We start from the raw sequence: 57,671 nt of genomic DNA on the forward strand, positions 1-57,671 counted from the left end.
ACCAACGTGACCGTAGATAAATTAATGACGGTTAAAACCCTCCAAGCAAATGAGTATTCCCATTTAAAACACCAGTGGGAGGGATTGGGCGAAGGGCAACGTAACCAGTTGAGAAAGTATGAAACTCTTACTTATTTTAATGTTTTAAATTGTGAGGGTTTATACCGAAGGGTATTAGAGTTCGATAAATTTTCAACGGGAAGATTTAAGCTAAATAATATTTATTTATGTAGAACAAATAAACCAGAGAAAAAACTAACGGCGTTGCAACGCATTAAACAAAAAGTATTCCGAAAAATATTGGATATATTAAAAATAGATATACATACATTTTCAGGACAATATTTCATATCTGAAATATTAGAGCTAGAAAATTTTATAGCACACGGCACTATAGAATTAGATAATTCTATTATCGACATTCAAAGTATCAATAAATCAATATTTGAATTTAAGAGTGTAGCCTATGAAAATAAAGGATCTTTAGTCAGTGATATACTTAAAAATAATTTTGGGCTAGAACAAATTTCTAGCAGGCCCAGAATTCAAGGTAAAAGAGTGAAGAGATATGAAATATGTCCATTAAGTATTAAAAATATTGAAGAGTTATACCTACTTGTATATAGATAAAGGTAAGACTTTAGAAACTATATTTGCGATAGCAAATTGGAATATTTATCTGACTTAGAGATGAACGATCGTTAGGAGTTTGTGGGGTGTTATTGTATGCCCCAAAACTTTACGATAATTTAAGGTCAACAGTCGATTGCAAAGGCTACTAAGGCCTTTAATCAAGAATTTATTTTAGCAGTTAGCTATCAAAGGAATTGTAAAATGAAAAAACTAATTATTATCTTTCTCGCATTAATTGCTACTCCTTACGGTCATGCCGGCACGTTGAATTGGTATCGTGTAAATTGTATTGAAGATTCAAGTAAAGTGGGTATTTGTAATGCCGTTGTCAGCTCCACTATTTCTGGAATTATTTCTGGTTATGCTGTCGCTGATAAAAAACCATTTTTTTGTGAGAATAGGTACTTTGCATCAGAGTATCTTCATACCGCGAATAGATTCAAACCTTACGCAAAAAGTTTAACTGAAAATACTTATACAATTAAGCAGCAAAAAAGCATTCTTTTATCTGATTTTATAGTTGAGTATCTGAAATCTGATCTGCCATTGGAGGAATGCTCAGATAAATAAGCATTAAAATAAAGTCATTTTTATATGTTCTTATATTAAGATAACGTTTCTTAAGTGACAAAAGTTATTGATTCTGTTAGTTTTTAAAGCTTATTGTTCTTTAAAGTGTGTAATGTTTCGATTTTATTAAAGCAGTTCAGGGAAAGCCTAGTTATGGTTAAAAAAATAAAGAAAAAGGGAAGATATTTAGATTCTAACCCATCAATAACTTTCAAAAATTGGTTAATTAAAAAAGGTACTTTATCAACTGAGGAGCTAATTGGGTTAATCAACGAAATAAGGTGTACATCTAGGAATTTAATCGTAGCAAATTATATTGTTATGGAACTTTTTCAAGTTCCAATATTTAAATCTGCTTTTGATAACTTATTAAAGAATCGTGATTTTGAAGTTGATTTATTTAATTTAAATACACTGATTGAAAGTTCGATAGATGATAGCCTTCATTTTGTTTCTACTTTAATTACCCACTATTCTAAAGAGTGCAGTTTTTTTGTACAAGAGAGAAAGGTTTTAGAGAAGGCTCTTTTAGACGAAAACTATAACGTTGTAGAGTGTCAACTTGATAAAATCATTGAAAACTGTGGTCAGAGTATTTGGACAGTTTCCACTTATTTTTCTAGTTTGTTTTTTCAACAGAAAGATAAAGAGCTTTTAGATTTTCGTAATTCATTGCCCGAAGAGTTATCTAGAAAGTCATCCGGTACAATCATATATGAATTTTTAAAAAGCAGAAGTACTGCTACACATGAATCATATATTCAATCATTGGGGAGGCAACTAGAAGATCTTCGTGTACATGGATATGAAAATTTAGAAGATTATTTCAGGTTTATTTCAAATTTTAACCCTACCGATTCTTATGCTGATTTAAGAGTAATAATATCAAATTGCTCAGTTAAAAGAATCCCAGACCTTTATACGTACTTTATTAGAATTTTTAGATATTGTCTTGTTCATGGGATTGAACTTGAAAAAACTTTCAAAATGATAAGTGAAGTCCAAGATCAAATTAATGATGATGAGTTGACACTATTACTTAATAAATACCAGTCATCTTACGATGGAAATATTGGCCAAGAAAAGCATTTAAAAGAGATTTCAAATCAATACATAAGCGGTGATTTAGTAAGGGTTATAAAGAGTTGTGATACGTTATTTAAAGAACATCCCAATCTTTCTTTCCTTTATGAAATTGTGTCGAAATCGATCACTAGTAATGATGATTTACAAAGTTACCCGCCGATGGTAAAAAAGATAATTACTAGGTTTTATCAGTTAAATAATAAAAACGATATAGACACTTCTTTAAAAGAACTTAAATTAATTTTTTTAAATTTAAAACAGTTCGATTGGGCTTACCATATCAGAGCACAATTTGAAAAGTATGCATTTAAAAGTAGAGAAAGCATATCTACCTGTTATAGTTTTGCAGATTCAACTCAGGTTAGGATTTCCCCATTTGACCTTAAATTTTTCAGTTCAATTAAATCAAAGACCGTAAGAGAAATATTGTGCAGCTATTGGAAGGGAAATATATTTATTCAAGAGTTTTTAGGTTCATCTACCCAAGATACAATAGATTTTTCAAATAACATCCCTAGTTGGAGAAGCATCAAAGGAAAGGCTGAGTTTTTATTTCTTTCAGGTGAATATAATGAATCTCTGGCGCTTTTTAATAAATTAAAACATATCAGTGAACCTCAATTATGCCAGCAAGAAATCAGAGCAAGAGTTGTAGATTGTTATTATAAAAATGAAGACTATAAGCATGCTATAAAAGAAATGTCTATTAGCTTATTACACGGCATTGAGCCAGCACTTTTACCTCTAAAAACAATCTCTAAATATATCATTTCCCATATCAAAAGAAATAACGATATTGAGTTATTAGAGGCTTGTGCAATTTCGTTACATTATTTCAATTTAAAATATCCGACTACTAATGTTACACAAGAAATTTCTAATATCGTTGAGAATTTACTTTTTGAAATTGGAATTAAAAATCATTCAGAACTAAATCCTTTGAGTTGGCCTTTGTCTCATTTTTTATTATCTAAGGTAATGACTGTAGATGTAATGGATGGGTTAATCACTTTTTTTCATAGCGATGCAGATATATATAAAACGAGGCTTGATATTTGTTCTACATACATTAAAGAAAACCCTAAACATGACTTCATAAAAGACATAAGTTTTATAACAAATGAATACAACTCTGTTTTTAACAGGCTGATTTTATTTATATGCAGTTCTGATATTAACGAAGGCCGCATAAAAATTGAAAAAGAAGCTCTGAAGGTCTTACTTATTGAAGAGTACGCTGAAGGTTTGGAACAGCTTGATAGAAATGTTGCTATAGAAGATGTCAAATTTGTAGAAATAAAAAATAAGGATAAGTTTGACGTTACAGTTACAGGGTCAGATACAGTAAATACTTTAGCGGAATTATTACTTAGTATTTATCGAGAATATACGGTTAATAAATTACACGGTCTTGATAACTGTCTTAATCTTAGATTCAGGCATGGCGAAGTTAAGAATCATCTATGGTCCCCCCTTAGAAAACAAGGGCTTGCTGGGCGAAAGGCAGCAAATAATAAATTTAGTGTAGATGAGGTATTTGAAGACTATAGATTATTTAATGAGGAATCGTTGAGTCACGCTAAAACTTCTCTTTCAAATTTTTTAGTCGAGATCGAGAAAGATATTTATTCGTTCAGAGGGAAGTGTAATGCTGATTCTGTTGACTTAGTTGGTGAGGATGAAAGGTTTTTCCAGTATATATTGGCACCTCAAAATATTATTGACTTTGTAGAGCTATTTTCTGTTGGAAAAAGTTTTGAGTCATTAGTGGACAACGTATTTGTATGGTTAGACGATCAAACTGAATCAATTTTAACAGAATTAAGAACCGTCGCTTTAAACGAGCTGAAAGAAAAAATGCTCTTAAAATTTGATAAGTTATTAACTGAAGTTGAATTTGCTCCTTTAGCTTTTAAGCAAAAAGTGAGTTTAGCTAGGAGTGAAATAGCTGAAAGGGTAGACGATATGTCAGCATGGTTTGAGTGGGCTGAAGAGCCATCTAGTCCTTTTAACTTTGGTGCCGTGTATGAAAAATCTTCTGAGCTAGTGGAGTCACTATACCCATCAATTAGAATAAACAAAGTATTTAAAGATGATACACATATTTTAATAAAACCTGCTAATTTCACAACATTGGTAACGGTATTATCTTTAGCAATTGAAAACTCAACTCGGCACTGTGGTTTGAGTATTGAACTTGATCTTTTCGTAAGTATAAACAAAAGTGGCTCTAGTTATACTTTAGAAGTCAGGAATTCGATAAGTAAAGAAGTTTTCAAAACTTTATCAAGCAGAATAGACGTGATGAATGATGAGTTAAGCTCTAATAATTCAGATAAGGCATCGAAAGACACTGGAAGCGGTCTTTTCAAAATTAAAAGTTTATTAGCAAACAGAGTCAAGGTGAAAGCTAATATTTCAGTGGCGCTTAAGCAAGATGAATATAAGTTAATTATTCAAATAATAGATGGTGAAGGGTTACTTTATGAAAATTCTGATAGCTGATGATTCTGTTCAAAAAGTAGAGGATGTAAAAAATTTTTTACTTGGAGACTTCGGACTTTCTGAAATAGATATTTCTGTTACGACATCATTCAAAGACACAATAAGAGAAATCACTAGAACCGATTATGACTTAGTAATTTTAGATATGTCTATGCCTTCAAGCTCAGGCTCACTTAGCCGTACCAGTAGAGCATTAGCTGGAAAAGATGTATTAGCAACAGTTTCATATCGTCAATTAAAGACTGTAAAATTTATTTTGTTTTCTCAATTTAGTGAGTTCGGACGACATGATGATGTGATTTCACTAAGTGAAATTTATGATTCTTTGTCAGAAGAGTACTCAGAGTATTTAATCGACTTCATAAAATATAATGGCTCTTCTGATTTATGGAAAGTCAAACTAGAATCTATCATAAGATCTTTTAAAAATGATTAATATATTAGTAGTAGAAGATAACAAAGATAAACGTGAACACATTAATAGTGTGATTACATCAACGGGGTTAGATAAATCCAACATTATTAATTCAAAAAATGTGATGGAAGCAATTCAAGAACTCAAATCTAAACAGTTTGAAATTATGGTTCTCGATTTAAAGCTTCCCATTAGGGGGAAAATCCCTAAAGATAATGCTGGATTAACCATTTTAGAACAAATTCAGAGTGGACAAATTCCATCTCCTAAAAGCGTCATAGGCCTAACTAGCTTTTCAGATCTTAAAAATAACTCAGAAAAACAATTTATAGCGTCTGATATAAGTTTATATGATATTTCTAAGTCAGATGATTGGATTGAAGCTCTTAAGGGTAAAATAGCTTTTCAAAAAGGAGCTAATGCTAATCAGAAGGTCAATAGTAAGAAAAAGGTAATAGTTACGGTCCATGGGATTAATACCGCTGGGAGGTGGCAAAATTCTTTAGAGAAAGCATTAGGCTCTAATAATAATTTTGTATTTAAACCATACAAGTATATTCACAAAGCTCCTTTCAAAATTCTTATACCCATATGGCGAAAAAGAGTATTATCTGCCTTTGAAAGAGATTTAAAGCAGTTAGTATCAGAGCATCCTGAGGGGGAGTTTTATTTTTTTGCTCATAGTTTTGGGTCATATATCTTAGCAAACGCACTAAAAAAAATGTCATTTTTAAATGCGCCTAATATCAGACTTGTAACCTTAGCAGGTACAGTTTTGAAAAGAAACTTTAACTGGGCTGAAATTAAAAAAGAACTATCAGTTGATAATATTGTAAATGACTGTGGTGTAAATGATGGAGCATTACCATTCGCTTATCTCTTTGCTCCGGGTCTTGGAATGGCCGGTAGAACAGGCTTTTATGGGTTCAAAGAAGGAGTTGTACTCAATAGATATTATGATGGTGGACATTCATTCTTCGAAGAGTCAGAAATTTTTTATAGAGAGTATTGGTTGCCCCTCGTAACTGAAGATAAAATCAAAACCACAGGTCATTCTGATGTTGAGCCAAACGAATTGTTAGAAATTATATTCGATTCAGCTAAGTGGATACTTTATGGACTTGTTTTGCTTTTAGTATTTTATTCTTTCTTTTCAATAGGAACTGACTTAGTAAATAACTAAAATTTGTATGCTGAAAAGAACTCTAAAGCTGAGGGTTATGGACTAATCAGACCCTCGAATACTCATAATTAGGTATATTTATCATTCTTGTGTTTACAGATTATTTAATTTTAGTTACTGTTAGCTGATATATGATAGGCACACTGTTGTGGTGCAATTAAAAAGTTAACCCCGAGAATACTAAAGAGATAACTGATTTTATTACTTAATTATCAATTAGTTAATTTTTTCTGTTGGAGTGTTGAATATTTTTAGAGGGTTCGAATCCCTCTCTCTCCACCATTATTCTATATTAGGACGCTTTTAGCGTCCTTTTTTGTGCCTGTAATAACACTAAACGTGTTGACGTTTGTTTTTACGTTGGTGCTTTAATGTATACATTCGTTGGTCGGCTAAGGTTAAGCAGGCTTTGTAGTCATTACATTCCTCACTACTTGCTATGCCATAGCTCAGGCCTGATAGGGGCCAGTTTTTCTGTACTTGTTGATGAATATAATTTAACGATTCGTTGATGCTCAGGGTGAGTTGGCCGAGCTGTTGTGCTGATTTAACGTTACACACACAAATAAACTCATCACCGCCAGTTCTGCATACCTCACCTTTATCGGCTAACGCGCTTTTAATTAACCGTGTAACTTCAATGAGTAGTTTGTCACCGTGAGCATGACCTAGGTGATCGTTAACGCTTTTAATATTGTCGCAATCTATAAACACTATGAGGTAAAAATTATCTAAGTTATCGAGCACTTGTTGTAATTGCAGCCGGTTTCCTACTTTGGTGAGTGGATCTATGCGTGATAACTCTAGCGCTTTTATATAATTGTTTTGCTTTATTTTTAGCCATTCAGATAAAGAAAGCAAAATACAGATACAATCAATGGCCAGAGCAATAAGCACCCATAATTCAGGTGAACTTATTTCTATTAAATTTAGGTGCGATAAAATAAAAATAACCAAGGATAAGCTATAAACAAGGTTGCCAGTTAAAAAGTATTTCGCTCTAAAGTCCTTCATCCCCAGCATTGTAAAGCCAAGCTTTAAGCTTAAATACACCCAAATTGCAGCGAGGAAGTGAGCTAAATAGAACACCCAATGAAAGGATAAAAATAGGTTTAAAAAACCACAGGCAAGTGCCGTTATGGAAAAGTACTTTAAAAATCGGCTAATACCAGAACGGGTATGTTGGTCAAAGTTAAATAAGTAATAGGCAAATGAGCTGGCAGAGGCAATAGCAAAGGCAAAAATATACATGCCAAAGTAATGGGTGTTAATCGCATGGTAATTAAAAAGTAGCGCAGCTATCCCCGCTGCGAATGCCCAACCAATGCCATGTAACCCTATGTAACCTGCACAAAATAATGCCACGCGATGTCGTGTTTTAAAAAACATGATCAAGGCCATGCAAGCCAAGGTCAGCATTATCGTTATAGACACTAAGCTTAATGAATTGATATAAAACTGAAGTTTAACAAACCTAGATTGAGGAATAACGTTAATGCTGACAGGTTTGGCAAAGTGCTTAGCATTAACATAAAGCCATAAAACACCGTGTGAATTAGCTTCTAGTTGTAATTCAAAAGCTCGGCTGTGCATTACAATGGCTGATGGGATGGCACTATCTTGTGAAAAGTCAGCGACTTTTCTGATCCCACTAGCATCTTGATAAAAAGCAACGCCACTATCTAAGTAATTAACTTGGGGTATTATATACCAGCGTCCAGCGCTCGTTGTGGTTAAACTAATTTTTGCTATTGCACTGCCATTCGCACTGTACAGCGAAGTGATGGGAGTATTAACATTGTCATAGGCATTAACGAGTTGCTCACCTTGGGTTGGTTTAGCTAAATCTACTTGATGCCAAATAGCTGATTTTAATTGTAAGCTGTCATTTTCGTTTAGTGTTACAGCAGATGCACTAAAACCAATGGTTTGTAGTAGCAAACAACATATTAAATTGAAAGTGTACCGCATGTAATACCTAAGTTAGTGATCCTTAAAAATTATACTGCATTTTTAGCAGAATAATTATCGTTATGACTGTTTCAGCGTATTTTTACTTAAAATGTGGCTGTTAACTTTATATCGCTCCAAGAAGATAAATAAGTGAGTGGCAAATTATTACGCTACAGTACGTTGTTATCGACGCACGTCTTTTGGTGCGCCACCTTTTGGCCAGTCATCCGCTTTATTGGCAAAAATAGGGCGTTCTAAATGTGAAAAATAATAAGCAATATCAACAGCTTGTTGCTCGGTTAACATGCCTTCTTGGCCCAATGGCATATTTCCTTTAATAAATGCCGCTGCGGTGTAAGTGCGTGCCATACCCGCACCATCATTAAACGACTGACTGCCGGCAATGGCTGGGAACATGTAAGTATTATTAGGATAAAAGCCTTGACCGTCTAGTTGGTGACAACTTGTACAGTGCTGAATGTAAAGAGTTTTTCCGTTATCGGCGTTTGGTATTAGCTCTTTATTAATAGTGACAAAACCTGTGTTGTCTTGCAGATCGTCTTTGGTTTTTATATTTTGTGATAAAAAGTTCATGTAGCTGACAATAGCCCGCATATGCACTGAATTAGTAGGCAGTGGCTGGCCGTTCATGGAACGTTGAAAACAGCCATTAATTCTGTCTTCAATGGTGTTTATTTTTGCATTACGTGAACGATACTTTGGATATACCACATTCATGCCCACATAAGGCGCGGCTTTGGCTACACGCCCTTCATTAAGATGGCAAGTGCTACAATTGAGCTTATTATTTACGTTATTGGGAAGTTGTTTATAGGTATCAATAATTAATAAGCGCCCATAACGAATTAAATCCGACTCAGGGCTGGCATCGAGCTCATTAATAGCGGGCGTTACTAGAGTGTTAGGATGGTTTGCTGATAAGTTTATAATTGTGGGCGCATTACTTAACGCTTTTTGCACGAGTGATTGTGTTTGCGCTTCTTGTGAGCATACGGGCAAAGTAAATAACGTCGCGAATACAACACTAAAATGAACTTTAAACATAATTAAAACCTAAATAAAAAAGAGTATTTAAACGACAGTGCTCATTATTGCTGCAATGTGGCTAAGTGTTTTTAATACCGCTGAATTGGTAAGATGAATCAGTAAACCGTGACCCGCTATCATAAAAATATAGTTAATGATTACTTAAAGGGTTAATAATTTAGTTAGTTTAATTATTGAACAGCAGTGCTTAGGTGGAGGTGTCATTAGTTTGTGATTAATTTATATAAGTTTGGTATGCATAGCCAAATGATTATGAACCATAACGCTATGCAAAGTGAGGTGTTTTTTGACTATTTTATTTACAGTTATAATCCATAATTTTGTGTGATAAAGCGCTAAGTATGTCCACTACTTTAAAACTTGCTTGCTCCATAAGAGATACTTTTTCTACAGCAGTATTGATATCGCCTAATTGGAATGCTTCTAAAGCAGCAAAGCCATTCTTATGGACATCTTCATGTGGTTGCTCTAATGCTTTAAAGTCGTTAATGCTTGAATATTTTAATGCACCTTCACCTTGGTAATACCATTTACCTAAACGACACATGGTATGATCAGAAAAGTCTTCTGCAGTCTTATTTGATTGGCCTAAAATGACTTTATAAATATCGTATTTCCATACAATGTGATCCATTTTTACTGTTTGAATAAATGCATCGGCACTTGAATTAACAATAACGCTATACATATTTTGTGATAGTTCAACCACCTTTTTAGCGGTAGCATCAATTTCTGATGAGCTATTTGCAATGCCATCACTTTCTTCGCTAACGTTAGTAATGTTAGTTACAACGCTTTGCATTTGCTCATTGACCTTAGCTATTAAATTAGAGATCTCGTTAGATGCATCAGAAGAGCGCTGAGCGAGCGTTCTTACTTCATCTGCCACAACAGCAAAGCCTCGTCCTTGCTCTCCGGCTCTAGCGGCCTCGATGGCCGCATTAAGTGCAAGTAAATTTGTTTGATCAGAAATCCCTTTAATTATGTTTACAAAATCATTAATTCCGATTGTTACTGACTGCAATTCTTTAACGGATTTAGTGGCTGATTTTGTATCTCTTGAGATATTATGTGTTGACGATGAAGTCGTTGCTAACATATCTAAAATTGTATCAAGTAATTCTTGGGATGACTTAAATGACGTAATATCATTAATTAGTTTATGTGAAGTTGAGGCTAAGCTTTCTCTGATGTCACTAATTAAATCAGATGACTGTAATGATAATGTGTTTAATTCACGCTGTTTTACAAAGGCTGTATCATTTGCTATTTCATTGTCGTTTTGTTGTGATTGCTCGCTGTTTGCTGCTAACAATTGCGCTTCAAGCTTTTCATTGGTTTTTTTTAATTGAATTAACTCGTTATTTAACTCATTAATTTTGTTTTTATATTTTGAATTGAACAGCATGTAGACCCCAATTTAAACACAGAAAATAAACGTATATTTTTTATTAAATTTACCTGAACATTGATTACTTTATTCGATTTTTTACAGGGGTGGAATTGACGTCCACCCAGGTCGATTTTTATAAAAGTAAGTTACAACACTATAATAGATGCTTTATAACCTTTTGGTAAATAAACTTTTCTTTTAATGCTTATAATAAGCTTGTTTAAGGTGAACACTGCTTTAGAAGTTAGTACTTCCTAATTGATTTACTCAACTGGGCTTGAAACTCATCAGGGAATAAAATTGTGCCGTCGTCTTCTTCGGTAGGGAACACGGCCACCAGTAAGTCGTCTTCTTCAAGGCCAGGTGTCCAGCGGCTAAACCAATCGTTTGTTGGAATTGCTTTAGGTGTACAGCCTTGCCATTCGCCGGTTGCCCAGGCTTGTGCGAACTCTCGTGTTGGCCATACCGGCACGCAATCGTCGTCCTCGTTAGTGAGCATTACGCAGCCGTCGTCATCGTTTAAAATCCACACTTGCTTAAATTGCTGCACGGTTTCGTACATGTATGCGAGTCGTTTTTTTGCGCCAAGGCCTAAAATTACGTCGTCTTGCTTTGATAAATTATCGGTGGTCATTTTTGGCTCTCTCTCACTGTGGAGTATACAAAGAGCAGCGAGCTGCTGCGCTTTAAAATTTAGTTTAGCTGATGGCTGCTAGTAGCTCATTGGCTAGTTGGTTTAGTGCGTCGGGGTCTTGGTTTGTTAATGCGTAGGTGCGTAATCCATATATACCCATAACACAAAATCGTGCCAGCTCTATGGCACTTCGGCCATTGGTAATTTCTTTATTATCAATTGCTTTTTGTAACTGCTGCGCAAAAGCGTGCTCATATGCAGTTAAATTAGTACGCAATACGTGGCAAATTTGTGGATCGTTACCCTCTACCTCGCTAATGCTTTTTGTGAGCAGGCACACTTTGGTTGCTTCACCGTCGACGCATTCTTGCACAATGATATTAAGGTATTGTTTCAGCGTATCTAAAATACAACTGCTGTGCTCAAAAAGAGCAGTAAATTGAGTATTACGATCGGTTTGGTATTGCTCCGTAGCGGCTAAAAAAATGCCTTTTTTACTTCCAAATGCCGCGTATAACGAGCCTGGATGTAAATGGGTTGCTTGAGTCAGTTTTTGCATACTGGTTTTTGCATAGCCATGAAGCATAAACATCGCCATTGCTTGGCGCAGTACAAACTCTGTATCAAATTCTGCAGTTCTCATAATGACTCTTCTCGTTGGCAGAGTAGGTAAAGCGAACTTTCAGCAATAATCCTACTTTAAGCAGCGTTTAGGTAAAGCAGTTTACGCAATCTTGAACAAAGTTTCAAAATTATACTTGAATCTTCATTCAAGTGACCTTATCTTGAATGTACATTCAATAAAGGATAAACATTATGTCGACAGACTTACTTTCACCTTTTAAATTAAATAACAGCATTGAACTGCAAAACCGCGTACTAATGGCACCACTAACTCGTTGTATGGCAGATGACAATTTAGTGCCTACACAAGCTATGGTTGATTACTACGCTCGCCGTGCTGATGTAGGATTAATTATTAGTGAAGCAATTATTATTCGTGCCGATGCACAAGGTTACCCAAATACACCGGGTATCTTCACTAATGAACAAGTTCAAGGTTGGAAAAAAGTCACTGACGCCGTGCATGCCAATGGCGGTAAAATGTTCGCGCAATTATGGCATGTTGGCCGTGTTGCTCACCCTCACTTTTTTGGTGGTGATGTTCTGGCGCCATCGGCGATAGGGGTTGAAGGTTCAGTACCGCGTATGCGTGAGCTAACTTATATTACGCCAAAAGCTGCCACTAAAGATGATATTAAAGGCTTAGTGGCTGACTACGCTAAAGCGGCAGAAAACGCGATGGAAGCAGGTTTTGACGGCGTGGAAATTCATGGTGCTAATGGTTATTTAATTGACCAATTTTTACATTATGCGGCAAATGAACGTGATGACGAGTACGGGCAAACACCAGAAAATATGTCTCGTTTTGCACTGGAAGTAACCGATGCCATTATTGATGTTGTAGGCAATGAGCGTACCGCTATGCGTTTAACACCAGGTGCCTACTTTAATATGAGCGAAGATAACCGTGATAAAGCAGTATTTGACTACTTATTACCAGAGCTTGAAAACCGCAAACTAGCCTATTTACACGGCGGTATTTTTGACGACAGCATGCGTTTTGATTCACTAGAAGGTAAATCAACCTCTGAATTTTTACGAGCTGGTTATGCAAGTACCTTAGTGGGTGTAGGTAGTTATAGTTTTGAAACTGCCAAACAAGCGATCAACGATAATAAATTTGATTTAATTGCCATTGGTCGCCCACTTATTGCTAACCCAGATTACATTAGCAAAATTAAAAATGGTGAAGAAGTGACACCTTATAGTGATGAGATGCTTGCTGAGTTAGTTTAAGTTTTAAAGAGTTCTCACTAATAAGCCCACAAATGTGGGCTTATTACTTAAAAGCGGATTTATGAATCTATCTTTTTAGATAATTCTGCAAGCTCTTGAATTTTAGTAACCGTTTCTTTTATGTAGCCGTTTATTTCTTCAGAAGATGCCTTTGAATTGCCTGCAAGAGTTCTTACCTCGTCAGCAACAACGGCAAAACCGCGTCCCATTTCACCTGCTCTTGCGGCTTCAATAGCAGCATTGAGTGCAAGTAAATTTGTTTGCTCTGATATTCCATTAATTGTTTCTACTATTTTGCTGATGGTTTGGCTTATATCTAATAATTCTTTCATTGATATTTGAGTTTGATTAACTGCTTTTTTTCTTTCCGTTATGTTTAAACCTATAAACATATAACTAGTGGTTTGACCATTAACATCACGAAGAGCACATATTCTCGCATCAAAGGCACTGTATTGATTATTTTTTTCAAGTTCAAAAGTTTTTGAGATATGTTTGTTTTTGTCTAAAAATGCTCTTTCTTCAACGCTGAGATCAGAAATCAGATTTTTAGCAAACTCTTCTACAGAAAAATTGGGTTTTAATGCCGTTTTTAGTAATTCGTTACAATCAAGTACTTCACCATGAAGAGACACTTGCAACATAGCTATAGACTCGCCGATAGTTTCTAGTTTGTTTGTGAAATCAAGCGCCATTTGCTTTACTTCAGATATATCAGCTTGAATTGCAATGTAATTTTCTAATTTCCCTTCTCTTATTACTGGGTTGATAGATAGCGAGGTCCAGTAAGCACTCCCCGATTTTTTATAGTTTAATATTTCTCCATAAAAAGGAGTTCGATTTTTAAGATGTGTGCGTATCGTTTCTATCATGTTTTTGTCAGAATCTTTGCCTTGTAAAAAACTGCCTGGTTTCTTACCTTTTACTTCACTTAAAGCGTATCCTGTTAAACGTTCAAATCCATTGTTTACATATTGAATATAGCCGTTAGGATCGGTGATTATTACCGCGTTGTCTGTTTCGTTTGCAACAAGTGACAACATCCGTTGTTCTTCTCTAGTTATTACCTCTTGCGTTACATCTTTGATAAAAGCTGTGTAAATAACGCGATTAGCTAATTTAATTTTCGATAGCGATAATCGCCCCCACACGGTTGTTCCATCTTTGCGTTCAATTTCAACTTCTCTACTGGTACCAACTATTTTATCGACACCTGTGTCTCGGTTTGCATTTACAAGCTCATCATGGTTATGTTGTATTGCATGGGGTACTAGCATTTTTACATTGTTTCCCATTACTTCTTGTTTACTGTAACCCCACAGTGTTTCTGCGGCTTTGTTATACAAAGTGATACAATTATTTTCATCAATACATACAACTGCATCAAGGGCTTGCTCTAACGATTGCTCATTGATTTCTTTTGCTTCACGCTCTGCTGATATATCTCTTATAAAAGCGGTGTAATGTTTGTTGTTATTTACTTTCACCTGAGAAAGCGCTAATTCGACCCAAATGCGACTTCCCGATTTAGTTTGTAACTCAACTTCTCGGTAGCTGCCAACAATTTTGTCTTGCCCGGTTTCTCTATGATGATTTACATAGTCGTCGTGGTTTGTTTTATGTTCGTCAGGGACTAGTTTTCGTATGTTGTGACCGAGTACTTCATCTTCTGTGTAGCCCCATAATTTTTGCGCGGCTTTGTTATAAAAGACAATATTGTTTTTTTCATCTATGGAAACAATTGCCGTAATAGACTGTTTTAATGCTTGCTCAGCGCTATTAGCGAAAAAATTAAACATAGTGCAGCTACCTGTAATTAAAGCGTTAATAAAAAGATAGCCCAGAAAAAGCTGATTGCAAAATTGGTTTTTAACTTTGTATAAAACCGTGTTTTTGGGCTAAAAGTTATCACTTTATGGGCTCTTAACTCTTTATATCTAAGTTAAATAAGATTTTGATCAATTGCAGTTAGAAAGAGTGAGAAAATTTTATGACTTTAGAGAGTCCCTTGGCTTTTGGGTGCTGTTTTAGTCTGATTGCTCTTAATTACGGTGTGCTTGATTTGATTACTTTACGTCATAATTAACTCATATTTGTTTAACCTGTTTGTCAATAAAATTGCCCCTCGTTGTCATACTTAAAAAATAGACTGTGCCCGCTTTCATAATTACCTTTTTATAATTAGAATCAAATGGGACAACAATGTACGCTTTAAAAAATAAATCGATTTTGAGCATGGCTGTGGCCATGGCGGTATCAACTTCAGCTTATGCTAACGATAACGTGATAGAAGAAGTAACTGTTACTGCAAAACCAACCAGTTATGCAAACAACGTTATTGAACCTGCGATGCTAGAACAACAAAGCTCGGTATCGAGTGTGTTATCGGTAATTGATAACTTGCCAGGGATTAGCATAAACGAAGGCGACGCATTTGGCGGCGATGATTGGTCAACAACCATTACCATGCGTGGTTTTAGTATTGACTCTAACCAACAGCAATTAGGTATGACGATAGACGGCATTCCTAATGGTGGCTCTAATTATGGTGGCGGGGCTAAAGCGAATCGTTATCTCGATAGCGAAAACTTGGTGACAGTGGAAGTTGGCCAAGGTACCTCAGATATTAAATCTGCCTCATTAGAGGCATTAGGCGGTACTTTTAATTTTGTAAGTAAAGCACCGAGTTTAGATAAAAACACCACCTTTGCTTATACCTCAGGCAGTCACGATGCTTCGCGTTATTATGTTAAGCACGAAACTGGCACCATTTTCGATAATACCCAAGCGTACGTGAGTTACTCACAAACCGATACCAGCCGCTGGATTGGCTCAGGCAGCAATGGCGGAAAAGATAACCAACACGCTGAGGCGAAATTTGTTACCACTCTTGATAATTTAACTATTACAGGGCGTTTATCGTACGACGATGTAAGCGAGACCAACTACAATAGCGTGAGCCTAGAGCAATTTGAACAAACCCCTAATTGGGATCAGCTAACATGGAACTGGACAGGCGTTCCGCACTTTGACCAAATGTTTGCAGAAGGTTGGGGCACCCTGCGTGAAAATACTCTAGGCTATTTAAAACTTGAATACGCGATTTCTCCAACATCATTATTAACCGTTAGCCCGTATTATCATAAAAATTCTGGTCGTGGCGATTGGATCCCACCTTATTTAACGTCCCCTGTAGATGAAAATGGCAACCCAACCACCGAGGGGGGCACAAACGCGGGCTCTTATGGCTTTACAGATAGCAACGGTAATCCACTTGCGCCGAACGCAGGTTGTACCGCAAGTTTAAACTGGCCGTGGGAGTCGGGCCCTGAGCTTAATCCTGCGTGTTACGACGCTGATGCAACGCCTGTTATGTCTTATCGTCATACTCATTACAATAAAGATCGTTTAGGGGTAACTGCTAATTATCAAGCAAGCTTTGGCATGCACGATATAGAAGCGGGTTTTTGGTATGAGCAAAGCGACCGTGATGAGTCGCGTGATTGGCATAAAGTAATCGATGCCCGTATTTATCATCATTTTGATAACACCCCATACTGGACGCAATACAAAAACACCTTTGAGACTGATACGCTTAAATGGTACGCACAAGACTCAATGACAGTAGGTGACCTTACCTTAAACCTAGGGGTAAAAAAATACTTAGTGGATATAGAAAAGTATGACCACTATAAAAACGCCACAACAGCTAAAGTAAACAGTGATTCAGACCTTTTATTTAGTGGCGGTATTTTGTATCAGCTAAATAGTAATACTGAGTTATTTAGCAGCTATAGCGAAAACTTTGCCGCCATTAAAGATGGTGTGCTTGAACGCGATAGCTCTGACTTATCAGCTATTAAGCCAGAAACCGCTGAAAATATTGACCTGGGTGTACGCTATCAAAATAATGCACTTAAACTAACGGCAACGGCCTATTCAATTGAGTTTGATAACCGCATCACCTTTATAGCGCCAGGCAGCGACACCGGCGGTATAGACTACACCATAGGCACTAACGGCTCGTACCTCAATGTGGGCGGTATTGAATCCAAAGGTCTAGAGCTGTCAGCTAGTTATATGCTTAATAATGAGTGGAATGTATATAGCTCATACACCAATAATAGCTCTGAATACAAAGGCGATGCGCCAGGCTTTGAAGCAGGAGGCAAAGTAACTGACTCAGTGGATGATTTATTTGTGCTATCAACCGATTACTACAGTGGCGATTTCCGCTTTGGTTTATCGGCTAAATACACCGGTGAGCGTGGCGATGTAGATAGCTACACCGTGCTTGATTTAAACGCAGGTTATGCAGCCGAAGTTAACGCAGGCCCGTTTAAAGCCGTTGATATTGCCTTTGTGGTTTATAACATTACCAATAAAAGTTATTTGGCAGGTGGTACGGGCAATGGGAGTACTTACTTTATAGGCTCGCCACGCACAGCAGCGGTTACATTAACGGCTACTTTTTAAACCTAAAGTAATCTTATATAAGCCCATCATCGATGGGCTTTTTACTATATAAAGTTGATGAGAACACCATGAAAAGCATGATAACAATTATCGGATTAAGTTTAATTTTATTGTTTAATAATGCGGCATTGGCTGCTCAACAAAATGTAGTGTTAGTCACCCTTGACGGCGTGCGCTGGCAGGAAGTATTTAATGGTGCCGATAAAAACCTGCTCAATAATAAAGAATTTGTTAAGCAACCAGCACAGTTAAGCAATGAATTTTGGGATGAAAGGGTGCAACAGCGCCAGCAATTATTAATGCCGTTTTTAACACAAACGATTGCCACTCAAGGCGTCATTATGGGCGACAGAGCAAACGGCTCAGCGATGTCAGTGAGTAATCCATGGTATTTTTCATACCCTGGTTATAACGAAATTCTTACCGGCGAAGTGGATGAAAACATTAACAGTAACGATAAAGTCTTTAATCCAAATAAAACCATTTTAGAGCGATTAGATGCGCAGCCTGAATTTAAAAACAGCACGGCTTTATTTGGTAGCTGGGATGTGTTTCCTTACATTGTAAATACTAAGCGTAGTCATGTGTATGTAAATGCAGGATTTATGCCTATTGCCGATGATTTATTTGCCGATGCGCCCCTGTTAAACGCATTACAAACAGAAATCCCCAGCCCATGGCACAATGTGCGGTTTGATAGTTTTACCTATCGATTTGCTAAAGCCTATATGCTGGCTAAAAAGCCAAGATTATTGGTGATTAGCTTAGGAGAAACTGACGACTTTGCTCACGATGGCCATTACGATGCTTACTTAAAGTCGGCCAAACAAAGCGATGCATTTTTAAAAGATTTATGGCAAACCATTCAAAGCACAGCAGGTTATAAAAATAATACTACGTTAATTGTTACTACCGATCACGGCCGTGGCAGCTACGCAAACGATTGGCAACATCACAGCTCTAAACGGGCATTAGCAAAGTCGGAGCAGGGTAAAAAGGCATTTCCTGAGGGAATTATTGGCTCAGAGCATATTTGGCTTGCTGCCATTGGCCCTACAATTAAAGGTAATGGCTTAATAAAAACCGATAATGAGCTTAAACAAGCGCAAATTGCCGCCACCGTTTTAAAAGCACTTGGACAAAACCCAAACACGATTAACCCTAATATGGCACCGGCTATTAACGAGATTTTAAAATGAAACAGTTACTAAAAACTTTTAATCATTCAGCGCTGTTACTTGCTTTTGTTATTAGTGGTGGCGCAATGGCTACGCCGTCTAAAATATTGTTTGGCTCGTGTGGGCATCAAGATAAAGACATCCCCATCTTTAATGCGATTAACAAAGAGCAGGGTGATTTATTTATATTTTTAGGCGATAACATTTATGGCGATACTAACGACATGGCCGTGCTTAAAAATAAATACCAACGATTGGGGGCAAAGCCTGGCTTTAAAACCTTAAAATCAAATACACCATTAATAGCCATGTGGGACGATCACGACTATGGTCAAAACGATGCGGGTAAAGAGTACCCGCATAAAGAAGCATCACGGCAAATTATGCTCGATTTTTGGGATGAACCGGCAAACTCAGCGCGCCGTACTCGTGCTGATGGTATTTATACCTCGTACATGTATGGCAAAGGCGAGCAAACCGTGCAGGTGATCATGCCTGACTTACGTTTTAATCGCGATAAGCTTAATTCAGTGAGCGAACTTGAGTATTACACCAAGCGTAAAGCAAATAACCAAGGACCGTACAGTCCAACCGAAGTAAAAGGCGCGTCTATGCTTGGAGAGGCGCAGTGGCAATGGCTTGAAGCCGAACTTAAAAAGCCAGCAGCGATTAAACTAATTGCATCAAGCTTGCAGTTACTGCCTGATTTTACTGGCTGGGAATCGTGGGCAAATTTTCCAGAGGATAGAAACCGTTTATTTGCGTTAATTAAAAAACACCAAATAAATGGCGTGGTGATCATCAGCGGCGATACCCATTGGGGGGAAATTTCAAGGTATCAACACAATCTTGATTACCCACTCATTGAAATGACCAGCTCAGGCCTGACAGAAAAGTGGAAAGACGTTAGCCCCAATAAACATCGTGTCGGTGATTACACGCACAATGTTAACTATGGCGATTTAACCATTGATTGGCAGCAAGCAGATCCAGGCTTGTCACTTAAGCTCAAAGGCATTGATGGTAACGTAATAATGCAAAGTGATTTTAGCTTATCTAGCATAAGCCCATACCAATAAAGGGGTTGTTATAAAAACGCACAGTGACTAAAGTGAGTCCTGTGCGTTTAAAAAATCAGCTAGCTACTGGCTAACATGCTGATTTATTAACGCCAATGTCCCCTTAGCGCTACCGCTTAAATTGAAAATATCTTACACTGGCTTTATCTCAAGTAAGGCTGGTATCGTATGCTCAATATTATTCAATCAAACCGAATGGAAGCCCTGCAAGCGCAGTTTCATCAGCTATTAAAAGTAAACCCATTGCAAAGCCCATTTGATAAAGAAGTGGTGTTAGTGCAATCGCCGGGTATGTCGCAGTGGCTAAAAATTGGTTTAAGTGAAAATTTAGGCGTGGCTGCGCAGGTAGACTTTCCGCTGCCGTCGAGCTTTATTTGGCAGTTGTACCAGCAACTATTGCCAAACGTGCCTAAAGAGTCGGCGTTTAATAAACCGAACCTTGCTTGGAAACTGTTTGCAATTTTACCTACTTGTATTGACGAGCCACTGTATTTACCCTTAAAAACCTATTTAGAGGGGGATATTGACGGCCAAAAAACCTTTGCCCTATGTGAAAAAATAGCCGATGTGTACGACCAATATTTAATGTATCGCCCCCATTGGATAGCCACTTGGGATAGCGGTGTTGATACGCTTGACGATGTAGATATCAGCATTGCTCCTTGGCAACCCGATTTGTGGCGCCGCCTTGTCAAATTAAGTAAAACACTTGGGCAAAGCCAATTTCACCGCGCCAACATGCAAGGACAATTACTCAGCGCCCTTGAGAGTATGGATAGCAGCTTATTGCCAAAGCGTATTAGCCTATTTGGTATATCTGCGATTGCCAGCTCACAGCTTGACGTGTTTGAAGCCTTGAGTAAAAAAACTGAGGTGTTTTTATTCTTTTTTAACCCCAGCGAGCATTATTGGGGCGATATAATCGATGAAAAAACAGCGGCTAAAATAAACGCTAAATACGCCAAAATGCCGCTGGTGGAAGCGCAGCAAAAAAAGCAAACGAATCCTGATGAAGAATACTATTTTATTGGTAATCCGTTGTTGTCGTCGTGGGGTAAACTCGGCCGCGATTATTTTGAGCAACTGGTGCAGCTTGATGCCCGTTGGATTGATGGTTTTATTGATGCGTTTGACGATACCTTACTTGGGCAAGTGCAAAGCGAAATATACCAACTTGCCTTTAAAGGTGAATCGCTTACCGATAACAAAGAATGGTTTATAAACGATGAGGGTAAACTGCCCATAAGTGCAAACGATACCAGCATTACGTTAAGTGACTGCCACACACCATTAAGGGAAGTCGAGCGCCTGCACGACTACTTACTCAATTTGTTTAATCAAAACCCAACGCTTACCCCCAAAGACATCATCGTCATGATGCCTGATGTAGGTACTTATAGCCCTTACATTGAGGCCGTTTTTGGTGGTGCGCAGGGCAGCCGATTTATACCATACGCCCTTGCCGATTTAGCCATAGAGCAAGAAAAACCAGTACTGAGCTCGTTTGCCAGTTTAGCTAATTTACCGTTTTCGCGCTTTGGCGTGTCGGATATTCTTGATTTATTACAGGTTACGCAAATTGCCGAAAAATTTGGCCTAGAAGCCCATGAATACGAGCAAATACATTATTGGCTTGAGCGAGTAGGGGTAAAGTGGGGCATAAACGCTGAGCATAAACAAAGCTTTGATTTACCCGCCATTGATTTAAATACCTGGCAACATGGCTTGAACCGTTTATTACTGGGGATTGCCATGCGCGACGAACAGTGCCCATTTAATGGTATTTACAGCGCCGATGAAGTAGAAGGTATGGCGCTTGATACTCTCAATAAGCTGGTGCATTTTATTGATGTGCTTCAAGACTTTAAAGCGAAACTCACCCCTGATGATACGCTTTCTAATAAAGCCCATATATTAAGTGAGCTACTCAATGCTGTGTATGAGAGCGAAAGCGATGATAGCTGGGATTTATTAGTGCTGCAAAAGGTGCTCGAAGATATTGCGAAGCACCACGACAACGGCGACTACAGTAAAGCCGTTTCGCAGCGCATAGTGAGCTATCTAATCAAGCAAGGTATACAAGAAAAAGGTGTAGGTCAGCGCTTTTTAGTAGGACAAGTGAACTTTTGTACGTTAATGCCAATGCGCGCCGTGCCGTTTAAGGTGGTGTGTATGCTAGGCTTGAACGATGCCGATTACCCACGTACCGTGCAGCCTATCGGTTTTGACTTAGTACCTTATTCTAAAAAGCAAAAAGGTGACCGTTCACGTAAACTCGATGACCGTTACCTCTTTTTAGAAGCGCTCTTAAGTGCTCGAGATAATTTATATATGAGCTACATTGGCCGCTCGTGTTTTGACAACCAGCCGCGCATGCCATCAACTCTAGTAAGTGAGCTTTTAGAATACATTGGACGCAGTTTTAAACTTAGCGAACCCAGTGATAAACCCTTGCCTGAATGCCTTATTACGCAGCAGCATTTGCAGCCTTTTAATAGCCTGTATTACTCAGCTCCTAGCGATGAACAGGCGGGAGTAAATAATCACAGCTATAACCCAATTTGGCTGCCTAGCGAGGCTATTGAGCCAAAAGCAATCACTGCGCTTGATGTAACACCCCCTGAGCTACTTGATCTTGATGTGTTTATTCGTAGTGTATGCCATGCCCAAGAGAGCTTTTATCAACAAAGTTTAGGGTTACGCTTGCCGCAATTTAACGATATAGCGAAAGACGAAGAACCGTTTAGCCTAGATGCGCTGCGCCGTTATTTTTACCTTGACGAAATACTTGAAGCAAACATTAACAATACGCCGCTCAGTACCGAGCAAATACTGCAGCGCGGTGAGTTGCCCCAAGCCAATGTTGGCAGCTTAATTTATGAGGGTATGCAGCACCGAGTTGATGCGCTTGCAGGGCAAGTAAAAGAGCAAATAAAAGCCGGTAAAAGCGAACCGATAGAAGTGTTACTTGCGCTTGAAAATACCACCATTGAAGGCTGGCTTAACCATGTGTATATGCAAAAACAAGTGTTTTACCGCAGTGCCAGTATTAAAGCCAAAGATTTAATAAAAGGCTTTCTTTATCACCTGGCAGCTCAAAGCATGGAACAAGAGGTTGAAACCTTATTACTGGGTTTAGATAAACAAATTAGCTTTGCCCCTATGAGTAAAGCCAATGCCGACTTGCTGCTTGCAGATTGGTTTGAACTATACAAAGCATTGCGAAACGCGCCGGTGGCGTTTTTTCCGGTGAGTGGTTACGAATATGTGAAAAGCGGTGGCGATATGGCAAAAGCTAACAGTAAATTTAGCCCACAGTATATTGGCCGAGGTGAAGGGGAAAACCCTTATATTCGTCTCACGGTGCAATCGCTCAATGATTGCCAAGAGGAGTTTATACAATGGAGCGAAAAATTATTTGTCCCGTTATTTGAGCACGCCAAGGAGAGTGACTATGCAAGCGCTTAACCCACTCACTATGCCATTATCAGGGCAAAGCTTAATTGAAGCCAGTGCAGGCACAGGTAAAACCTACACGATCACGGGTTTGTATTTACGTTATTTATTGGGCATGCAAATACCCGGTGAGCTGAGTACGCCTTTGAGCGTTGAGCAAATCTTGGTGGTAACCTTTACCGATGCCGCTACCCAAGAAATTAAAGACCGTGTTCGTAGCCGTATTATTGCCGCGCGTGATGCTTTATTGGGGCAAGTGCCCAATGATGAACTCATTGAAGGTGTGATAGCGGGCGTTGATGATAAACATCGTGCGTTTGACTTACTCGATGCAGCAGCTAAATCAATGGATGAGGCGGCTATTTTTACCATTCATGGTTTTTGTCAGCGGATGCTAAAACAACATGCGTTTGAGTCGGGGGTCGCGTTTAACTTAGAGTTTATTTTAGATGAGCGCGAGATACTGCTTGAGACCATAAAAGATTTTTGGCGCGCGTTTGTCTACCCGCTTAATAAGCAAAAAACAAATGCGATTTTAGAGGTGTTTGCCGCACCTGAATCATTATTTAGCCAAGTAAGCAGTATTTTAAATAAAGCCAACGCCGAAATAACACCGCAAGTAAATTTAGAGGATGTGTGGCAAGCCCGAGATGAATACTTGGAGCTTGTACCCGCCTTTAAAAAAGCGTGCCTAGAGCAAGAATTTATTGGCGCTGTGAAAGCATCCGATTTAAGCGGCTCAAAAACACCGGCACGAAAAGGCAGCTTAGCGGCGCTTGAAGCGTTTTGTTTAGGCAATGATGACTTTTTTGAATTTGGTACTAACAAATATTCGTTTGAGGTTTGGAGCAGCGAGAATTTAAGTAATACCGCTAATTATAAAAAAAATGGCACATTACTGACTCATCCACTTATTAGCCAATTCGATACCTTAGCTGCACTTAACAATACCATTAAACAAGGGCTAAAAATTGCGATAGTGCAATATGCGGCAAGTTGGGTAAAAGCGGCCATAGTTAAGCGCAAACAAGAGCAAAGCGTGATCACCCCTGATGACCTACTCACTAATTTACATACGGCTCTTAATAGTGAGCAAGGTGACGTATTGTCGCAAAAAATTGCGCAGTTATTTCCGGTGGCAATGATTGATGAGTTTCAAGACACCGACCCTATTCAGTACGGTATTTTTAGTAAAATTTATGCTCAAAGCAATACCACTTTAGCCATGATAGGCGATCCCAAACAAGCTATTTATGGCTTTAGGGGCGCAGATATATTTACCTACATTGGTGCCAAAGAGGCCGTAGAGCAGTCGCAACAATTTACCCTAGGCACTAATTTTCGCTCCAGCAGCGATATCGTCAACAGCGTAAATAGCTTGTTTAGTAAATACGATAACAGCTTTATTTATAACGATGCCATTCCCTTTAATAAAGTGAAAGCCAAGGGTAAAAAAGCCAAAGATACATTTTTAATTGATGGCAAACCGGCCACCGCCTTTGAATTTAATGTGTTTGTGGATGAAGCTGGCGATGAAAAAGGCAAACCGACCAGTAAAGGCTTAGGGCAAGCTCATTTAGCCACCCATTTTGCTAATAAAATTGTTACGTTACTCGAGCAAGCAAACCAAGGAATAGCTTGTATTGGCAGTAAGCCGGTAAGCGCTGCTGATATTTGTATTTTGGTGCGCGATCGCGTTGAAGCGCAAATAATGAAGCAGGCCTTGAGCAAAGCCAATATTGCCAGCGTGTATTTGTCTCGTGATAGTGTATTTAGCCAAGAGCTAAGTCACCATTTACTCAACTTTTTAACCGCATTGCACGGCCAGTACGACGAGTCGCTACTACGAGGTGTACTCGCAGGGCCATTATTCTGTTTAAGTTATAACGATATTTTTGCTTTGGCCGATGATGAAAATGCATGGCAAGAACACTTAAACTTTTTTGCTCAACTTAGCCATATTTGGCACAAGCAAGGGGCTATGGCCATGCTTGAACGCTTACTGAGTCATAATCAACTCAGTGCCAAATGGCAAGGCTTGGGCTATAACGTAGAACGTTGGCTTACCGACTTTAGACACCTTGGTGAAATACTGCAGCAAAAACAAATAGAGCTTGAAGGGACACTTCGTTTGTTGCGTTGGTTTGCGCAAAAGGTGAGCCAACAAGATGGCGAAACTGTGCAAGTACGTTTAGAGAGCGACGCAAATTTGGTTAAAATTGTCACTATGCATGCCTCAAAGGGGCTTGAATATCCATTGGTATTTATGCCCTTTGCTAGTGGCTATCGTGAAACTAAAGACGCGCTTTATCACCATAACGGCAAGTTAATTTTTGATTTAAGTAAAGACGAAGACGCCTTGCAACAAGCAGAGCAAGAGCGCCTAGCCGAAGATTTACGCCTATTGTATGTCGCATTGACCCGTGCAGTGCATTTTTGTGCCTTGGGTGTATATAACATCGGGCAAGGGCAAAGTAGCCGCTTAGCGATTCAAAGTAGTGCGCTTGGGCATGTGTTGTTCTCAGGGTTAGCGTTAACCAGCAGCCAAACATGGCGCACTCATTTAAGTGAGTTTTGTGATGCCAATGATTCGATGGAATATCTGCAAATTACCTCGGGTGAATTACTCGAGCAGGGCATACTTCGCTTTAATAATGAACACGTTGAAAAGCAGGCGCTGAGTATTAATACTGTAACCACGCAGATTGAACGCGATTGGCGGGCAACCAGTTTTAGTGCCTTGAGCTTTAAAAAGCATACTGACCAACTGGCACCTGGGCGCAGCGATGAAGATCATCAAAGAGATGAGTTTGCGGTGCAACAAGATGAACTTCTCTCACCGTATAGTTTTCCAAAAGGTGCAAAACCAGGAAGTTGCTTACACGAAATATTCGAGCAACTTGATTTTACCAGCCCGCTTGTTCACCCCTCAAATCCAGAGCAAAACTTATCGGCAGTAATTAAACGTGCCTTTGAAAAATACCATATTGATGAGCAATGGCAGCAAATTACCGAGCAATGGATACTCGATGCGCTTAATTGCCCGTTAAATAGTGAAAATAATTTAAGCTTGAGTCAATTATCACCGAGTGATTGTCTTGTTGAAATGGAGTTTAACTTACCGCTTGCTAGCCTAAGTGCGCCTAAACTCAACGAAATGCTGATTAAACACTTTGATTTTAGCCAAAGCAAACTTGAATTTGCCCATGTAAAAGGCTTACTAAAAGGCTTTATAGATTTAATTTTTTGTTACCAAGGCAAGTATTATATTTTAGATTATAAATCGAATTATTTGGGCAGTACCCTTGCAGATTATGAGCCAGAGCAGCTTGAGCAAGCCATGACCAGCCACCAATATCATTTACAGTATTTAATTTATACCGTAGCGCTGCATCGATTACTTAAACAACGTATTCCTGACTATGCCATAGAGACGCATTTAGGCGGCGTGTATTATACCTTTTTACGCGGTATGCCAGCGGGTGAAGGGGTGTACTTTAAACAGTTAAGTACAGAGCAAGTTATTATTTTAGATGGTTTGTTTAGCCAAGGAGCGATGCTATGAGTGATTTAAACCAACAACCCGGTTTGTTTGATGACTTTGACGACGCGCCTGTTGATGAGTCGTCGTTACTCAATGAACAACTAGCGGACTCTGTAACTCAAACACCTAAAGTTGTGCCGCTGCTTAGCTATTTAACTGAGCAGCACCGCGTACGTGTTGTGGATGTAAAGCTGGCTGAATTACTCAGTGGTAACAATACTGAACATGATTATGACGAATTATTTTATATTATTTTAATGCTGTGTTTATCACAGCAAAGCCAGCATAGTTGTTTAACTCTAACAGAAATTGATTGGGCTAATCCGTTTAATTTACGCCAAAGCGACTTTACTAAATTAGAAGGCACCGTACCTGACACTCTCACCCCATTTAGTGACGATTTTACGACTGAGGCAGCAATAAGTTACTTACACGCGCATCACAGTGTGGGGGATCACAAGCCGCTGCAATTGTTTAATCAGCGGTTGTATTTTTCGCGTTTAGCAGGGTATGAGCAAACTTTAGCGCAGCGATTACTGGCAATGAGTGAGCGACAACTCAATATTGATGATGAAGTCCTTACTGAGTTATTAACACGCTACTTTCCTGATAATCCAACGCTTGATATTGATTGGCAAAAGGTCGCTTGTGCCATTGCTGCAACAAAGGGCTTTAGTGTGATCACCGGTGGCCCCGGAACCGGTAAAACTACCACGGTGACAAAGCTGTTAGCCATTTTACAGTCGTTATATCAGGCTGCACCATTGAGCATAAAATTAGTAGCACCCACAGGTAAAGCAGCGGCGCGATTAACAGAGTCAATTTTAGGAGCTAAAAATAAGCTCACAGAAATACCGGCTGATATTAATGCGTTGATCCCGCAAAGTGCGCAAACCATTCATCGTTTGTTGGGAGTTAAGCCATTTACTAATAAATTCAGGCACGATAAAAGCAATCCGTTGCATGTTGATGTATTGATTATTGATGAGGCCAGTATGGTCGATTTATCGCTCATGGCTAAATTAATTGAGGCCTTGCCAGCGCATGCCCGATTGATTTTACTCGGCGATAAAGACCAACTCGCCTCGGTTGATACCGGCAGTGTAATGAGTGATTTATGCCAAGGTTTAGTGCTTGGGCAAACACCGCAATATTCAAAAGCACGCTGTGAGCAATTAAATAAGGTGTGTTTTAATGGCGCAGCTAAACTTGGCGCGCAAACTCAGAGTGAGTTTAAACTGGCTGATTGCATTGCCTTTTTACAACATAGTTATCGCTTTGATGCCCAAAGTGGCATAGGCCAATTGGCTTTGGCTGTTAATACCAATGATCGGGGTATTTTAAATTATGTTGAACAACACAGTACGCAAGGGCATTTTAGCGATGTTATTTTAGACTACGATTTTGTCTCTACACCGATTGAAAAGCTTATAAACAGCGCGGCAAGTCACTACGGTGATTATTTAACACTGATTGCCCAAGGAGCTAGTGTTGCCAAAGTGCATGAGGCTTTTGCCCGCTATCAATTACTTGCCGCGGTGCGTGAAGGCGATTACGGCGTTAATAGTTTAAATCAACGTATTGAGCGTGTATTGCAACAGCAAGGGTTAATTAGCGTTAACCCTAATCAGCGGCATTACACGGGTATGCCTATTATGATTAGCCAAAACGATTATCAACTTAAACTTTTTAACGGCGATATAGGTATTTTAATGCCTGATGACAGTGGCCAACTCAAAGCACTGTTTATTGATGAGCAGGGTAATGAACGTGCATTTTCACCTGCACGACTCCCAGCGCACGATAAAGTGTATGTTATGACCATTCATAAATCGCAAGGCTCAGAGTTTAGTTACACTGCTATGGTATTGCCACCACTTAAACAAGCGAGCGTCGGTATTAACCGGCAATTAGTGTATACCGGTATTACCCGTGCAAAGCAGACCTTTGAGCTGGTAGCAGATAAAAAAGTGCTGCAACTGGCGATGGGTAAAAGTGTGTCACGGGCATCAGGACTCTATGAGCGATTAGTGTAACGCAATGCTTATACTAATCGTTTATTTTTGGTGTTCTTTTTCTAAATAGATTGGGCTGCCAGCCAAAATGGAGCGCGCCCAATCTTAAAAAAACACTGACCAACAGCGAACCAAGAATGCACCATAAATAAGGGGCTTCTAATAAAAATAGCGCGGCATAGGTCAAGCCTCCTGCAAAACAGGCGGTGGAGTAGAGCTCTTCTCGCATCACCAACGGCACTTCTCGACAGATCACGTCGCGTATTAAGCCACCAAATATCCCCGTAGTCATGCCCATTGTAAGTGCAACCATCATGGTGGTGCCTTCAATTAATGCTTTTTCGATACCGACCACATTAAAGATAGCCATACCAATTGCATCAACCAACAACATGTAATAGTTAGACACATCGGGTAAGTGGCGAATAAACATAACAGTGACAAAAATAGCGCCATAGGTGACATATAAAAAATCGGGGTTGGCTATCCAAAAAACGGGTTGGTTAAGAAGTATGTCTCTGAGCGTGCCACCGCCAAGCGCAGTGACTGAGCCAACAACCACCACTCCAAATCCGCCAATATCTTTATCATGGCCTAATAACGCACCTGAAATTGCAAAAAAAGCCACACCAATTAGGCTTAAAAAATTAAAATATTCTGCTGTCATTAAGGTGTCCTTACCTGATTGAGAATTTATATAATTAAAGGTAAGCGAAAGGGGATTTATATTAGCTGAATAACACTCTCTAATAAAACAAGCACAAGGTTATTACCCCTGTGCTTGTTACGTTGAGTTGTTATTGTAAGTAGTCAACAACCAGTTGAGATAATGACTCTACGCCGAGTTGTAAGGCGCTTTCGTCAACATAAAACTGAGGTGAATGATTACTTGCTGCCGTTTTAGCGTTTTGATCTTTTGGAGTGACGCCTAAAAAGTAAAACAGCCCAGGGGTTTCAAGCGCATAGTAACTAAAGTCTTCTGCGCCGGTAATTAAATCGGTGGTAATAATATTGTCAGCACCAGCAATACGGGCAAGCGTTGGGGTCATTTTTTGGGTGAGTGCTACATTGTTTACTGTGACAGGGTAGCCGTGATCTATATGCACATCGGCTTTAGCACCAGCGGATTCGGCAACCAGCTCAGCGGTTTTAGCTAAACGTTTTTTAATATCGGCGCGCATAGTTTGATCAAAGGTTCTAATGGTACCAATCAGCTCTACATTATCAGGGATTATATTTGAGCGTATGCCGCCATTAATTGCGCCAAACGAAATGACTGAAGGTGCTTTAGTTACATCAACTTGGCGAGAGGCGATTGTTTGAGTTGCCATAATAATTTGTGATGAAGCAACAATTGGGTCTACGCCATTCCATGGACGTGAACCATGTGTTTGACGCCCCGTTACGTTAATTGTGAAAGAATCTTCACTGGCCATTAGTGGCCCTTCACGAAAGCCAATTTGCCCTGTATTGAGTGAGCTGGTGACATGTAAACCAAACACGGCCTCAGGCTTTTGCTTAAATAAGCCTTCTTTTAACATCAGCTCAGCGCCACCTTCTTCGCCCTCGGGGGCACCTTCTTCAGCCGGTTGAAATACAAACAGTACTTCGCCCGCTAACTGATCTTTTATTTTTACCAGTGACTCTGCCACGGCCATTAAAATAGCAACATGAGTGTCGTGCCCGCAGGCATGCATAACGCCTACTTCATTGCCACGATAGGTTGATGTTTGTTTAGAGGCAAAGGGTAAATCAACTTGTTCGGTAACCGGTAAAGCATCCATATCAGCACGCAATGCGATTAAAGGGCCTTTTTTACCGCCGCTTAATTTTGCCACAACACCGGTATGAGCAACACCGGTTTGTACTTCAAGACCCAGTGATTTCAAATGTTCAGTAATGTACTTGGCGGTTTCAAATTCGCGATTACTCAGTTCTGGATATTGATGTAAGTGACGACGCCATTTAATGACCTTTTCACTCACACTTTGTGTTGCTTGTTCAAGTTGGGTGTTAACACTCGCGGCAAAACTAGGCGCGGAAATGGCGGTTAATAAAAAGCCACCACACATTATTTTTTTTATCATTATGATTCCTTGGTTGTTCGTATGTAACTAACTTACGCTATTACGCTGATAAAAAGTAGTGCCATGCGATAGTTAATAAAAAAGTTCATGGTGTTTTCAATGGCGGCTTATAAAACTTATAAACTGTTCCAAATAGCACAATAGTTTAGCGCTTTTGTCGTATTTTAACGCAGATATTTAGCCTTAACAGTGAAAATGATAACAAAATGTTGCATTTTTTAACTTTGTTCCCAATACTGGTCAATGCGTTGCTTTTACCATGCACCGACAACAGCGTGTAACAAGCTAAGCATAATAAAAATATTGAATCAGTTAAGGATTAATATGAACAACACACACATATTTAAACGCGTCTCTTTATTTGCAGCAGCATTAAGCCTGCTGATGAGTTTTTCTGCGCTCAGTAAAGAGTATAAGGTAATTTTAATTCATGGTTTGCAGGTATCACAACTTACCAATAGAGCAGCCAGTGATGTGGTAAACAATGGACAAAGCTATTGGCAGTCTTATTGGGTGAACCGCGCAGATGAGCGCATCGATTGGCCTGCATATGAACGAATAGAAGGAAAAATCACCACCGATTGGGTATGGCCTAAACTACAGCAAATTTCTCGCTCAAATCTATGCGAGCCAGGCTGTGTATTTGTGACTCATTCAACCGGTGACTTAGTTGCCCGATATATTATAGATAACCAAGAAAACTGGCTTGAAAATGCCGGATTACAGCCGCTTAATATTATTGCCACCTTTGATTTAGCGGGTGCTGGTGGCGGCAGTGAATTGGCCGACTTAGCGGTGAGTACATTAACAGGCGCATCGTGGAATTTTGCTGTAGATGCCGCGCTAACGTGGTGGTTAGGCAGTGAAGTTAATGAGGCGGTAGGCGTATTGCACGATTTAAAAGTAAATAATGCACGCAGAATTGCGCCATTACCTGATGCACGCACACCTCGTTTACGTTTTGTAGCCGATGGTAATGCTTACTTAGGTTTAACGGCTGGATTTTTACGCGGTAATGACGACTCGGTAGTGGCTACTCACTCATCATGTGGTGCAAGCTCTGTAAACTCATTTGGTAGCTGTAGCACCAATATTGACACTAATGGGCGTTTAAAATCGCAAGGTGATGCTGTTAATAGTTTTATGCCATATCATTATCCATTAATGATGACTAACAGTTATAGTCATAACGAGATTCAACAAGCGCAGCGCCAAGGAAATGTAACGATTGCGATGAATAACATTACGGTAGCTGGCGACACGCTAGGGTTTGAAACCGTAGATGAAACCACAGGTAGTTGGTTTTGGAAGAAACAATATCGTTATGTAAAAGACTCAGATAATTTGAGTGCATCGGCACTTATATATAATGTGATCCCGTGATATAAGCATACTTAAAACATCGTGTAGTATACGTACTACACGTTTTATATAGGATAACTAACCGATGAAAAAGTCCTACGTGATTGGCTTTGCTATCAGCTTGGGCCTAATTATGTGGTTTTTAATTGATGAGGGTCATGCAAGTTACCCCCTAAAACAAGCCCCTCTTAATGATAAAAAGCCGATATCGACACCTCCTGCTCAGCAGCGCACGCTAAGCCAACCTGTGACAAAGGTAACAACAAAAACCAGCTCAGTAACTCAGTCAGCATTTGATGAAGACTTAGCCAAAGCCGCCTCTGTGGTTGCTGATCAGTATCAGAAAAGTTTGGCGTTTCCGCCTTATTCACAACCATTAACGGTATATGATGAGGACAGACTTAAGCCAAATCAGTTCTTTCCTGTTAGCAGCCCAGTGGGTGAGCAAGGAGGGGAGTTAACAGTGAGCTTGTCTCAATATCGGTATGTGTATCCACAAGCTATAGAGCTAACCGTAAGCGCCCCAAATTTAGGTAAGGCGGTAGTGACACTCAGTAATACAGACACCAAAAAGTCGCTAAAAACGCAAAGCGGTGTGGCTCGTCAAAATGAGCTGGCAATGATATTTAAAGGTGAAGAAGACTATCCACGTAATTTACAATTATTAGTTGAAGCAGATATCGCGGGTAAAATAGTTCCTGTGGTGGCACAAATACACTATATGCCGCCTAGTGCAACGCTAACTAGCTTTGATAACGCGTATCCACGTAATGATAATATGATAGTGCCTGCTAATTTAACAGTTATAAAAAGTGGCTTATACCGTTTAAGAGCTAACTTATACAGTGGCACCTCGCCATTGGCACATTTAGTTGCTAAAGCACGTTTAAATGAGGGCAGTCAGCAAATTGACTTTAAAGCGCATTGGTCTGTTTTGCCCAAGCAAACGAATGACTTACGGTTGAGGGACTTTGTTATTGAACGTATGTCGCCAAGCCCAGGTGAGCTTAACAGTTTTGGTGAAAGTGAAATTAGCGAGTTTACTATTGAAGATTTTGCTTACGACAGCTTACAGCAGTTGCCTTATCAGGCAAACAAACAAGAAGTGCAGAGTTTAGAGTTTTTACAAGGATTAGCTGCTGGTCAGTAGCAGCATAGAACAAAGTGAAGGGTTTGCATTACTGCAAACCCTTAAAAATTAGCTTAAATTAATGGTAACCACGTCGGCTTGGTTTGTTTCATCTTGTTCATTATTAACTGGCGCTTTTGGAATATCTGGTTTATCGAGCGCGATATCGCCCCCATCAATAACGTCACCCGTTTGCAAGTTGGTAAAATCAAATAATTGATTATCAGCTAAGTGTGAAGGCACAACGTTTTGCATGGCGGTGAAAATACTCTCTATACGGCCCGGGTGCTCTTTATTCCATTGCTCCAGCATATTTTTAGTGTGTTTACGCTGTAAGTTTTCTTGTGAGCCACATAAATTACACGGAATAATAGGGTAGCCTTGGCTGAACGCATATTTGCTTATATCGGCTTCTTTACAATATGCCAGTGGGCGAATAACCATATGCTCACCGTTATCGCTCATTAGTTTAGCCGGCATACTTTTTAGTTTTCCGCCATAAAACATATTTAAAAACAAGGTTTCTATCATATCATCGCGGTGATGACCCAGTGCAATTTTAGTCGCACCTAACTCTTTAGCCGTGCGATATAAAATACCACGGCGCAAGCGAGAGCAAAGCGAGCAGGTTGTTTTACCCTCAGGAATAATATCAGTAACAATACTGTAGGTATCTTCTTCTACAATTTTGTATTCAATATTTAAATTATCAAGATACTCAGGAAGCACATGCTCAGGAAAACCAGGTTGTTTTTGGTCGAGATTTACTGCAAATAAATCAAACTTGATAGGTGCAACACGTTGTAAATGTTGCAACATGTCGAGCATAGTGTAACTGTCTTTGCCACCCGATAAGCACACCATAATACGGTCACCTTCTTCAATCATGTTAAAGTCCATGACAGCTTGACCTGTGAGGCGGCGTAAACGCTTTTGAAGCTTATTTAAGTTGTATTGAGCTTTGGCTTGAGCAGAATGAGACACTACGCCCCCTTGTAAATAGTACGGCAAAATTAATTGCTAAAAATAAAGGGGCGTATTATATGCCATATGTAATATGGGAGCTACTGCAAACGCTAACTTTCTGCAAGCGGGCTTACGTACCCATCAGGTTTAAGTGCAAGTACATCACAATCAAGGCTGTCAATAACATGTTCAGCAGTGTTGCCTACTAAGGCAGCGCTTAAGCCAGTCCGTCCGACCGTGCCAATAACCACTAATTCGCTGTTTAAGCGTTTTGCAACATCCGGTATCACATCTTCTGGCAATCCCTCTTCAATAAAGCATTGATCAGAGGTTAGTTTAAACTCATTAGCGAGTTCATTGGTTGATTCAATATGATGTTTTTTAACTGATTCGTTATATAACCCTGGGTTAAACTCAGGGATCTCTATTGCTATATTAACCGGTGTAGCAGGGTATGCATTGACTAAGTTAAGTTTAGCATTAGCCAGTTCACTTAAAAATTGTGCATCTTTAATTATGCGTTTATTCAGTGACAGGTGCTGATCATTTTCACTGACTGCATTAACAGCCGCTAAAATATTCCCATGTGCTGGCCACGCCATATCTTTTACAAATAATACAGGGGTTGGGCATTTTCTGACTAAGTGCCAGTCTGTTGGCGTGAAAATAACTGCTTTAAGCGCACCATGCTGATGAGTACCTTTGATCACTAGGTCATATTTATCATTAATAACGGTATTAATAATGGCTTCGTAAGGGCGGTTATGCCAAATGACTTGGGTATTAATATTAATGTTTTGATAAGGAGAGACAAGATCTTTTAACCATAATTCGCGATCTTTTAACACCGCTTTACGCATTGCTTCACGTTCATCACCAGAGAGCATAGTAGTCATTTCGTAAGAGAAATCGTACACCGTCATAAAGGCGGTAATGCTAGCCCCTGATTTTTTGGCTAAATCTATTGAACGCGCGAGGGCATTTTGATCGTCTTTAGTTGGGTCAATAACCGCGATAATACGTTTAATCGTTTCCATTGTGCTACTCCATTCACTTAACAGTTATACCTTGAGTGTAACGCAAATACACAACAGTTAAAGGGGTAGCACTAATATTCTTGTTCTATATCAAGAAATAAAGTTTCTCTAATTTTAAAACTCTTTATCTTGGATAAAAGCATGTACGGCTTTATAAAAATTTAATTATTCTCAGGTTTTATTAAAGTGTTGTCTTCTACAGTGAATCCACTCGTTTTTTTCACAAAGCCCACTTCAGGTAGTAAGTTATAAACATTATCTTTAATGGTAGAAAACAGATAACTCTTTCCACCTCTACTGAATAAGTTAATAAGATACCAATATTTCTTTTCAGGATAAACAGTCATATCAACGTCAATAAAGTGATTGTTATTGATATAAATGCCTCTTACGTATTTGTCATCTATTAGCTCGCCGGTTACATCTGACTGTATTCTAATGCCTCCCTTAGAACGTAAAACTGTGTTGTGAGTAAAATAAATACTTCCCCAATTAAAAGGCTCGGTCACACTTTTTGGTTTGTTAGGGTAAGCATTGAGGATAAACTTATCACTGTCTATGAAGGTATTAGCAATAATTTTTACGTTAGAGTAATAAGTAATTTCTATAGCGGTGCCTTTGGTGTTTTTGAAAGTGTTATATCTTACTAGAGCCTTTGATACAGGTTTAACCGTGGCAAATTTCAATGATCCCTTCAATCCCTCAAAAATATTATCTTCAACTGTAATATCATGCGTACCTCCATAGTTATTATTCCACGGGTGAGTAGTTGTTACTTGTGTGACATTTTCAAAGTAATTATTACGAATATCAATTCTGAAAGAATTGATATTCGTATCATGGGATGATAAGTGTGAAGATGTTGCTCTTATAGCCGCATCGCCAAAATCAAAAAATTGATTATATTTAATTGAAATATCTTCGGAGCCGGCAAAAAGGATACCTTGCTCACCCCAAACATAATTAATTTTGTCTGTGGTTAACCCTCTAAAAATAAAACCATTAATTTCTATGAAGCGTGAATTATAAAAGGATAAAATATACTCTCCTTCAAATTGGTCACACTTTTTTAGTATAACGCCAGTATTAGCTGTAATAACAATATTGTTAAGATTTCTAACAATAATAGCTGAGCAGATGTCATAAACTCCTGGCTTGTCTATTTTAAGCTCAGAATTTTCTGCAGTGTTTAAAATCAAGTCTTTTAGTGCTTCTGAGTCATCAATGCCGTCATCGGGGATCATTGAGCTCGATGCTTGGCTACTAAATAAAATACTTAAAGAAAGAGCGATAAATAGAAATAAAGATTTAGGCATAAGATTGTCCTTCTATGTAAGAGTTTAATAGGACGTAGTTGCTTTTATATTAAAAAATGAGCCAGACAATTCATTCATCGACTCTTAAAAGTGAATGGTTAATACCTCTACTCAAAGTGTTAGTAGAGATAGAGCATAATTGCAATAATTACGCTCCAATTCAGGGTAGGATTAATTTTAAAATGAGAAATGATTATTAACGAGGCTTAACAATCGCAGCAGTTTTGGCTAAAGCGTCATTATCTAAAATAGTAATAAATTTACCTTCTACTTTAATTAAGTCGGCTTTTTGAAAACGGCTTAATAAACGGCTGATAGTTTCTACTGTTAAACCTAAGTAGTTACCAATTTCGCCGCGGGTCATGGTAAATCTAAATTCTTTACGTGAAAAACCACGCTCACCAAAACGCTCTGATAAGTTATAAATAAAGCTAGCAAGACGTTCTTCTGCTGATTTTTTATTCAGTAATAACAGCATTTCCTGATCGTAGGTTATTTCACTGCTCATTAAACGCATTATTTGTTGGCGCAATTTAGGCAGTTTACCGGCTAGTTCGTCAAGAGTTTCAAAGGGAATTTCACATACCATTGAGGTTTCTAGTGCTTGAGAAAAACTTTGATGTTGCATTTTATTGATGGCGTCAAAGCCAACAAGGTCACCCGCTAAATGAAAGCCTGTAATTTGCTCATCGCCTTGCTCTGACAAGGTATACGATTTAAACGACCCCGAACGAACTGCATAAATTGCATTTAAAGGTGCGCCCGATTCAAATAAGTAGTCACCCTTGTGTAATGGTTTTTTTCGCTCAATGATCTCATCAAGTTTATCCATTTCTTGGCCATTTAAAGAAAATGGTAAACATAACTGGCTAATACTGCAGTTATTACAGCTAATGGCACAATTACCTTTAGCACGACTTTGAGAAAAATCCATAAGTTCAATCCGTTAAATTTCTATGCACAACATTTACCAATGTTAATGCACTAGCTTGTCTGTTGCAATGATCAGAAGGTAGATACCATACCAAATGATAACACTGCCTAATATTATTCGCGTCCAAGGGTGATTAAAAAGCGTATTGAGCTTTTGTGCAGCCACACCTAAGGTGATCATGGCAGGGAACGTCCCTAGGGCAAATGCCAGCATAACCAGAGCACCATTTATGGCAGTGCCACTGGTCATCGCCCATGTGAGCGCAGAATATACTAAGCCGCACGGTAACCAGCCCCATAGTGCGCCATAACCAAGCGCTTTTAATGGGGAATCAATGGGCATTAAATATTTATTAAGTTTAATTAAGTGCTGCCAAATGAGGGTTTTGCCAAGTTTTTCGAGCCATTGTAATGTCGCGGCTAAGCGCATGATATAAACGCCGACCAGTAACATAAACACGCCCGCTAAAAATGATAAAAACAGCGCAAAGGCCGAGTTTTGTGTGGCAAATTGACTACTAATACCGGCGACTAGGGCACCAGCCAGCATATAACTTAGCGCTCTGCCGATATTATAGGCTAGAGAATATAACCAAGTTTGGCGCTTGTTACTGGCTAACTGTAATGAGCTGGCAATGCCGCCGCACATAGCAATGCAATGGCCACTGCCAATCAACCCCATTAAAAAAGCACTAACAAAAATCGGGTCAATCATTACTTTTATTATGTTGCTCTTTATCGTCTTCAAACAAAATACTGTGGCCTTGCTTGTTTAAATCAGAGAATTGCTCGCCTTTTACTGCCCAAAAAAACACGCCAATGGCAATTAGTACAAACAAGATAGCGATAGGAACTAAAATATAAATTATGCTCATAACTTTAATAGCCTTAGTGAATTACATATCACAATAATAGAGCTGGCAGACATACCAATTACCGCCATCCAAGGCGCAACTAAACCCATAGCAGCAAGCGGTAATATAGAGCCATTATATAATAAAGAAAGCGCTAGGTTTTGCTTAATTATACGCCGTGTTTGCTTAGCAATCGTCAACAAATGATCAATAGAGGCTAAATCACTGTTAAGCAGCACAACATCGGCACTGTTTTTAGAGATATCAGCTCCTGTTTCCATGGCGATTGATAAGTGGGCGCTGGCAAAGACTGGGCTGTCGTTTACGCCATCGCCAACCATAGCAACAACTTCACCTTGAGTTGACCAATGATCAACGGCGTCTTGTTTATCTTTTGGACTACAACTGGCTTGTACTGAATCAAGCTTTAATTTTTTTGCCACCTTGGCACCGGCATCTGAGGCGTCACCTGTTAGCATATGACAACTTAGATTGGCAGCCTTTAACGAGTTAATGAGTTTATCGGCATCTGTTTTTACTTTATCAACAAAGTAAAAGCGTGCAACGGGTTGCTTGTTTATGTAAAGGGTAGCTTGCGCATTGGTTTTTTTGGTATCAAACCAGGCACTTTTACCAATGGCGTAGTGCGTGTTTTCGTATTTAGCGCTGATCCCAACCCCTGGATGGAGCTGTACATCGTCAAATTTACGCTGACCTTTAAACTCTTTAAAGGCACTAGCAATAGGGTGCTCAGAATAGCTCTCAAGCTGTGCTGCAATATCAAGAATTTGCTCTTTGCTGTAGTTATCATCAAGTATGTCAACAACATCGAGGCTAAATTTACCTTGCGTAAGCGTACCGGTTTTATCAAAAGCAACTAAAGTAAGCTTTGAGAGTGTTTCGAGCACATGTGCTTGCTTAATTAATATTCCTTTACGAGTTAAGGTAGCCACAGCACACGTTAACGCGGTTGGAATAGCTAAACTCAATGCGCACGGGCAAGTGGCCACTAACACCGATATAGTGATCCAAAAAGCGACATCAGGGTCAATTTGATACCAGCCAATGGCGGTTAGAGAGGCAAATACCAGTAATACGGCAACAAACCACTGCGCGACTTTGTCGGTAATTTCTACTAACCGTGGGCGTTTTGTTAGGGCATTATGTTGCAGGCGAATAATTTGATTAAGCAGGGTATTTTGGCCCAGCTTATTGATTTTTATTTCAATAATACCATCATGATTAACCGTGCCCGCATACACGTTATGATCAATATACTTTCGTACTGGCTGATGTTCACCAGTCATCATAGACTCATCAACACTGGTGCTACCTTTGACTAAGATGCCATCGGCAGGGATAGTTTCGCCTGCTTTTATTAAAACGATATCGTTAAGCTTGAGCTTTTTAGCGGCAATTATGTGCTCTTTGCCGTTTTCATCGAGTGTACGGGCTGTCAGTGGCAGTAGCTTTTGTAAGTTGGCTGTAAATTCACTGGCCTTTAAGCGCGCTCTAAATTCTAAGTATTTACCTAATAAGAGTAAAAAGGTAAACATACAAATAGATTCAAAGTAAACTTCACCGACTTCCATTACCGTGGCGTAACAGCTTGCACCATAGGCACCAAAAATCGCCAATGATACCGGTAAATCCATATTCAGTTGTTTTGCTTTTAAGCCGTTAATTGCATTACTTAAAAAGGGCAGGGCGCTGTACAAAATAACGGGCGTTGCAAGGATCAAGCTGATCCATCTAAAGTACTGTTCAAAGTTGCTGTCCATCCCAGAGAACATGCCAAAGTACATAGCAAAGGCAAACATCATCACTTGCATGGTCATTAAGCCTGCCACGCCGAGGCGGCGAATATAGGCTTTAGCTGTTTGTTGTTTTTGCTGGGCTTCTACATCTGATTGGAATGGATAGGCTTTGTAACCTATTTCAGCCAGTGAGGTGATTAGCTCACTTAAAGGGGATGCGCTTTTATCCCATTGGATCATAGCGCGATTAGTTGAGGTGTTTACATCAACGCGCTTTACCGATTTAAGGTTAAGTAATTGCTTTTCAATAAGCCAGGCACAGGCGGCGCAGGTAATGCCCTCAACACTGAGAAGCACCTCAGAGTTGTCGTTATGCGTACTGATAAACTCATCTTGAATATCTTCATTGTCATAGCTTTTAATAAAAGCGAGTTGTTCAGGGACGAGTTGCTCTACTTTACCGGCACTAACAGTGCGATATTTGTAGTAGTCGGTCATCCCTTGGTCAATGATATTTTGTGCAACAGCTTGGCAGCCAATGCAACACATTGGCTCAGCGGTATTGTCTATAACAACATGTGCGCTAAATCCAGCAGGCACACTTTCAAGACAATGAAAGCAATTTTTAGACATACTAAATACTACTTATAGTTAGGAGTCACTAAAACGGTGGCGGTGGTTGGTAAACTAACGTTTTCTTTCATTTTCCAACTATTATCAACGGGTTCAATAAACACCGAATATGCGCCTGGTGTATAGCTTTCTAATAATGCAGTGAACTCTTGATTAGCATTTGGGGTGAGGGTGGCCTCAAAATCGTGCGCTTTTATAGTACGGTGAAAAAACGACAATCTTAATGCGTGTATATTACTGGTATCGCCTTTGGTAAATTTAAAGCTTACACGCTCATCTGATACATTTAGGTCGCCATGTAAATACAGCGCTTTTGCTTTATCAAACTTAACGAGTTCTAAGTTGATTGCTTTGCCTTTTTTATAGTAATCATCTACAACCATATCTGGGCCGTTACCAATGGCTGTAATAAATAAACTAATGCAGCCAATAATTGCAGCTAAAGGAAAGAAGATTAAAAACCAAGGCCAAAAATTTTTATACCACGGAGTCGGTTGCATAGTCGCTCTAAAATTAATTGATGTGCGGCTATATTATAATAAATAGAATGAAAAGACTAAAAAAAAGCCTCCGAGTGGAGGCTTTTTTGATCTGAATTAATCTACTGAAATAAAAAGATTAAAACTGAAACGTTTTGTTAACTTTATCGTTATTTATCTTGCGATAAGCTGTAAACGTAAGCAGTTAAAAGGTGAATTTTATCTTCGCCTAAAATCTCTTTCCATGCAGGCATTACACCAGCACGGCCATGGTTAAGTGTTTCTTCAACAGCGCGTTGAGAGCCACCGTATAACCAAATGTTATCAGTTAAGTTTGGTGCACCAAACGGTAGGTTATGGGCAACTGAACCTTTACCATCTGGACCATGACACGCAGCACACATAGCAAATTTTGCTTTACCTGCATCGGCATCTTTTTGGTTAACAGTACGACCAGATAGGCTAAGTACGTAAGCCGTCATTTCTTTCACGCCTTGCTCACCTAATGCATCACCCCAAGGTGGCATTGCTGCAACACGACCTAAAAGTAATGTTTCTCTGATCTTGTCAGGAGAACCACCGTACAACCAATCGTTGTCAGTAAGGTTAGGGAAGCCAGTACCACCACGAGCATCAGAGCCATGACATTGTGCACAGTTTTGTGAGAACAAACGTTGACCAATTTCAACTGCGAGTTGACCTTGAGTTTGCTCATGTTTAGTGCCGTTTTCTAGCGCAACTTGCTGTGCTGCATCACCAGCAAATTTAGACTCTACTAAATCTAGAACAGGTATTTGAGCCAATTCATTAAAAATAGGACCAAAACGTTCTTCAGCAGCGCGGTATTCAGCATCTAGCTTTACAAAACGGCCATCTTCTTTCGCTTCAATGACTGCTTCTTTCGATTCAGTTAAAGAGGTAATACCTTGGTTTGAGCTTGTCCATTTTGCTAAACCTTCCCAATTACCTAAACCTGGGTAGGCTGCTAAGTAATAAACAGACCACACAAACGTTGCGAAGAACATGTAAGTCCACCATTTCGGTAGTGGATTGTTTAATTCTTGAATGCCGTCAAACTCATGTCCACAGCTTTCACCTTCTTTTACACCTACATAGTTTTTTAAGTTCCAAACTAGTAGACCAAAGATAATGATTAAGCATGCAAGGGTTAATACAATAACCCATATACTCCAAAAGCTAGTCATTTCTCAGACCCCTTTTCCTCGTTAGAGAGTGTATTGTTGTGTTTTTTTTCATCTTCAAATATGACATTAGCAGCGTCTTTAAAACGACTTTTACTACGCTTGCTATATGCCCATCCAACAATCACAATAAATAATACTAAAATTACCAGAGTCAAAATGCCTCTGTATGTCCCGTAGTCCATAATAATCTACTTCAAATGTGTGCCAAGTTGTTGCAAATAAGCGATAAGGGCTTGCATTTCTGTTGCACCTTTACCGTCATTCATTGCATCAACCTTAGCAATGTCAGCGATTAATTCCTCGTCACTGCCATAACCTAGACCCGGGTGTTTTGGGTTTTCTGGATTAATAGCAAACGTGTCACGGAAAATTTGTAGTTTTTTCAGAGTCAGACTTGTATCAAGCGTGTTCTCTGCTAACCAAGGGAAACCTGGCATATTAGACTCAGGAACCACGGCACGTGGATCCATTAAGTGCGCATAATGCCAATCATCTGAGTAACGTTTACCTACTCGTGCTAAGTCAGGGCCAGTACGTTTAGAACCCCAAAGGAAAGGGTGATCCCATACTGACTCGCCTGCTACAGAGTAGTGACCGTAACGCTCAACTTCATCACGAAATGGACGGATCATTTGAGAGTGACAGTTAGCACAACCTTCACGTACATAAATGTCGCGACCTTCAAACTCTAGTGCGTTTAACGGGCGTAACCCATCCACTGGCTTGGTTGTATCGTCTTGGAACATTAGCGGCGTAATTTCTACTAATGCACCGAAGCTGATTGCGAAAACAGTCAAGATGGCCATGAGGCCAATGTTTTTCTCGATAATTTCGTGTTTGTTTTGTGAATTTTTATTGCTCATTATCTAACTCCGTTATGCTAACTGCGCTTGTTCATCAAGTTCTAACGAGTTATTTTTCGCTGAAACTGTACGATAAACGTTATAAGCCATAACCAGCATACCTGTAACGATGAATACACCGCCTAAGAAACGCATAACATAGAAAGGATGAGAGGCTTCTAACGACTGTACAAAGCTGTACATTAATGTACCGTCAGAGTTAACTGCACGCCACATTAGACCTTGCATTACACCTGAAATCCACATTGCAACAATGTATAAAACAACACCCACTGTGTGTAACCAGAAGTGTGTATTGATTAATTTAATGCTGTACATACGACCTTGCGAGAATAACGCAGGGATAAGGTGGTAAATAGCACCGATAGAAATCATCGCAACCCAACCTAATGCACCTGAGTGAACGTGACCTACAGTCCAATCTGTGTAGTGCGATAACGCATTAACAGATTTAATTGCCATCATCGGGCCTTCAAACGTCGACATACCGTAGAAAGACAATGAAACCACTAAGAAACGTAAAACAGGGTCAGTACGTAGCTTATGCCATGCACCTGAGAGCGTCATAATACCGTTGATCATACCACCCCAAGACGGTACGAATAAGATAATAGACATCACCATACCTAAGCTTTGCGTCCAATCAGGAAGCGCAGTGTAGTGAAGGTGGTGAGGACCTGCCCAAATGTAAAGAGAGATAAGTGCCCAAAAGTGAACAACCGACAAACGGTATGAATAAACAGGGCGACCCGCTTGCTTTGGTACAAAGTAATACATCATACCCAAGAAACCCGCAGTTAGAAGGAAGCCTACTGCGTTGTGGCCATACCACCACTGAACCATTGCATCTACGGCACCTGCATAGATTGAATATGATTTAGTCAATGAGACTGGGACTGCCATGCTGTTAACAATATGTAGAACAGCAACGGTAATAATGAAACCAGCATAGAACCAGTTAGCTACATAAATATGCGCTACTTTGCGTTTTGCAATAGTGCCCATAAATACAATAGCGTAAGTTACCCAAACAACAGCAATTAAGATATCGATTGGCCACTCAAGTTCTGCATACTCTTTAGAACTTGAAATACCCATAGGTAGAGTAATTGCTGCTAGAACAATAACTAACTGCCAACCCCAAAAGGTAAAGGCGGCTAATTTGTCTGAAAGAAGGCGCGTTTGACATGTACGTTGTACGACGTAGTAAGACGTCGCAAAAAGTGCACTTGTACCAAATGCGAAAATTACTGCGTTCGTGTGTAACGGACGAAGTCGAGAGTAAGTTAACCATGGTGTGTCAAAGTTAAGAGCTGGCCAAGCTAATTGGGCAGCTATCAGAACCCCAATACCCATGCCAACGATGCCCCAAATCACTGTCATAATAGCGAATTGGCGTACAACTTTATAATTGTACTCAGTTTGTGATGCTACTGTTTGGCTCATTTTCTGGCTTCCGCTGCAATAAATGCGTTTAGAAATGAATTACCTACTTGTAAAAGTAGGACCTACTATTATTCCAAAGTATACTATCTAAAACCCACAATATGTGGTTGTTAAAGATAATAATCTCAAGAAATACTTGTTTTTTTTGCGGTTGAAATGATAAATTTTTTGGCCTTAAAAAGATAGGTCAATTGCGTAATAATATGACATCAATCAAACTTTATTAACTTGCTGTCTATTTTTTGAGGTGATTTGTACCTTACTTGCCCATTAAAGCCGATAATCAACCAACGTGCCCAAATGTTGGGCTAATACATTAGATACTTTGAGAACCTGCATGTATATATATAGAGTATGTTTACTTTCTTTTCTACTATTCTTACTAGGTTGTGACTTTTCTGGATCAACATCAACACCAAAAGTAAATCAATCACAAACAGAGTGTAAAAATAACAACCCGTGTATTTTTCCAAATCAAGTTAAAGTTTGGCTAAGCGAAGAAACCCTATCACCAGAGACACCGTTTTCAATTTACACTCAGTTACCGACTGGTGTAACAATAACTGCAGCTAAATTAGAAGGCGTTAGCATGTATATGGGTTACATTCCCGTACAATTTAAAAATCAGGGCAGCGTTTGGGTAGCTAATACTATGGTAGGGATTTGCTCAGAAAAAAACATGGTGTGGAAGCTTATTCTTACTACTGTCGATACAAACACTGGCATAAGTGAAAATGTTGAATATTTTTTTAACGTTACCTATTAAAGGCTTTCTACTCAGGCGTGGTTTTTAACTGCGCCATTCCCGTAAAATTATAGCGGCAAAGCCAAATGCCTCACATTTAATAGTTATTTGTAATTAAAGTACATCTGATAAAATAACCATTCTTAATAAAGCTTTTATATACCCATTTACCTTCCAAGTTTATAACTTAAGCTCTGCTTGGCTTACTTATTCAATTGTGCTCATACGTGCAATAAAGCACCTATATCATTTATATGTAGATTTATCTAATGGACCCACTTTGATAGCCGTTTTTAGTTTAATTGGCAGCCCGTCTTAAACCTTCAATACACATAAAATTTGCATGATTAAAACTTATAACAAAAAAATTCAGACTAAATAAACAATCTACTTGCATAAATATGGTTAGGAATTAACACCTAGTTTTACCGTTTTAATAACGAGCTGTGATTAACATGTTAATTTTCCTGTTTAGGGCACATTATTGTAATAATTACATTTGATTACAAACTCTACTCATTTGATTTCAGCTGTGTTTTTTATGTGATTGCTTGGTCTTTAGTTTATGATTTTTAACTGTTTTTATTAATTAACAATGAAACATACTGTAACCTTTGTTCCTTTCGTGGGACGTCTTAATTTTCATTGATTGCATAGTGATCGCTCGTTAAGTTTTCATTCAGTTAAAGGCGCCTAAGTTGCTCCCGCTCACTCAAAATTCTCATAAAAGTGAGCATTACCAATTTAGGTAAATTTTCAACAAGTAGGGTTCATCCATGAAAAAATCAACTCTTGGTTTAGCTGTAATTGCAGCGATCCCAATGTTCTCAAGTGTTCAGGTTTTAGCTGCAGACGAAGCAGCAAAGTCAATTGAAAAAATTCAAGTAACGGGTTCTCGTATTAAGCGTTCAGATATGGAAACTGCTAGCCCAGTTACACTTATCGGTGCCGATGAAATTAAAGCATCAGGTGCAACATCTGTAGATAGCGTATTACAACAAATGACGGCTACGGGTGGTGCAATGACAAACCCTGGCGTTAATAATGGCTCTGGCGGTGGTGCATCTATAGATTTACGTGGTTTAGGTTCACAGCGTACTTTAGTACTTGTTAATGGTCGTCGTATGATCAATTCAGGTACTGGTGCGGCTTCAACGGTTGATTTAAATACTATTCCAGTATCAATGATCAAACAAATTGAAGTACTTAAAGACGGTGCTTCTGCTGTATACGGCACAGATGCTGTAGCGGGTGTTGTAAATATTATCCTTAAAAATGACTTTGAAGGTTTAGATTTAAACGTCAACACAGCCATGACTTCAAAACATGATGCGTCAGAAACATCAATCGACTTTACCTTAGGTACAACATTTGACAAAGGTAATATGGTTTTTGGTATTCAATACACTGATCGTGGTGAAGCAAGTCAAGGTGATCGTGGTTTCTCATCATGTCCTTTATTTGAAGGCGAAAATGGACTTTTCTGTGGCGGTTCTTCATTCAGCGAAGGCGGCCATATTTACAATGTTAATACAGCTAATATCATCAACGATAAAGGTGAAATCGAGAAGCAGGGTGTTGCTGACGATGCTGGTTTAAGTGGCCTTGGCGGTAACTTACACCGCTATACCGATGAAAACGATGCATACAACTATGCGTCTAAAAGCTACCTATACACACCTATGGAACGCTTAAACATCACAGGTTTAGGTAATTATGAACTAAATGATGACACAATGCTTTTCAGCGAGTTTACCTATACTAAGCGCTGGTCAGAGCAAAAGTTAGCACCACAGCCTATCAACTTTGGCTTTAAATATACCGAAGATATGGGTGACAGCTTACTGTCACAAACTTATGATAAGCGACAAGTCGTTAACGGTGCATTTGTAAAAGATGCTAATGATAATTACGTTACAACACCGACTAATTACGCCTATGGTGATGAAATAAGCTACCGTCGTCGTATGGCTGAAAGTGGTACTCGTGACTTATCGCAAACAGTTGATACTGTTCGTGTTGTTGTGGGTGCTGAAGGTATTATTGGTGATTATTCATGGGATGCATCAGCAAACTTTGGTCGCAATGATTCTGTTGATAAAATGAGTAATCTGCACAACGTTTCTGCAATCACAGAAGACTTAGCTGCAGGTACATTTAAGCCTTTAAATGAGGCATCTTGGTCACAAGAAAACATTCAAGATTATATATACACAGAGCAAAACTCAGGTGGAAGCCAGTTATTTATTTTGGCAGCTTCATTATCTGGTGAAATGTTTGAGCTACCTGCAGGTTATGCTGCATTTGCAGCGGGTGTAGAGCGTCGCCAAGAAAAGGCATGGTATAATCCTGATTCAATTGCTGCTCAAGGTCTAGGTAACGATCCACGTGTAGATCCAACAAGTGGTGGGTTTGATGTGAATGAGGCTTATGTTGAGTTTGCATTACCCTTACTATCTGAGCTTCCATTTGCAGAATATGTTGAATTAAGTGCGGCAATCCGCGCGTTTGATTACAGCACTTTTGGTTCTGATGAAACATGGAAACTTGGTTTTACTTGGAAAGCAAATGATGAATTGATGTTCCGTGGCGTACGTTCAACCGCATTCCGTGCTCCAACGGTAGATGAGCTTTACTCAGGTAATGCGCCATCTTATGAGCAAGTAAAATACCCAGGTGCTGATAGCCAGGCAGAAGTAACTGTGGGCGGTAATCAAAATCTAACACCAGAAGAAGCTGATACTTTAACGTTTGGTGTGGTGTACGAACCACAATGGTTTGAAGGTTTCTCAATGACCGTAGATTACTACGACATTGAAATCGAAAATGCTATTTCAACATACAACAACCAATTCGTTGTTGATCAATGTATTGGTAATTCAAACAGCAGTTCAAACGAACTTTGTGCAAGCACAGGTGCAATTTTACAAGCTGATGGTCGCATTGTTTTCAATAATCAGCTTCGTAATATTGGTTCTGAAAAAACATCTGGCATTGACTTAAATCTGAAGTATTCATTTGATGCATTAGGCTTAAGCTGGAGAGCTGGCCTTGATACAACATATTTAGATGAATACGTTGTTGATACGGGTGCTGTTGTAGATTACGCTGGTTACATTACGGGTGGAGCTGGTAGTTACGCAGATATCAAATCAAACTTTAACTTAACAGTTAAAGGAGATAACTGGGATGCAACTTATGAAGCACGCTACATTGCTGGCCTAGATAGCTTCGCATGTATTGATGGTGAGACATGTTATGCACCTTCAACGCCTTCAGTTGTGTACCATGACATTAGTGGATCTTACTTAATTAATGATACAGTGACATTGTCTGCAGGTGTTAATAACTTATTTGATAAAGAGCCACCGTATTACTCAGGTAATAACGATTCAAACACTGACCCGTACACGTTTGATACGTTAGGTCGTCGTTTATTCGCTGGCGTAAACGTTAAGTTCTAATTTTAATTCATTAGAACTACTAAAAGGTCTAGTTTTTACTAGGCCTTTTTTGTTGAACAAAATTAAAGAGGCACGTAAACTCAGGTAGATAACCAAAGGAGGCATCATTGTTAAAGCAAGACGAAAATTTATCGTTTGTTATTGAACCGCAACTATCACCGCGTGCAGAGCAGCGTCTCGATCTTTATTTTTCTATCCCAAACGAAATGGGTATTAACGCGCAAACACTCAGCGAAGAGTCTTACTTTAATAACCAATTTAAATCTTTTGTAGCCTATAACGCGAATAACATTCATCTTCCATTGGTACGAAGCCGCTTTGTGAGTAAAAACAAAGGTGAGCAGCAAGATTACCGACAAAATTTAAATTTATATTGTTATCAAGTGCGTCTAGCAATTGATGCCGATATTAAAGATGCGTTAAAAATTCAAGAAAGCGATGAGTTTTATCAACGAGCCATGGAGCTCTGTGAACAAAGCCAAAGCCTACTTAGAAAACTCAGACGTTACACCCCAGATAACGAAAAGCTGATCCCGTTTTATACTAATGCTGATAACTACCTAAGCTGGCAAATTGAACAAACTTTTTTAAAGCTACTTGATGAAGGCCCGCGTAGTAGCGATCACGCTAAAGAACGAAACGACTTATTAAACTTTTGTAAGTCAGAGAGTGAGTATCGAGCAGAGCAGCAATATAATTCTGACTCAACACTTAAAGACGCCAACAGAATTACTAATAAGATGCGTTTACTCCAGCGTTTAATAGAGCATGGAGTGATTTTACAGCGCCAAACACGCTATCTTAATAGCTATTTAAAGCGGTTGGTAAAAGGCTCTGTAACAGCTGTTATAATGGCTTTTGTGATGGTGGTTATTTTAAATGCGCGTTCTACCTTTACTGAAATAACCGCTTCATTAATTCTAATTTTAGGGGTTATTTACGGGCTGAGAGAAATATTTAAAGAAGATATTACCCGTATTATTTGGCGTGCTATTGTGCGAGGGCGGCCAAAATGGCGCTTTATTTTTAAAAACAGTATCACAAAAGATAAAGTGGCGAGTCAGTTTATTTGGTTAGAGTACACCCGGTTTAAAAAAATCCCCAAAGAAGTGAGGAAAATTTTTTCTAAGCGTCGTCAGCAAAACAAACAGGCGGCGCAATGGCTGCATTTTGCTAGTGAAACCCGGGTAAGTGCTAAAGAATTTTTGCCAGGCTACGATAGCTTGCAGCAAACGCTGCAATTTAATCTTGCGCCGTTTGCACGTTATTTAAAAAAAGGGGAAGGGAAGCTCTATCATTTAGAAAACAATAAAATTTCTAAACAGGGAGTAGAAAGGCGCTATCAGTTAAACATGGTATTGGTTCTAACCGAACCGGATAAAACGCTCTATCAGCGTTACAAAATCACTTTAAACCGCAGTAAAATAGTCAACATAGAGCTTATTTACACCAGCGATGCAAAAAAAGAGGAATAACATACGTTATTCCTTTGTTGTCCTTATTTATCCGTTAGCCCTTTTTTGCTGTAAAGCGTTACTTTGTCTGATACCAGGGTAATTTCGATGTTTTTAGCGTCATCACCCCAAGTACAGCTAGTATGTAATGTTTTTTCTACACAGTTATCAGCACTGCCTAAAAGTGCTTCAACTTCTGTTTTGTCCATACCAATTTTAATTTTTTCGTAATTTTCCATGCTTACTTTTGAACAAGCAGCAAGACTCAGTGCTGCAGCAATTATTAGGAGCTTCTTCATTATTATTTTCCTACTGTTAATGGTTAAATTTTCGAATTTGTACAATCATACCCATACGAGGATGATCAAAGTAATGAATATCTTCGCTGAAAACGCGTCTAAATTGTGAAAAACGGGCTGATTCTAGCTCACCATTATCTTGCTTTTCACTAATGTCGAAATCCGCATTAATGTATAAATAATGGCGTAAATGTATTTTCAATAAGCCATCTAACTCCCATTTCATGGTCGGAGACTGTGCTTTATTAAACAATGGCTCAGGAGTATCAAGTAAGCTAATAAAGTCGGAATTGGCGTAACTAAAACCGGTGTTCATATTGTTTTTTAATTGGTTGCCTGCAAATAAGTGCATACTAGGGGAGCGTGATTTACTTGCGCCTTCAAACCGCCAGCCGGTATGTAATATAGGGGTGAGTCCTTTGCGGTCTAAAGCTTGGCGTTGTTGTTCAAACTGCAGTTGTTCAGGAGCGAGCAGGTAAGTTTGCTCCATCGTATCTTGTACTGGTGCTTGAGGGGTTACTGGCAGCACATCGTAACTTTTTACATAATCAATGCTGTCGTTACACGCTGCAGACTGTGGGTTTGAATTAACCAAAGTGTCAGCAAATGTACGTGTTTGAAAGCGTGGGTCACCGTTTATACACGCGTCCATTGCTTGGTTTTTATAAGCAGAGGCCAATAAATCTAAGGTGTTTTTATCTTCAATGGCGTCATGCTTTAAGCTAAAGTCTTCTTGTAAGTAAGGAGCAGGGCGCTGTTTAAATATTAACACTTCTACTTCAAACCAGCGCTCTGCAAATGCAGTACTGCTAAATAAGCAGCATAAAATAACCAGCGATTTTTTCAGCAACATTAATGGCTAACCTTTTTTTCGAAATCTGCAATCATAGCAGTGATCATTTTTAAGCGTTCACGGGCATTCGCCTCGCTAATGGCAAAGCGTAATTTATTTGCGCCATCCATTTTATAAATGTGTGGCGCACTTTGTATCAAACCAATAATGAAGCTAGGATTAACCTTGGTATTTTGACTAAACTCAAAGTAGCCTCCTTTCGGGTTAGCTTCTATTTTGGTTATGCCCAAATTGCTCGCCTGCATTTTTAGTTGTTGTAAACTAAATAGGTTTTTAGCTGCATCAGGTAATAAACCAAATCGATCTATCAATTCTACTTGCAGTTCATCAATATCAGCAAGGTTAGCACAACTTGCTACACGCTTGTACATACCTAAACGCGCGTTAACATCATGAATATAATCATCAGGTAACAAGGCAGGTAGCTTTAAATCAACTTCGGTTTGTTTTTGTAATAAATTTTCAAGGGTTGGCTCTTGACCATTTTTAAGCGCGTTAACAGCCTGTTCAAGCATTTCCATGTATAAATTAAAGCCAATGGTTTGCATTTGTCCAGATTGATCGTCTCCTAATAGCTCACCGGCACCACGAATTTCTAAATCGTGGGTTGCTAAGGCAAAGCCTGCGCCTAAATCTTCTAATGAGGCAATGGCATCTAAACGCTTTTTCGCATCTTTAGAGAGCGCTTTAGGGTTACCTGTGAGTAAATAAGCATAGGCTTGGTGATGACTTCTACCAACACGTCCGCGTAATTGATGCAGCTGAGCAAGACCTAGTTTATCGGCTCTGTCCATAATAATGGTATTTGCTGTGGGTACATCAATGCCGGTTTCAATAATCGTAGTACATACTAGTACATTGTATTTTTGGTGATAAAAATCGGTCATGATCTGCTCAAGCTCTTGCTCTCGCATTTGCCCGTGGGCTGAGGTAACTGTTGCCTCAGGCACCCATTCGCTAATTTCTTGAGCAACACGCTCAATGGTTTCTACATTGTTGTGTAAAAAGTACACCTGGCCGCCGCGTTTAATCTCACGCAGTACCGCTTCGCGAATAAGCTCTTCGTCGCGTTGGCGCACAAAAGTTTTAACAGCTAAGCGTTTAGCCGGTGGGGTAGCAATAATAGATAAATCGCGCATACCACTCATGGCCATATTTAAAGTACGGGGGATAGGGGTTGCGGTCAGGGTGAGTATGTCAACATCAGCTCTCAGGGCTTTAATTTTTTCTTTTTGGCGCACCCCAAATCGGTGTTCTTCATCAACAATTAACAGGCCTAAGTCTTTAAAATTGATGTCTTGTTGAATTAGTTTATGCGTGCCAATGACAACATCAAGCTTGCCATTACTCATCTTTTCAAGGGTTTCTTTTTGCTCTTTGGTCGAGTTAAACCGAGACAATACACCCACTTCAATTGGAAAATCAGCAAAGCGGTCTTTAAAGTTATCGTAGTGTTGTTGAGCAAGTAGGGTGGTAGGGACTAAAATAGCCACCTGCTTATTATCGTTAACCGCAACAAACGCTGCACGCATGGCTACTTCGGTTTTACCAAAGCCTACATCACCACAGACTAAGCGATCCATGGCTTGTTTTGATTGCATATCACCCAGTACAGCTTCAATAGCGTTACGTTGATCATCCGTTTCTTCAAACGGGAAGCTATCACTAAATTGACGATAAGCTTGGCCATCCAGCGTAAATTTATTACCCGGCTTTGCTTGGCGCTGAGCGTAGATATCGAGCAATTCAGCAGCGACATCGCGTACTTTTTCAGCGGCGCGTTTTTTTGCCTTATCCCACGCATCAGAGCCGAGCTTATGCAGTGGGGCACTGGCTTCTTCACCGCCAGAGTAACGGCTAAGCATATGAAGCGCTGATACCGGCACATAGAGCTTTGCTTCACCGGCATAAATAATGGTTACAAATTCAGTAACCACACCGGCAGCATCAATTGTTTGCAGTCCTTGATAACGGCCAACACCATGGTCAAGGTGCACAACCGGTTGGCCTTCTTTTAACTCTGCTAAGTTACGAATTAGCGCATCTTGGCTTGCTTCATACTTGTGCTTACGGCGTCTGCGTTGTGATACTTTAATTCCAAGCAATTCTTGCTCAGTAATAATGCTCAGGCTAGGTTTTGTGCTAAGCACGACACTTTGTTCAAGTGGGCTTACAATTAAACCAACGTCACTACTGCTGTTGGTAAATTGCTCAAAAGTATCAAACTCTTTAAATTTTAAGCCGCTGGGTTTTAATATACTCAGTAATGATTCACGTCGACCATCCGACTCAACACTAATGACAACTCGGCCTTTTTTCTTTTTTTGCTCTGCCACATAGCTAATGAATGCGTTGTAAGGTTCATGTTGTTTATGATCAATGCGGACATTGGGTAATTCATTAACGGCAAGGTTTTTATTGCCCGCTTTAGTGCCCAATTTTGCTTGCGATAAACGAATGCGGCCATAATTACCTAAGTTTGAAAATAGCTCATTGATTGGCTGGTACAATTCATCCGGTGGTAAAAGTGGGCGCAAGGGGTCCACACGGTGGTTTTCATAGCGTACATTAACATCGTGCCAAAAGTTATCCGCCGCATGTTCTAAATCGCCTAATTGCATCACGGTCGTTGATTCAGGCAAATAGTCAAAAATAGTCGCCAAGCCATCAAAAAATAATGGCATGTAGTATTCAATACCTCCAGGCCAATTACCTTTACTAACTTGCATATAGACAGAGTCTTGCTCTGCGCTTGCGCCAAACTTTTCACGATAGTTTATTCTAAAGCGTTCAATATCCGTGTCGTTAGTGGGGAATTCATGGGCAGGAAGTAACTCAATTTTTTCTACTTTTTCATCTGAGCGTTGTGTTTCCACATCAAATAAGCGAATGGTATCAAGCTCGTCATCAAAAAAATCGAGCCTAAATGGGTGTTTACTGCCCATCGGGTATAAATCAACAATAGAGCCACGTATTGCATATTCGCCATGCTCCATAACTTGTTGCACGTGCATGTAACCCGCTTGCTCTAAGTTTTCACGCAAAGCGTGGGTGTCTAATCTATCGCCCACTTTAAAATTAAGCGTTGAACCGTATATAAACGAAGCTGGGGCCGTGCGCAGCATCAGCGTTGATACAGGCATAATGAGCACGCTTTGTTGCTCGTTTTTCAGGGTATTAAGCGTTGCTAAGCGCGCTGAAATAATATCTTGATGGGGAGAGAAATGATCATAAGGCAATGTCTCCCAATCCGGAAATATCATTACCGGGTTATCCGGAAGCAAATACTCTAATTCGGTTTCAAGGCGCAAAGCACTTGGTGTATCTGGCGTAACTATTAACACTAAGTTATCTTGTTGTTTTACACCTTGTGCAATGGCAATGCTCAAGCCACTGCCTAAAAGCTCGCCCCATTGAATTTTATCTTTTTGAGATTTTACCCAAGGCAAGGCTGCCCATTGCTCAAACGCCATTAATTACTCCATTAAATTAGGCTCTTAGCTGCTAAGAGCCATACTATTATTTAGTCGCGATAGATTTTTGTTAAATCTTGATAATGATCAATTCTGCGGTCGCGTAAATACGGCCAGATACGTCTTACGTTCTCGCTGCGTTTTTGATCAAGTTCAACCATTAATATTTGTTCACTTTGATTATCGGCTTGTGCCAACATTTCGCCTTGGGGACCTGCAATAAACGAGTTGCCCCAAAATTGAATGCCGTCACTTTGTCCACTCGGGTCGCGCTCAAGACCAACACGATTACAACTAATCACCGGAACGCCATTGGCTACCGCATGCGCTCGCTGTGAAATAACCCAAGCATCTTTTTGACGGGTTTGCTCATCTTTATCATCGCGTGGATCCCAGCCAATTGCTGTTGGATAAATTAAAAGCTCGGCACCTGCCATCGCCATTAAACGCGCCGCTTCAGGAAACCACTGATCCCAACACACCAGTACGCCAAGTTTGCCCACTGAGGTTTGAATAGGCTCAAAGCCTAAGTCGCCAGGAGTAAAGTAAAACTTTTCATAAAAGCCAGGGTCATCCGGTATATGCATTTTACGATATTTACCGGCAATACTGCCGTCTTTTTCGAGCACCACTGCGGTATTGTGGTAAAGGCCTGTAGCGCGCTTTTCAAATAAAGACGCAACAATCACAATACCAAGCTCTTTAGCAAGTTCACCTAACGTATTACTACTCGGCCCAGGTATTGTTTCGGCTAAATCAAAGACGTCGACATCTTCGGTTTGGCAAAAGTATAAACTACGGTGTAACTCTTGTAGCACAACAAGTTGTGCACCTTGACTGGCTGCATCGCGAATGCCAGCAATTGATTTTTCAATATTGTGTTCAGCGTTGTCACTGTTGCTTTGTTGCACTAAGGCAACTGATAAATTTGCAGGGCTTGTCATTGTGCTGCTCCAGCTAAAAATCCACGAGGTAATTGCATTGTAATGCAGTGAAGACTGCCAAATTGCTCAATAATAGGTAAACAATTTACCCCAATAATTGTGTGATCTGGGTATGCTTTTTGAACCTGTGCTAACGCGCGTTGGTCGTTTACATCGTTATAAGTAGGCACTAATACCGCATTGTTAATAATTAAGTAATTTGCATAGGTGGCGGGTAAGCGCGTGTTTTCATCATCGTACACGGCTTTTGGCCATGGCAACTCAATTAGCTTATATGGGGTGCGATCGGCAGTTTTAAAGCTTTGTAGTTGCTTTTGCATGGCATTAAGCGCGCTGAAGTGCTCATCGCTTTTATCGTCACATTGCACATACACAAGGGTATTATTTGGTGCAAAACGCACTAAGGTATCAATGTGGCTGTCCGTGTCGTCACCAGCTAGATAGCCATGATCAACCCATAAAAAGTCTGTTGCGCCCAAGTGCGCTTTTAAAAGCGCTTCTATGTCACTTGGGTTTAAATTTGGGTTACGGTTTTTATTAAGCAAACATTCGCTGGTTGTTAGCAACACACCATGCTCGTTTATTTCAATACCGCCACCTTCAAGTACCATATCGAGCGCTTGATAGTGGTTTTTTTTGCTACTTAACTCTTTTACCAAAGTACGATTAATTTGATTATCTAATGCGCTTTCAAATTTATTGCCCCAACCATTGAAAGTAAAATCATATACTTTTAGTTGCTCGGGTGAGTCAATAGCGCTACAAGTAAGCGGGCCATGATCGCGAGCCCACGTATCGTTGGTAGGGGTTACTACAAAATGAACACGATTCAAAGAGATGTTAGCGCTATTTAGCAATGCTGTAATATGCATTTTTAAGGCGCTATTATGCGCCACAATAACAAGCTTTTGCTGCGTTGTTATATGCTTAGCAAGCTCAATATATACAGGTTCTACACGGGCTAAATTATCAGCCCAATCTGTGTCTTTATGCGGCCATGTAAGCATAACAGCGTCTTGCTCGGCCCATTCAGGTAAAAGTCTAAAGTTCATGGATTTTTAATACAAATAAAGATGGGGCTAGTTTAGCAGTTCAATTACTGCTAAGTCACTTCTAAATGAGCGTTTGGCTCACAATTTTAAAGCGATTTGAGAAGTAAATAAACGCTAGCTTTTATCGTTTGTACTCTCTTTGGCTTTTTCAAGTTGTTGGCGCTTTTTAAGCTGGCGAGTTTGCGCATGTAAGCTGGCTCTTACAACCAGCTCTTGGTCGCTGTCTCTTATTGATACAAATAACAGAGTATATTGGTAGTGCTCATTATCTT

43 protein-coding genes (2 of these 43 cut by a window edge) are annotated in these 57,671 nt (G+C 39.4%); 17 read left to right on the forward strand and 26 right to left on the reverse strand.

Translation table 11 applies throughout. The features are described 5' to 3' along the window. The 5 genes from ABZP26_RS06530 to ABZP26_RS06550 form a co-directional block, all read left to right on the forward strand. Positions 1–630: the 3' portion of a hypothetical protein gene (locus ABZP26_RS06530; RefSeq protein WP_368485511.1), read on the forward strand. 1,761 nt of this gene lie to the left of the window's left edge; the window shows 630 of its 2,391 coding nt (coding positions 1,762–2,391); its start codon lies off the left edge, out of view; the stop codon is at positions 628–630. A gap of 204 nt (positions 631–834) precedes the next feature. Further along, on the forward strand, positions 835–1,203 hold the full coding sequence (locus ABZP26_RS06535) for a hypothetical protein (RefSeq protein WP_368485512.1): 369 nt from the start codon (positions 835–837) through the stop codon (positions 1,201–1,203). A gap of 153 nt (positions 1,204–1,356) precedes the next feature. Continuing rightward, a complete protein-coding gene (locus tag ABZP26_RS06540; RefSeq protein ID WP_368485513.1) occupies positions 1,357–4,794 on the forward strand; it encodes a hypothetical protein in 3,438 nt (1,145 codons plus the stop codon). Continuing rightward, positions 4,775–5,230 (forward strand): response regulator, encoded by a 456-nt coding sequence (locus tag ABZP26_RS06545; RefSeq protein WP_193049677.1) that lies wholly within the window; start codon positions 4,775–4,777, stop codon positions 5,228–5,230. The genes ABZP26_RS06540 and ABZP26_RS06545 overlap by 20 nt, the downstream gene beginning before the upstream one ends. Continuing rightward, positions 5,223–6,392 carry a response regulator gene (locus tag ABZP26_RS06550; protein WP_193049676.1) on the forward strand — a complete coding sequence of 390 codons (1,170 nt, stop codon included), beginning with the start codon at positions 5,223–5,225 and terminating at the stop codon, positions 6,390–6,392. The genes ABZP26_RS06545 and ABZP26_RS06550 overlap by 8 nt, the downstream gene beginning before the upstream one ends. A gap of 333 nt (positions 6,393–6,725) precedes the next feature. Here ABZP26_RS06550 and ABZP26_RS06555 read toward each other — a convergent pair whose 3' ends face one another. The 5 genes from ABZP26_RS06555 to ABZP26_RS06575 form a co-directional block, all read right to left on the reverse strand. After that, positions 6,726–8,363, reverse strand: coding sequence for a diguanylate cyclase (locus ABZP26_RS06555; RefSeq protein WP_024601361.1), 1,638 nt, complete (start codon positions 8,361–8,363; stop codon positions 6,726–6,728). Positions 8,364–8,528: 165 nt separating this feature from the next. Further along, positions 8,529–9,410, reverse strand: coding sequence for a c-type cytochrome (locus ABZP26_RS06560; RefSeq protein WP_368485514.1), 882 nt, complete (start codon positions 9,408–9,410; stop codon positions 8,529–8,531). 298 nt (positions 9,411–9,708) lie between these two features. Further along, positions 9,709–10,821: a methyl-accepting chemotaxis protein gene (locus ABZP26_RS06565; RefSeq protein ID WP_013464646.1), complete on the reverse strand. Its 1,113-nt coding sequence runs from the start codon at positions 10,819–10,821 to the stop codon at positions 9,709–9,711. 229 nt (positions 10,822–11,050) lie between these two features. Beyond that, the gene (locus ABZP26_RS06570) at positions 11,051–11,440 is read right to left on the reverse strand and encodes a DUF2750 domain-containing protein (protein ID WP_013464647.1); all 390 of its coding nucleotides are present in this window, start codon (positions 11,438–11,440) and stop codon (positions 11,051–11,053) included. A gap of 64 nt (positions 11,441–11,504) precedes the next feature. Continuing rightward, on the reverse strand, positions 11,505–12,083 hold the full coding sequence (locus tag ABZP26_RS06575; protein WP_013464648.1) for a TetR/AcrR family transcriptional regulator: 579 nt from the start codon (positions 12,081–12,083) through the stop codon (positions 11,505–11,507). A 173-nt stretch (positions 12,084–12,256) separates the two neighbouring features. On the opposite strand from ABZP26_RS06575, the gene ABZP26_RS06580 reads away from it, so the two are divergent. Continuing rightward, positions 12,257–13,300: an alkene reductase gene (locus ABZP26_RS06580; RefSeq protein ID WP_033103698.1), complete on the forward strand. Its 1,044-nt coding sequence runs from the start codon at positions 12,257–12,259 to the stop codon at positions 13,298–13,300. A gap of 59 nt (positions 13,301–13,359) precedes the next feature. Here the strand turns inward: ABZP26_RS06580 and ABZP26_RS06585 are convergent, their stop codons facing one another. Continuing rightward, positions 13,360–15,099: a PAS domain S-box protein gene (locus tag ABZP26_RS06585; RefSeq protein ID WP_036956241.1), complete on the reverse strand. Its 1,740-nt coding sequence runs from the start codon at positions 15,097–15,099 to the stop codon at positions 13,360–13,362. Positions 15,100–15,502: 403 nt separating this feature from the next. Here ABZP26_RS06585 and ABZP26_RS06590 point away from each other — a divergent pair, with 403 nt between their 5' ends. The 6 genes from ABZP26_RS06590 to recD all read left to right on the forward strand — a co-directional run bounded on the left by ABZP26_RS06590 (position 15,503) and on the right by recD (position 29,069). Further along, positions 15,503–17,776: a TonB-dependent receptor gene (locus tag ABZP26_RS06590; protein WP_368485515.1), complete on the forward strand. Its 2,274-nt coding sequence runs from the start codon at positions 15,503–15,505 to the stop codon at positions 17,774–17,776. 68 nt (positions 17,777–17,844) lie between these two features. Beyond that, on the forward strand, positions 17,845–18,975 hold the full coding sequence (locus ABZP26_RS06595; RefSeq protein WP_368485516.1) for an alkaline phosphatase family protein: 1,131 nt from the start codon (positions 17,845–17,847) through the stop codon (positions 18,973–18,975). After that, on the forward strand, positions 18,972–20,033 hold the full coding sequence (locus ABZP26_RS06600) for an alkaline phosphatase D family protein (RefSeq protein WP_368485517.1): 1,062 nt from the start codon (positions 18,972–18,974) through the stop codon (positions 20,031–20,033). The genes ABZP26_RS06595 and ABZP26_RS06600 overlap by 4 nt, the downstream gene beginning before the upstream one ends. A 168-nt stretch (positions 20,034–20,201) precedes the next feature. Beyond that, on the forward strand, positions 20,202–23,501 hold the full coding sequence (gene recC / locus ABZP26_RS06605; RefSeq protein WP_013464654.1) for an exodeoxyribonuclease V subunit gamma: 3,300 nt from the start codon (positions 20,202–20,204) through the stop codon (positions 23,499–23,501). Then, on the forward strand, positions 23,488–27,054 hold the full coding sequence (recB, locus tag ABZP26_RS06610; protein ID WP_013464655.1) for an exodeoxyribonuclease V subunit beta: 3,567 nt from the start codon (positions 23,488–23,490) through the stop codon (positions 27,052–27,054). Before recC ends, recB begins: the two co-directional genes overlap by 14 nt. Continuing rightward, positions 27,051–29,069, forward strand: coding sequence for an exodeoxyribonuclease V subunit alpha (gene recD, locus ABZP26_RS06615; protein ID WP_013464656.1), 2,019 nt, complete (start codon positions 27,051–27,053; stop codon positions 29,067–29,069). Before recB ends, recD begins: the two co-directional genes overlap by 4 nt. 13 nt (positions 29,070–29,082) lie before the next feature. Here recD and ABZP26_RS06620 read toward each other — a convergent pair whose 3' ends face one another. Together ABZP26_RS06620 and ABZP26_RS06625 are read right to left on the reverse strand one after the other, a co-directional pair. Further along, positions 29,083–29,715, reverse strand: coding sequence for a trimeric intracellular cation channel family protein (locus tag ABZP26_RS06620; RefSeq protein WP_013464657.1), 633 nt, complete (start codon positions 29,713–29,715; stop codon positions 29,083–29,085). 130 nt (positions 29,716–29,845) lie between these two features. Then, positions 29,846–31,135: an amidohydrolase gene (locus ABZP26_RS06625; protein ID WP_036956171.1), complete on the reverse strand. Its 1,290-nt coding sequence runs from the start codon at positions 31,133–31,135 to the stop codon at positions 29,846–29,848. A 324-nt stretch (positions 31,136–31,459) separates the two neighbouring features. Between ABZP26_RS06625 and ABZP26_RS06630 the strand changes: the two genes are divergently transcribed. Together ABZP26_RS06630 and ABZP26_RS06635 are read left to right on the forward strand one after the other, a co-directional pair. After that, positions 31,460–32,518 (forward strand): hypothetical protein, encoded by a 1,059-nt coding sequence (locus ABZP26_RS06630; protein WP_013464659.1) that lies wholly within the window; start codon positions 31,460–31,462, stop codon positions 32,516–32,518. Between the two features lie 64 nt (positions 32,519–32,582). Next, positions 32,583–33,647: a hypothetical protein gene (locus ABZP26_RS06635; protein ID WP_013464660.1), complete on the forward strand. Its 1,065-nt coding sequence runs from the start codon at positions 32,583–32,585 to the stop codon at positions 33,645–33,647. A gap of 48 nt (positions 33,648–33,695) precedes the next feature. Here the strand turns inward: ABZP26_RS06635 and ttcA are convergent, their stop codons facing one another. The 12 genes from ttcA to ccoN form a co-directional block, all read right to left on the reverse strand. Next, positions 33,696–34,610, reverse strand: coding sequence for a tRNA 2-thiocytidine(32) synthetase TtcA (gene ttcA / locus ABZP26_RS06640; protein WP_013464661.1), 915 nt, complete (start codon positions 34,608–34,610; stop codon positions 33,696–33,698). Between the two features lie 92 nt (positions 34,611–34,702). Then, a complete protein-coding gene (gene uspE, locus ABZP26_RS06645) occupies positions 34,703–35,629 on the reverse strand; it encodes a universal stress protein UspE (RefSeq protein ID WP_013464662.1) in 927 nt (308 codons plus the stop codon). A 161-nt stretch (positions 35,630–35,790) separates the two neighbouring features. After that, positions 35,791–36,945, reverse strand: coding sequence for a right-handed parallel beta-helix repeat-containing protein (locus ABZP26_RS06650; RefSeq protein ID WP_013464663.1), 1,155 nt, complete (start codon positions 36,943–36,945; stop codon positions 35,791–35,793). 196 nt (positions 36,946–37,141) lie between these two features. Further along, positions 37,142–37,879, reverse strand: a complete 738-nt coding sequence (locus ABZP26_RS06655; RefSeq protein WP_013464664.1) for an FNR family transcription factor — start codon at positions 37,877–37,879, stop codon at positions 37,142–37,144. Positions 37,880–37,921: 42 nt separating this feature from the next. Further along, entirely contained in the window at positions 37,922–38,593 is a 672-nt protein-coding gene (locus ABZP26_RS06660) for a sulfite exporter TauE/SafE family protein (protein WP_013464665.1), read from the reverse strand. After that, positions 38,586–38,753: a cbb3-type cytochrome oxidase assembly protein CcoS gene (ccoS, locus tag ABZP26_RS06665; protein ID WP_008109812.1), complete on the reverse strand. Its 168-nt coding sequence runs from the start codon at positions 38,751–38,753 to the stop codon at positions 38,586–38,588. The genes ABZP26_RS06660 and ccoS overlap by 8 nt, the downstream gene beginning before the upstream one ends. Beyond that, positions 38,750–41,122 carry a heavy metal translocating P-type ATPase gene (locus ABZP26_RS06670; RefSeq protein WP_013464666.1) on the reverse strand — a complete coding sequence of 791 codons (2,373 nt, stop codon included), beginning with the start codon at positions 41,120–41,122 and terminating at the stop codon, positions 38,750–38,752. The genes ccoS and ABZP26_RS06670 overlap by 4 nt, the downstream gene beginning before the upstream one ends. Before the next feature lie 8 nt (positions 41,123–41,130). After that, the gene (locus ABZP26_RS06675) at positions 41,131–41,622 is read right to left on the reverse strand and encodes a FixH family protein (protein WP_013464667.1); all 492 of its coding nucleotides are present in this window, start codon (positions 41,620–41,622) and stop codon (positions 41,131–41,133) included. A 149-nt stretch (positions 41,623–41,771) separates the two neighbouring features. Next, positions 41,772–42,806, reverse strand: a complete 1,035-nt coding sequence (ccoP, locus tag ABZP26_RS06680) for a cytochrome-c oxidase, cbb3-type subunit III (RefSeq protein ID WP_013464668.1) — start codon at positions 42,804–42,806, stop codon at positions 41,772–41,774. Next, positions 42,803–42,988, reverse strand: a complete 186-nt coding sequence (locus ABZP26_RS06685) for a cbb3-type cytochrome c oxidase subunit 3 (RefSeq protein WP_010389598.1) — start codon at positions 42,986–42,988, stop codon at positions 42,803–42,805. The genes ccoP and ABZP26_RS06685 overlap by 4 nt, the downstream gene beginning before the upstream one ends. 6 nt (positions 42,989–42,994) lie before the next feature. Then, a complete protein-coding gene (gene ccoO / locus ABZP26_RS06690) occupies positions 42,995–43,669 on the reverse strand; it encodes a cytochrome-c oxidase, cbb3-type subunit II (RefSeq protein ID WP_013464669.1) in 675 nt (224 codons plus the stop codon). A gap of 12 nt (positions 43,670–43,681) precedes the next feature. Further along, positions 43,682–45,115 (reverse strand): cytochrome-c oxidase, cbb3-type subunit I, encoded by a 1,434-nt coding sequence (gene ccoN / locus ABZP26_RS06695; protein ID WP_013464670.1) that lies wholly within the window; start codon positions 45,113–45,115, stop codon positions 43,682–43,684. 337 nt (positions 45,116–45,452) lie between these two features. Between ccoN and ABZP26_RS06700 the strand changes: the two genes are divergently transcribed. The 3 genes from ABZP26_RS06700 (at position 45,453) to ABZP26_RS06710 (ending at position 50,799) form a co-directional block, all read left to right on the forward strand. Then, positions 45,453–45,881, forward strand: coding sequence for a hypothetical protein (locus tag ABZP26_RS06700; RefSeq protein WP_013464671.1), 429 nt, complete (start codon positions 45,453–45,455; stop codon positions 45,879–45,881). Positions 45,882–46,636: 755 nt separating this feature from the next. Continuing rightward, complete coding sequence (locus ABZP26_RS06705; RefSeq protein WP_013464672.1) at positions 46,637–49,324, forward strand: TonB-dependent receptor; 2,688 nt, start codon at positions 46,637–46,639, stop codon at positions 49,322–49,324. Positions 49,325–49,431: 107 nt separating this feature from the next. Next, complete coding sequence (locus tag ABZP26_RS06710; protein ID WP_013464673.1) at positions 49,432–50,799, forward strand: hypothetical protein; 1,368 nt, start codon at positions 49,432–49,434, stop codon at positions 50,797–50,799. Between the two features lie 23 nt (positions 50,800–50,822). Here the strand turns inward: ABZP26_RS06710 and ABZP26_RS06715 are convergent, their stop codons facing one another. From ABZP26_RS06715 to ABZP26_RS06740, 6 genes are all read right to left on the reverse strand, one after another. Next, positions 50,823–51,077, reverse strand: coding sequence for a hypothetical protein (locus ABZP26_RS06715; RefSeq protein ID WP_013464674.1), 255 nt, complete (start codon positions 51,075–51,077; stop codon positions 50,823–50,825). A gap of 16 nt (positions 51,078–51,093) precedes the next feature. Next, entirely contained in the window at positions 51,094–51,930 is an 837-nt protein-coding gene (locus tag ABZP26_RS06720; protein ID WP_036956216.1) for a peptidoglycan binding protein CsiV, read from the reverse strand. Continuing rightward, the gene (mfd, locus tag ABZP26_RS06725; protein ID WP_368485518.1) at positions 51,930–55,403 is read right to left on the reverse strand and encodes a transcription-repair coupling factor; all 3,474 of its coding nucleotides are present in this window, start codon (positions 55,401–55,403) and stop codon (positions 51,930–51,932) included. Before mfd ends, ABZP26_RS06720 begins: the two co-directional genes overlap by 1 nt. A gap of 50 nt (positions 55,404–55,453) precedes the next feature. Beyond that, a complete protein-coding gene (locus ABZP26_RS06730) occupies positions 55,454–56,347 on the reverse strand; it encodes a carbon-nitrogen hydrolase (RefSeq protein WP_368485519.1) in 894 nt (297 codons plus the stop codon). Next, positions 56,344–57,399 (reverse strand): agmatine/peptidylarginine deiminase, encoded by a 1,056-nt coding sequence (locus ABZP26_RS06735; protein ID WP_028835765.1) that lies wholly within the window; start codon positions 57,397–57,399, stop codon positions 56,344–56,346. Before ABZP26_RS06735 ends, ABZP26_RS06730 begins: the two co-directional genes overlap by 4 nt. 114 nt (positions 57,400–57,513) lie before the next feature. Further along, positions 57,514–57,671, reverse strand: the 3' end of a protein-coding gene (locus ABZP26_RS06740; protein ID WP_024601385.1) for a PilZ domain-containing protein. Its footprint extends 451 nt past the window's final position; the window shows 158 of its 609 coding nt (coding positions 452–609); the start codon falls outside the window, past its right edge — the gene reads right to left on this strand; the stop codon is at positions 57,514–57,516.

The sequence above is a fragment of the Pseudoalteromonas sp. SD03 genome (genome assembly GCF_040937955.1).
In the GTDB taxonomy this organism is placed as follows: Bacteria; Pseudomonadota; Gammaproteobacteria; order Enterobacterales; family Alteromonadaceae; genus Pseudoalteromonas; species Pseudoalteromonas tetraodonis.

Bases quoted from the DNA above. Each gene is read 5' to 3' on its own strand.
- ABZP26_RS06535 (WP_368485512.1), top strand. From the start codon at position 835: ATGAAAAAACTAATTATTATCTTTCTCGCATTAATTGCTACTCCTTAC.
- ABZP26_RS06540 (WP_368485513.1), top strand. From the start codon at position 1,357: ATGGTTAAAAAAATAAAGAAAAAGGGAAGATATTTAGATTCTAACCCA.
- ABZP26_RS06545 (WP_193049677.1), top strand. From the start codon at position 4,775: ATGAAAATTCTGATAGCTGATGATTCTGTTCAAAAAGTAGAGGATGTA.
- ABZP26_RS06550 (WP_193049676.1), top strand. From the start codon at position 5,223: ATGATTAATATATTAGTAGTAGAAGATAACAAAGATAAACGTGAACAC.
- ABZP26_RS06555 (WP_024601361.1), bottom strand. From the start codon at position 8,363: ATGCGGTACACTTTCAATTTAATATGTTGTTTGCTACTACAAACCATT.
- ABZP26_RS06560 (WP_368485514.1), bottom strand. From the start codon at position 9,410: ATGTTTAAAGTTCATTTTAGTGTTGTATTCGCGACGTTATTTACTTTG.
- ABZP26_RS06565 (WP_013464646.1), bottom strand. From the start codon at position 10,821: ATGCTGTTCAATTCAAAATATAAAAACAAAATTAATGAGTTAAATAAC.
- ABZP26_RS06570 (WP_013464647.1), bottom strand. From the start codon at position 11,440: ATGACCACCGATAATTTATCAAAGCAAGACGACGTAATTTTAGGCCTT.
- ABZP26_RS06575 (WP_013464648.1), bottom strand. From the start codon at position 12,083: ATGAGAACTGCAGAATTTGATACAGAGTTTGTACTGCGCCAAGCAATG.
- ABZP26_RS06580 (WP_033103698.1), top strand. From the start codon at position 12,257: ATGTCGACAGACTTACTTTCACCTTTTAAATTAAATAACAGCATTGAA.
- ABZP26_RS06585 (WP_036956241.1), bottom strand. From the start codon at position 15,099: ATGTTTAATTTTTTCGCTAATAGCGCTGAGCAAGCATTAAAACAGTCT.
- ABZP26_RS06590 (WP_368485515.1), top strand. From the start codon at position 15,503: ATGTACGCTTTAAAAAATAAATCGATTTTGAGCATGGCTGTGGCCATG.
- ABZP26_RS06595 (WP_368485516.1), top strand. From the start codon at position 17,845: ATGAAAAGCATGATAACAATTATCGGATTAAGTTTAATTTTATTGTTT.
- ABZP26_RS06600 (WP_368485517.1), top strand. From the start codon at position 18,972: ATGAAACAGTTACTAAAAACTTTTAATCATTCAGCGCTGTTACTTGCT.
- recC (WP_013464654.1), top strand. From the start codon at position 20,202: ATGCTCAATATTATTCAATCAAACCGAATGGAAGCCCTGCAAGCGCAG.
- recB (WP_013464655.1), top strand. From the start codon at position 23,488: ATGCAAGCGCTTAACCCACTCACTATGCCATTATCAGGGCAAAGCTTA.
- recD (WP_013464656.1), top strand. From the start codon at position 27,051: ATGAGTGATTTAAACCAACAACCCGGTTTGTTTGATGACTTTGACGAC.
- ABZP26_RS06620 (WP_013464657.1), bottom strand. From the start codon at position 29,715: ATGACAGCAGAATATTTTAATTTTTTAAGCCTAATTGGTGTGGCTTTT.
- ABZP26_RS06625 (WP_036956171.1), bottom strand. From the start codon at position 31,135: ATGATAAAAAAAATAATGTGTGGTGGCTTTTTATTAACCGCCATTTCC.
- ABZP26_RS06630 (WP_013464659.1), top strand. From the start codon at position 31,460: ATGAACAACACACACATATTTAAACGCGTCTCTTTATTTGCAGCAGCA.
- ABZP26_RS06635 (WP_013464660.1), top strand. From the start codon at position 32,583: ATGAAAAAGTCCTACGTGATTGGCTTTGCTATCAGCTTGGGCCTAATT.
- uspE (WP_013464662.1), bottom strand. From the start codon at position 35,629: ATGGAAACGATTAAACGTATTATCGCGGTTATTGACCCAACTAAAGAC.
- ABZP26_RS06650 (WP_013464663.1), bottom strand. From the start codon at position 36,945: ATGCCTAAATCTTTATTTCTATTTATCGCTCTTTCTTTAAGTATTTTA.
- ABZP26_RS06655 (WP_013464664.1), bottom strand. From the start codon at position 37,879: ATGGATTTTTCTCAAAGTCGTGCTAAAGGTAATTGTGCCATTAGCTGT.
- ABZP26_RS06660 (WP_013464665.1), bottom strand. From the start codon at position 38,593: ATGATTGACCCGATTTTTGTTAGTGCTTTTTTAATGGGGTTGATTGGC.
- ccoS (WP_008109812.1), bottom strand. From the start codon at position 38,753: ATGAGCATAATTTATATTTTAGTTCCTATCGCTATCTTGTTTGTACTA.
- ABZP26_RS06670 (WP_013464666.1), bottom strand. From the start codon at position 41,122: ATGTCTAAAAATTGCTTTCATTGTCTTGAAAGTGTGCCTGCTGGATTT.
- ABZP26_RS06675 (WP_013464667.1), bottom strand. From the start codon at position 41,622: ATGCAACCGACTCCGTGGTATAAAAATTTTTGGCCTTGGTTTTTAATC.
- ccoP (WP_013464668.1), bottom strand. From the start codon at position 42,806: ATGACTAGCTTTTGGAGTATATGGGTTATTGTATTAACCCTTGCATGC.
- ABZP26_RS06685 (WP_010389598.1), bottom strand. From the start codon at position 42,988: ATGGACTACGGGACATACAGAGGCATTTTGACTCTGGTAATTTTAGTA.
- ccoO (WP_013464669.1), bottom strand. From the start codon at position 43,669: ATGAGCAATAAAAATTCACAAAACAAACACGAAATTATCGAGAAAAAC.
- ccoN (WP_013464670.1), bottom strand. From the start codon at position 45,115: ATGAGCCAAACAGTAGCATCACAAACTGAGTACAATTATAAAGTTGTA.
- ABZP26_RS06700 (WP_013464671.1), top strand. From the start codon at position 45,453: ATGTATATATATAGAGTATGTTTACTTTCTTTTCTACTATTCTTACTA.
- ABZP26_RS06705 (WP_013464672.1), top strand. From the start codon at position 46,637: ATGAAAAAATCAACTCTTGGTTTAGCTGTAATTGCAGCGATCCCAATG.
- ABZP26_RS06715 (WP_013464674.1), bottom strand. From the start codon at position 51,077: ATGAAGAAGCTCCTAATAATTGCTGCAGCACTGAGTCTTGCTGCTTGT.
- ABZP26_RS06720 (WP_036956216.1), bottom strand. From the start codon at position 51,930: ATGTTGCTGAAAAAATCGCTGGTTATTTTATGCTGCTTATTTAGCAGT.
- mfd (WP_368485518.1), bottom strand. From the start codon at position 55,403: ATGGCGTTTGAGCAATGGGCAGCCTTGCCTTGGGTAAAATCTCAAAAA.
- ABZP26_RS06730 (WP_368485519.1), bottom strand. From the start codon at position 56,347: ATGACAAGCCCTGCAAATTTATCAGTTGCCTTAGTGCAACAAAGCAAC.
- ABZP26_RS06735 (WP_028835765.1), bottom strand. From the start codon at position 57,399: ATGAACTTTAGACTTTTACCTGAATGGGCCGAGCAAGACGCTGTTATG.